We start from the raw sequence: 55,020 nt of genomic DNA on the forward strand, positions 1-55,020 counted from the left end.
CCATGGAGACACTGTCGTCCTTCGACGGGGTCGACTTCGCGGCTTCGGGGGCTGAGCCGGCGTTTTCAGGGGTGCGGTTCGGGGGAGTCCATGAGGCGGCTCTCCCAGGCCCATGCGGCGACCTCGACCCGGTTGCGCATGCCGAGCTTGGTCTGGATGGTCGCCAGATGGCTCTTGACGGTGCTGACCGAGATGAACAACTGCGCCCCGATCTCCTGATTGGTGCGACCGCGTCCGATGGCCCGGACGACCTCCAGCTCCCGCCCGGACAGCGGCTGCGCGGGGTCGGCCGTGGCCGGCGGTTCGGCCGGGGCGAGCCGGCGCAGCAGGCGCAGGGTGATCGACGGGGAGATCAGGGCGTCACCGGAGCTCGCGGCGCGGACGGCCTCGACGAGCAGGGCGGGGCCGGCGTCCTTCAGTACGAAGCCGACCGCCCCGGCGTGCAGGGTGCCGTACACGTACTCGTCCAGGTCGAACGTGGTGACGATGACCACGCGGAGCGTCGCCGCCAACGCGTCGGTGCCGGCCGTCTCGATGCCCTCCAGGGTCTCGTCGAGCTTCTCGGGGTGCTTGCGGCCGATGATGCGGGCGCCCTGGGTCTGCAGCACGATGCCGGTGATGTGATGGGCGACGACATCGTGCAGCTCCCTGGCCAGCGCCAGCCGCTCGTCCTGCCGTGCCGACTCGGTGGCCACCCGGTGCCGGTAGTCGCGCAGGCGCAGCCACGGCCCCACCGCCAGGGCGACGCACCAGCCCTCCGTGCCGCGGCGGAACAGAGTGCTGGAGGCGCCGGAGGCGGCGTCGCACCACACCTCGTTGTACCCGACCTCCCGAGCCATCGGAAGCTCCGACGCTTCGCACGCCGCCTTCGAGGGGTAGGCCTCGGCACCGATGGGGACTCAGCCGACGCCAGGGGCGGCCCGCAGGCCATCGGCTCTGCGTGCGTTGGTCATGAGGTCAGATGCAAACTCTGCGCCGGAAGTTCTGGGTGCAGCGAGACTGTCTGAAAATCGCCCCTCTCCGAGAGCGATTCCATGACGGCTGTGATCGGCCAGAGGACGAAGCCGCAGGAGGCTGCCGCCACTTGTAGCGGCTCCTGCCTTCGAGAGCCATGGCCGGGAGTCACCGGCCGACGTCGGTGACAACGAGCCTTCCTTTGCGACAGTTACGTGCTTCGGCTCGCGGCTCCGCCGACCGCGACAAGAGTCCGCTGTTCGAAGCTGTCCACATGGCCGACGTACTGCGAGGCATCAGAACTCGATACGGGCCCGGGTTTGTACGGACCGCCGCGCGACATCTGGCTCCGTACCCTCCGCTGAGACCGGAACTCCGCACACCTTTTAGGCTGTGCTGAACAAGGTCGGCCTCCCGGCATACCGGAACGGCCCGGGGCAGGTAGGTGGGAGGTCCGCAGACGCCCATGACGCAGCCTCCGACGCCGTACGTCACGTCTCCAGCGGGCCGTCGGCCAACCTCGGCTCCTTACCCCTCACTGCTTGCAGAAGGTCACCTCATGAAGAACGAGCGGGAATTCATTTCACCGGACGCCATGCCGTGGCGCACCGGGCCGCAGCCCGGGACCGCCGAGAGGATTCTGAGCAGGGACGAGGCTGATCCGGAGGTGCTGACCCGGCTGGTGCGCTGGGAGCCAGGCCTCGACACCGCGCTCTCCGGAGTGATCCGGCACGAGTGGGTCGAGGAGGTCTATCTGCTCGAAGGCGAGCTGCACGACCTGACCCTGGACCAGACCTTCCGCGCCGGAGACTTCGCCGCCCGGCCTCCGGGCATGGAACACGGGCCGTACCGGACGACCCGAGGCTGTGTGATGCTGGAGATCCGCTACCGGCCGTAGAGCGTGGCTGTTCCGGGCCTCCGTCGTCGACGACGAGTTCGACGACGGACCGGCGAGCCAGGACCGCACCGATGCGGACAGACCATGGCCCATCTCACCGCCGTGGTCGACGGTATCGCGTCCCGGCTGCGCCGACCCGGAGCTGCTCGTAGCGCTCACGGTTGTCGATCCGGACGCACTCGCCGGGCAGCGTTGTCATGTTCCGGCGGCGTCGTCCTCCGAAAGCAACGCGTTCACACGTCGCAGGACGTCGATATGGGCCTCGTTGTAGAACTCGACCACTGCCTGCACGACAACCGACTGGGTGATCGCCGCTCCCCGGCGGGAGGAGGCTTCCAGATCGTGCAGCAACGGGTGGTCCTTTTGCAGTTTGCGGGCTTCGGGCGCGAGGTGTTCCGCGAGCCGCTGCCGCACGTCCTCGGGCGCGTCCGCTGGCAGGGCGTCGAACTCCGCGCCGACGTCGCTGCGAGGCGTCGCGAGCTGCTCCTGGAACGCGGACATCGCCGTGGGGGTGAGAAAGCTGGAGTACGCCAGCAGGAAAGATCGATCCGCCTCCGACAGGTCGTTGGCGAGTGTCTTGAAGTCCGTCGGCAGGTCGATCGAGGCCCGGTTGTCCAGGATCGCCGCCAGTTCCCGGCGTATCCGTTGCTGGCGTTCGATGCTCGCCGCGAGTTCTGCGTCCAGGGCGCGCAGGATGTGCTCCGCCCCCTCGTCGGCGATTTCGACGGAAGGGATGTCCGACAGCGGCACGCCGAGGTCGACCAGTCTGCGGATGCGCAGCAGGCGGACCAGGTGCTTCGCGCCGTACCGCTTGTAGCCGTTGGCTGTCCGTTCCGGCTCGTCCAGCAAGCCGACCTTGTGATAGTGCCGGACGGCTTTCAGTGTCGTACCGGCGAGTTCGGCCAGTTGACTTGTGCTCCACGCCACCGCGAGGCCCTTTCTGGGGTGCTCCGTTCCCCGTCGCCGCCACCCGTCCTGCCGGTCGGCGGGATCGTCTCCGAGAAGCGGTCCATTCAAGACCATGCCCTTGGGGCATGGTCAACCCTCGGCAGCGCCGCTACCCGCACGCCGGCGAAACGGTGTTGACCATGCCCCAAGGGCACGGACTGAGATGGGCGGCGACCACAACCGTGAGACGGGGATTCGGAGACCGGACATGAAACGACAACGCAGTATCGGCCGGAGCCTGGCCCTCGTGGTCGTCCTCGGCCTCGGCGGCTCGCTGGCCACGGCACCCGCCGGCGCGGACGAGCGACAGGACCCGGAGGTGGAGTGGGGCACCTGCCCCGAAGACGTCGTGACCGAAGCCGCTCCGACCACGCTCCAATGCGCCACCGTGCCCGCGCCGGTGGACTACGCCGACCCCGGGGGCGCCCGGATCGACCTCATGATCTCCCGGCTGGCCAGCACGAACCCGGACAAGCGACGCGGCACACTCATGCTCAACCCGGGCGGCCCCGGCGGGTCCGGACTGGCACTGCCCGCGCTGCTGGTGGCCCAAGGCCTGCCCACCGACGTCTCCGACAGTTACGACCTGATCGGCATGGACACCCGCGGCATCGGGCACTCGGCACCGGTCACCTGCGGATTCACGGACGACAGCCCTTACATCGGCAACATTCCCCGCTACGCGGTCGACGACGCGGCGGTCACCGCACAAGCGAAGATCGCCGAACAGGTGGCCGAGCAGTGCGTGCGCAATGACCGCGACGGAAGGCTGCGCCACCTGACCACGGCGAACACCGCCCGCGACCTGGACCGCATCAGGGCCGCGCTCGGCGAGGAGAAGACCAGCTACCTGGGCTACTCCTACGGCACGGCACTGGGCGCCGCCTACGCGTCGATGTTCCCCGAACGCTCCGACCGCATCGTGCTCGACAGCAACGTCGGCGACACCCACCTCGACCGCGACGGCATGCGCCGCTACGCCCTCGGGATGGAACAGACGTTCCCCGATTTCGCGAAGTGGGCGGCCGCACGGCACGACAGCTACGGCCTGGGCCACACCCCCGCGCAGGTCCGCACGACCTACCTCACCCTTGCCGAGCGACTCGACAAAGCTCCGGTGGCAGGGATTGACGGCAACCTGTTCCGGCTCGGCACTTTCGGCTTGCTGTTCAAAAACACGCAGTACCCCAAGCTGGCTCAGCTCTGGCAGACGCTGATCAACGGCGCCGACACGGCGGCCCGCCGCCTGCTGTCGGAGAACGCCACCGCGGGCAAGGCGCCGTCACCGGTCGACAATTCACTCTCGGTGTTCCTTGCCGTGACCTGCAACGACGTCGAGTGGCCCGAGAACATCGACACCTACCGGCACGGCGTCGCCGAGGACCGCGAGCGCTACCCGCTGTTCGGCGCCGCCACCGCCAACATCACCCCCTGCGCCTTCTGGCCACACGCCCCGGCCGAGCCGCCGGTCGCGGTCGACGACGACGGACCGCGGAACGTGCTGCTCGTACAGAACCTCCGCGACGTGCCGACACCGCACCAGGGCGGAAAGATGCTGCGCCAGAAGTTCGCGGACCGGTCCCGGCTGCTCAGCATCGACGACAGCGGGCACGGCGCCTACGTCCTGGGCGACAACCCCTGCGCGCTGAACACCACCACGCGCTACCTCGTCAAGGGCGAAATGCCCGCGAAGGACACACTCTGCCGCGCAGGCTGATCCCCGGACGGGTCTGATCCTCGCACCGGTCTGATCCCCGGACGGGTCTGATCCTCGCACCGGTCTGATCCCCGCACCGGTCTGATCCCCGCACCGGTCGGCTAAGCGGACGGTCCATGGCTTGCGTCCGGGCATGCGTGGGTGTCGGTTCGCCGGCGTCGTTCGGCCGCGCGTCCTGGATCCGAGCCCGGTCTCTTGAGCGTGCCTGGAGTGGCTCGCCCGGCTCGTCCACGTAGGCCGTCCAAGTTTGGCCGCGCTCCGGGCGGGGAGCAGGCGGTTTCAGAACACCTCAGCAGTACCCTCGGGCGCCTCAGCCGGACCGGAGAAGCCCGAGGCCGAGGCGCCTCAGGCGTACGGAACGGAGCAGAACCGCCGCTGGGCACGCGCGAACCTTGGGCGGCGCGGACACGGTCGCCGCCGCAGCGAAGGCAGTCGATGCCGCTCGGGAGCGCACCGCTCATACCTGCTGACGGTGCGGCCTCGACGGGCCGAACCCCGCGCCGTGGACCGACCGAGCTTGCCGGCGATCCGCTGGACGGTGACCGGGGCGAGGCGTCGATCGCATGACCACCGGGCTGAACGGATTCGGTCTCGCGCGCCAGGCCCCGGTCGCCGCCCGGGAGCGGCGAATTCGGGCTCGCTGTCGGCGATCGGCGTGATGACGACCGAGCGAGGCTTGGTCGCTCCTGCCGCCCCACGGCAGCGCTTCGCTCAGGGGGTGCCAGCCCGAAGTGAAGCGGCTGGGCAACGAACTCCAAGAGGCGCAAGAGCGGCGGGCGGACGCCGAGGCGCGCTGCGATCTGCTGGAGCGTCAACTCGAAGTCGTCGAAAGACCGCTGCCGCTGCCTCTGCCGCAACCGCAGCTCATGCCCAAGGTCCTCGTCGTGGACGACCAGCCCGACAACCTGCTCGCCACAACAGCGGTTCTGGGGACACTGGACCAGGAACTCGTGACCGTCTCCTCCGGTCGGGAGGCTCTCAAGCCGACTGAACCTCCCGCCCGTACCGGCGCGCTATTTGAAGGACGTGGCCGACACTGCTCCGCGAGGAAGGAGTCACCTTTCAACGGGTGACGACCTCGACAGTCGTACGGACCGGCTTCGTCAACCTGCTGGCCACGCAGGACGACATAGCGGTGGTGGCCGAAGCACAGGACGGCGTCCAGGCGGTCCGTGCCGCAGCCGAGCACCGGCCCGATCTGGCGCTGCTCGACATCCGGATGCCCCACAAGAACGGCATCGAAGCGGCCCGCGAGATCCTCGCCGCGTCCGGCGGATCGACGAAGGTGCTGATCCTGACCACCTTCGATCTCGACGAGTACGTGTACGACGCGCTCGCGGCCGGAGCGGGCGGCTTCCTCCTGAAGGACGCGACCTTTCCCGAACTGCTGCACGCCGTAAGGGTCGTGGCCAGGGGCGACGCGCTGCTCGCGCCCGAGGTCACCAAGCGGCTGATCGCGGAGTTCGCGCGACAGCGGGAGTCGGTCCTGCACGTACGCACACTGGACGGGCTGACCGCGCGCGAGGCCGAGGTGCTCGTACTGATCGCGCGTGGTCTGTCCAACGCCGAGATCGCCGACCGGCTCACCATCTCGGACCACACGGTCAAGACGCACATCAACCGGCTCTTCGCGAAGACGCGGCTCAGGGACCGTGCGCAGGCGGTGATCCTGGCGTACGAACTCGGCTTGGTACGGCCGGGCGCGCGGCGCGATGCCCTGTGATACCGCTGACCGCCGAGGACGGGCTGATCACCGGCCGGCGCGTCTGCGACGACAGCCACTACTGCACCCTGTCGGCTGGCCGACGGGAAGGCCGGAGCGGCCGCTCGCCGGAGGAGGAGTGGTCGCTGACACGGCCGCCGGAGCCCGAGCCGGAGCCCGGGGCGGAACTTCATTCCGCGAGGACCTCGGAGATGGCGCGGCGTCCCAGTTCCGCCATGGCGGGGTTGGTGTGGCGGTAGTAGTCGATCCCGCTGACGAAGGTGAGTGCCCAGCCTCGTCCGCGGGCCCAGGCCGCGTCGTCGAACCCTCCTGCCGCGCGGAACGTCTGCCGCGTCTCTGTGGTGAGCAGTGTCCACGCCGCGATGGCATCGCAGGACGGATCGCCCACGCCCGCGGTGCCGAAGTCGATCACTGCGCGGAGTCGACCGGCGTTGACCAGGATGTTGCCGGGGATGAGATCGCCGTGCGTCCACAGGGGTGGCCCGTCCCACTCCGGCTGGTCGAGGGCATGCTCCCAGGCGGCGAGGACAGCGGGCGCGTCGACGACGTCCGCGGCCTTGGCGGTCCACTCCCGTACGGAGGCATCGCGGGTGCACAGAGACACGGCACGGTAGCCCTGCCGCGCCCCGGTGGTGTCGGCCCCGCGCAGCGCTGCGACGAAATCGCCGAGGTCCCTGGCGAACCGGTGGTCATCGCGCCCCTCATCCGTCGGGTGCGAGCCATCGATCCAGCGGCTGATCGCCCAGGGGAAGGGATACCCGTTTCCGGGCCGGCCCACGACCATCGGTTCCGGCACGGCGGCAGGCAGGAAGGGGGCCAGTCGTGGCAGCCAGCCCTGTTCGAATTCCACCTGCTCGACCGCATCCTCGATCCGGGGCAAGCGGACCGCCATCTCGTCCCCAAGCCGATAGATCGCGTTGTCGGTGCCTGCCGAGCGCACCGCCCTGATGGGCATATCCGCCCATCGCGGAAACTGGTGTGTGAGTAGCTGCCGCACCAGCGCGACATCGGTCGCAACTTCGTTCTCATGCATCATCAGCCCGAGACCCTAGCCGGGCGGCTGATAGAGCAACATCAGATTTCTTCCGCTCCCGCTCCCTTCTCACCGCGCCGGGACGGTCTCAGGTGGTGTGGTGCGGGCGGCGTGTGCGTAGCGGGCGGCGAGGTCCCCGAACGCGGTGGCCAGTTGAGGCGGGCCGATGACCTCGATATCGGTGTCGAAGCGGCCGATGGCGGCGGCGAGTCCGGTCCATGACCAGGAGCCGAGGACGAGCCGGCAGCGGTGGGGACCGAGTTCCACGACGATCCCGTCCTCGGCGAAGGGCGCGACATCGGCGGCCGGGAGGTGGAGGATGACTTCGCCTCGGCAGGGCCAGCCGGTGGTGGTGCCGTCGTTGCCGCGGAATCGGCTGGTGACGAAGGTGGAGACGGTGCCGCCGGGAAGGTCGCGCGGGGCGAAGCGGGGGCCGGTGGGTGTGCGGGGCCGGATGCGGTCGACGCGGAAGGTGCGCCAGTCCTCGCGGTGGAGGTCCCAGGCCACCAGGTACCAGCGATGACGCCAGGTGACCAGGTGGTGGGGTTGTACGCGGCGGGCGTCATCGGCCGGGGTGCCTGGACCCGGGGCGTAGTCGAAGCGCAGTTCCTCGCGGGCGTGGATGGCGCGGCTCAGTTCCATCAGGACCTGAGCGTCGACCTGGGAGGTGTCACCGGCCGCCGCGGGCGGTTGGAGCGCGGTGACGCGCAACAGGTCGATGCGGTGGCGCAGGCGGGGCGGCATGACCTGACTGAGGGTGGCCAGCGCGCGAGAAGCGTCTTCGGCGACGGTGGTGCCGGCGGCCGCGGTCTGCAGCGCGACGGCCAGGGCGACGGCCTGCTCGTCGTCGAACAGCATGGGCGGCAGATGAGTGCCGGCCTCCAGGCGGTAGCCGCCGGCCGGTCCTTTGACGGTCGTGATCGGGTAGTCGAGTTCGCGCAGGCGGTCGATGTCACGGCGCACCGTGCGTGAGGTGATGCCGAGACGCTCGGCGAGATCATCGCCGGACCAGGCACGGGGCGTTTGAAGGAGCGAGAGCAGCGAGAGCAGCCGGGCGGACGTTTTCTGCATGCCCTCATACTTCCTGGAGTACCGGACACAACCTGTCCTCTACCTCTGCGAACGTGGCGTACGCGCCGTTCGGGAGGCATCGCTCCTGGTCGCGGCGTATTCACCACACCGAAGCAGGGAGCAGCCCATGTCCGTCACGACCACCACCCACCTGAACTTCCGGGGCGTCGCACGGGAGGCGCTGGACTTCTACCAGTCCGTCTTCGGCGGACGTACCGTCGCCGTCACCTACAAGGACGCGGGCGCCGAGAACGAGAGCGAGGCGGACTGGGTGATGTGGGGCGAGGTGGCCGGCGACAACGGCTTCCACGTCATGGCCTACGACGTGCCCTCGGCGCTGCCCTGGAGCCAGGGCGACAACCCGTTCTTCGTCTCCGTGCGGGGCGACGACGCCGACGAGATCGGCGCCCTGTGGGGCAGGCTCGCCGAGGGATCGACCGTCGTGCGCCCGCTGGAGCCCGCGCAGTGGGCGCCGCTGTACGGCATGCTCACCGACCGCTTCGGCGTCACCTGGGTCCTGGACGTCACCGCTCCCTACAACGGCTGAGCCAACCGACCGACCTGACATGCCTACGCCGTCCGGGCCGCTCGTGCGGCGGCGGCCCGGACGGCGTAGGCACCGAACACGTACGGCAGCGGAAGGAATTGGGGCACCGTGAGGATGCGGAAGCTGTGACGGACCGGCATCGAAGTCAGTGCCTACTGCCTGGGCACCATGGTGTTCGGACAAGATGGGCAATCCGGATCACGGCGACTGCGTGCGCATGATCCACCGGGCGTTGGACGCGGGCATCAATTTCGTCGACACCGCCGACGTCTACGGCTACAGCGAGACCGAGGAGATCGTCGGAAAGGCCCTTGAGGGACGCCGCGACGAGGTCGTGCTGGCGACCAAGTTCAACGGACCGATGGGCGAGGGCCCCAACCGTGGCGGCAGTTCCCGGCACTGGATCGTCCAGGCGGTAGAGGGCTCGCTGAAGCGGCTGCGCACCGACCGCATCGACCTCTACCAGATCCACCACCCCGACCCGCACACGGACATCGAGGAGACCCTCTCCGCGCTCACCGACCTCGTGAGGTCCGGGAAAGTCAGGGCGATCGGCTCCTCCAACCTGCCGGCCTCGGAAATCGTCGAAGCCCAGTGGGTGTCCCAGCAGCGCGGCCTGCACCGGCTGCGCACCGAGCAGCCCACCTACTCCCTCCTCAACCGCGGCATCGAGCGGGAGATCCTGCCCGTCTGCCACCGCTACGGCTTGGGCGTTCTGGTGTGGAGCCCCCTGGCCATGGGCCTGCTCACCGGCCGTTACCGCAAGAACGCGCCGCGGCCCGACAACGCCCGCATGGCCTGGGTCTCCCGGCACCTCACCGACGAACGCAAGCTCGACGCGGTCGAGCAACTGCTCACCCTCGCCGAGGAATCCGGCCACTCCCTCACGCACGTGGCCATGGCCTTCGCCACCGGCCACCCCGACGTCACCTCGGCCATCATCGGCCCGCGCACCATGGACCAGCTCGACGACCTGCTCGCCGGCGCCACCCTCACCCTCGGCGACGACATTCTCGACAAGATCGACGCGATCGTCTCGCCCGGCACCGACATCGGCCCACTCGACGTCTCCTACGTACCTCCGTCCCTCACCCACACGGACCTGCGCCGACGCCCGTCCCACGAGCGAGCCGTCGCGTGAGAACGCCATGACTGTCCTCGACTCCCGTGCCCCCAATCGCGCCACCCTCGCCCGCCGGCACCTGCTCAGTGCGTACGGATGAACGTCCCCAGGTGTCAGATTCCTTCGGTTTCCCCTCGGCGTTCTTGAGGCGGAGTTCTCCGGGGCAGAGCCGCTGCGATGTCCCGGTCCTAAGCATCCGCGGCCGGGGATGGTGTGGGTGGAGGTTCACCGTTTCGGGGCATGGACCATCGCGCAGGTCGCGGTGCGTGTGAGTTCGGGGTGGCTCAGGACGCCGGCGCTGTCGATGAACTGGTCGACGGTGCCGGTCGTCGGAAGCGCGCGGATGGTCGGGTCGGTGATACGGGCAGTCAGCGCCGCGCTGAAGCGTTCGGCATGCAGCACCTGGAATGGGCGGCTGTGGTATTGCCGCGTAGCGGTGTCGAGCGGGTCGGTGAGGGCGAGTTGGTTGTGCGCGGCCGCGACGGCTTCATAGGCGCGGGCCAGGTGGTGCTCGCGGGTGTGCCGGTCGGTGGCGGCGAGGGCCGCGGTGAGGAGCGGTGTGAGGGCGGGCGCCTGGGGAGTACGGGCGAAGGCGCTGCCGAGCCATTTGCTGTAGGGCGGGTACCGGCGGTCCATGAGCAGGCAGAGCCGCATCAGGTCGCGTACCAGCCGGGCGGCGACGACGGCGGAGCCGAGTTCATCGCCTACTTCGCCGCAGCGCCCGACGAAGGCTTCTTCCTGGGAGATGCGCTGCCATTGGCACGCGAGGAGGTAGAGCCAGAGGTCGTGGGGATACCAGTCGAGGGCGGCGCGTGCCGGGGCGAGCCGGCCGAGTCCGTCGTGGAAGACAGCACCGGCGGTGACCTCGGCCAGGAGCTGGGCGGGAGTGGCCAGCCAGTCCGTCAAGGTGACGTCCTCGCACGGGTCGAACCCCAGACGCCCGGTGAACCGGATGCCTGGGGCGGTGACTTCGACCCGGTGGTGAACCGGTCCCTTGGTCGCCCGCATGACCCGGATATCCGCCTCGCCTGTCGCAGCGAAGTGCGTCGGGTAGCCGTGGAACATCTTCGGCAGGCGTTCGGAGAGAACCGCTTTGATGTCTTCGCTGTGACGGGTGGCGTCCTGCGGATGCAGGAAGATCTGGAGACGGGGACCCCACTCGTGGTCGGCGGAGCGGGCGGTGTCGAATCCCAGAACCTCCGAGCCGCTGCCCAGACGGGCCGCGGAGTGTTTGATCGCAGGGGCGGCTTCGTCCAGCAGGGGGCGCACGGCTTCGAGGTAGAAGCGGCGGGAGAGTTCCAGTCCGGGGATGAAGAGGGGAGTGGTCATACACGGGAGCGTGCCGGATCGGCACCAGGCTGATCGAGGGCATTTCCACTTCGGGCAGGGCAGAGCACCCGCCAGTGCTTCAGAAACTGTCCTCGTTCATCCGTACGTAGGCAAGGACGTTCACGCGCACGCCGACATACGGCACCGTCCAGCGGCTCGAAGACCGGATAAAGGCGGCCTGGGCGTAGCGCGATACCCACGACGCCCCCCCACAGGAAGAGCTGAACAGGCCACGGAGCACTGGACCCGGGCGCGCGGCCCTGCGGTCTGTTCATCCGTCCGGCTCGACCGGTTGCTCCGCCAACAGCGGCTGCCGATTGCAGAGTTACTCCTGTGCATGCTGCGGAAGAACAAACGACCCAGGACATGGTCGCTGAGCTTGTCCGGCAGCGCTGGGGAACCGTCCTCAATGAGGAAGGCATTCTGGCGCGGTTCCGAGAGCCGGGGTGGTCATACCGGGAGTAACTTCCGCTCCTGCCCCGCATACGATACGCCGCTGTATTCCTTGCGCCGCCCCTATGAGTCGGCCGGCCGCCAGTGCCGCTACGTCGCCGTGGTCTGCCCAGCCTGCCCCCACGCCTACACGCTCGCCGACCTGGGAGTGAAGACATACGACAAGCTGATCACCCTCCCCAAGCCGTGCCCCGGCACGAGCCCCGCATGAAGGACGCCTGGGGCTACACCGGGGCGATCGACGGGATCGCCGGATCGGGGACCCAGGCCGCGTTCAAGCGGATGGCCAATGCCCCTACTGGCCACTGCTGAGCGCCCCATCTGTATGAGCGCCTAGGGTCTTTCGTTTGGGTCTGGCTGGGTCAGGGAGCGCCCGCCGCGTCAGCGGCTGATGTCACCGCGGGCACGCGAGCCCAGCAAGATCCAAACGAAAGACCCAAGGACGGGTGTGTTGAACCTCGTGCCTCATCAGCGAGCCCGCTCATACACAGGCTCTGCTCCACGTCCGCGGCCCCAACCCGTGAAGGCCGGGTCGCGGACGTGGTGGAGCGATAGAGCCGAGCGCTGCGGGAACTGTCTGTCCCGCCGCGCGTTCCCCGAGCCGGACATCGTGCCGGCCGTGTGTCTGCCCCGATCGAGGCGGCCCACGAGCAGCGCCGCCGCCAGGTCGACGTCACCCACGTCGCGGCCCCGGGCTGGGCCCATGGGGGACACGCGGCGAGGGAAGGCCGAACGGCGACCACGCTCCCCGCAGACGGCGCCGCTGGGGAGGACCGCGTGACGAACCACGCGCCCGGAAGCCCGGCTCAGTTCTCGGGGACATCGCTGTTCGCGCCTCCGTCCAGCGGCGAGGCCGGTGTCGACCTGGCCCAAGTCGCCCTGAGGGCCGCGTTCGAGGCGGTAGGGAAGAACGGCAGCGGTTGTACGGCGAAGTCGAAGCCGCGGCTGTTCCGTACGGTGCGGCGCGACGGCCGTGAGCCGATGAGCCTCGGCGCCGATCGGTGCGCTGGTCACAGAGGGAGTCTGGGAGCTCCCGGCCGCCGACGCGACGCGACGCTACGTGGTCGGTGGGCGGCATTGCCCCTGAGCCGGCCGGGCGCATCGCCGACGTCGGCTACGCCGCGGACTCCGGCCGACTCGTGCTGCGCCCGCAGTCGTCGGCTTGGGCGACGACGACCCGTCTGGAGCAGACCCAGGTCATCGAGGCTGTCAATACCGTGGCGGGCCGGTTTCTCCGGCTGCTCTCCACCGAGGTAGTGGCGCTTGATCATCTGCGGTTGGGGCACGACAACGCCCCTGCCCCAGCCGGACGGCTGGCAGGCTCCCGGGGACTCACGCACGCAGACGGCGACGCCACACGCTCGGTCGGTACGTTTGGTAGGGATTGCAAAATTATGGCAATGTTCTCAGCTCAAGGGGTTGCGAACTGCAGCCCGTACAAGGGGGATTCAATGTTCAGGTCCAACCTCGCCCGCATGGCCAAAGTGGGTGCCGCCACCGCCATGATGCTGGTCGCATCGGCGTATCCGGCCATAGCCGTACAGACGGACGATGTCGGGACCATGGCGAACAAGTCCGTCGCGGTCGACGGAGGGAAGATGACCTTCATCGATGACGGCGACATCTTCGAGATCTGCGACACCCGGGCCAACGGGGAGAGCGTGTACGGCGCGCTCTTCTACAACTCGTACGTCAGCACCGACGGCTGGAAGCGTGTGATGACGACCGAGGACGGCGGCGACGCCGGGTGTGACAGGAAGGGTTACAACATCGGAAACGGTGGCGAATACATCATGGTCATCTGCGGGGGGAAGTATCCGACCGGCATTATTGGGAACGTTTACTGCGACGGCTCTGGATCGTTCAACGAATAGGACCTGGCAAATGCGGTCCGCTCGCCGGAACGCTGGTCACATATTGCCCGTCCGGCAGCACTCTGTACGATCTGCTCGCCCGGTTCTCCTCCTGGCCATGGCTGCCGAGTGCTCGCCGCCGGCCCTGACGGCCCCTGGCTTGACCACAAGGGCGAACTCCCCTCTTTCGAGGGAGCTTTGGCACGCCTGAAGGGTGTCGCGGCCGGGCCTGCGACCAGGCTGACCCAGCCCGGGTAGTAGGCCGCCCCGGGACTACCGTCGCACTCCGTGCCCTGCGGGAAAACACGGGGCACGGAGTGCAGAGAACCGTACAAGTTGGGCGGCAATCCTCATACCGCCGCTGATCTTCGATTTCTACCCTGGTCACTGGATCGCGGCATGGGCCCGCGGCGACCGCCCCGCAGCCTGGAGACTTTCGAATGGACCTCATGCCCCTGGCTCTGCCCCAGGAACCCGCCGGCGGTATCGCGGGGTGGGCAGCCGACCTCGTGGACACCATGGGCGGCCCCGGCGCGGGCCTCGCCATCGCCCTGGAGAATCTCTTCCCGCCGCTGCCCAGCGAGGTGATCCTGCCGCTGACCGGCTTCGCGGCCGGACAAGGCGTCATCAGCCTGTTCTCGGCCCTGTTCTGGACCACGCTCGGCTCGGTGGTCGGCGCCGCCGTCCTCTACTGGATCGGCGTCCTCTTCGGCCGGGAGCGCATGTACGCGATCTGGGCCAGGCTGCCGCTGGTCAAGCCGTCCGACCTGGAACGAACGGAGAAGTGGTTCGCCAAGCACGGCACCAAGGCCGTCTTCTTCGGCCGTATGGTGCCGATCTTCCGCAGCCTCATCTCAGTGCCGGCCGGCCTGGAACGTATGCCCATGCCGATCTTTCTGCTGCTCACCACCCTGGGCAGCTTGATCTGGAACTCCGTGCTCGTACTGTCCGGCTACTGGCTGGGCGACCAGTGGGACCTCGTCGAGACCTACGTCGGAGCCATCAGCAAGGTCGTCCTCGCCCTGGTGGCCGCGGCCCTGGTCCTCTACCTCGTGGTCCGCCTGCGCTCCCGCGGCTCCGCGCAGCAACGCCGTACGCCGTGACCGGCCCGGATCCCGCTCCGGCCGAACGATCTTGCCCCGGCTGCGCCGCCCAACTGGCCTCGATGACCGTGCGGTGGGATTCGGCGGGCATCACCACCCAGCCCCTCCCGGCGGCGACCGAACCCACGCACCCGTCCGTGCAGCGATGCAGACCGGTACCGCAGCGGACTCCCCAGCCGCCGACCCGGTCGTCGCCGCCATCGTCGCCGCCTGGCTGCCCGGCCGTGCGAATTCCGACCCCACCGTCGCCTCGGACGGCACCGAGGCCCGCACACGCCTGCACGAACAACTCGCCGTCGCGGCCGAGCCCGCAGTCGAGAGATTCTGGCAACTGCTGTGCGTCCTCGGTGGCCGCCCCGTACCCGCAGGAATGGCGAAGGAAGGTCGGTGGCTCATCACCGCGCTGCGCACCAACCCCGCGCCCGGCGCGCGCGACGCCCAGCTCAAAGCCCATGACACGGACGACACCGATGCCTGGCACGGCGGTGTCCTGGACGCGTTCACACGTGTCCAGGAAGCCGTGAGCGCACTCGTTCACGCAACAGCACCGGAGCAGTTCGCCCTGCCGACTCCGTGCGAGGACTGGACCGTACGGGATCTGCTCGATCACCTGGTGTGGGAGAACATCATCTGGGGCGGCCTCGCCAACGGCATACCCCCCACCGACGGTCATAACCAGGACCACCTTGGCGACAACCACGCCGCCGCCTTCGAGGCCTCCGCCGCGCAGCCCGGCCATGCTTTCCGGCAGCCAGGCGTGCTGGAGCGCTTCTTCGGCCCTGCCCTCGGCCGTCGTATGGTCGAGCAACTCCTCATCGAATTGCCCGTACACGGCTGGGACATTGCGACGGCGCTCGGCCTTGGCCGCGATCTGGAGCCCGACATCGCCCGCGCCGCCCTGCCCGTCGTCCAACGGATCTACGGCGACCTGCCGCGCACGGCAGGTGGGATCCATCGCCGCCGCTCAACCCGCACCCGAGGGGGCCTCGCCTCTGGACCGGGTAGCCGCATTCCTCGGCCGCCGCATCCCGCGCCAATCGCTGCCCTGCCCGCCACCGGACGGCCCCCACGCGTGCCCTCATCCGCGACAACGTCGCTTTTGCCCCGTGGACGACGGCTCATGTGCCACGTGCGGTGCCCGAGTGGGGGCGGCCTGCTTGACGAGGCGCCATGGAGATCGGCCCGCTCCGGACCGCCCGCTCGCCGGTACCGATCGAGGGCACGCTCGCTGCGCAGGCCCGCACGTTGCGAGTTACCTACCTCGTGGGCCTGTTCAGATACAGATCGGCCTGTTCAGATGCAGATCACGATCTTTCCTCGGGTGCGTCCGCGCTCGGCGTGCGCGTGGGCGTCGGCGATCCGCTCCAGGGGGTAGGTCTGTTCGATACGGGGTGTGTAGCGGCCTTGCCCGCCCAGTTCCGCCGCCGCGGACAGGAGAGTGGAGTCGTTCTCCGCGTTGACCACATGCGTGCCCAGGCGGTGCCCGCCCGCGTGGTCGGCGACCGTCGCGACGCGCTTCGGGTCGCCCGCGATCGCGACGAGGTCGTCCAGGGAGCCGGAGGCCGCGGTGTCGAGCACGATGTCGACGCCGTGCGGAGCGAGGGTGGTGAGGCGCTGTGCGAGGCCGGGGCCGTAGGTGGTGGGAACGGCGCCGAGTGCGGTGAGGAACTCGTGGTTGCGTTCGCCGGCTGTCCCGATCACAGTGGCACCTTGCGCTACCGCGATCTCGACTGCCGCGCTGCCCACGCCTCCGGCGGCGCCCTCGACGAGGAGGGTGCGCCCCGCGAGGGGGCCGAGCGCGTCGAGCCCACGCATCGCGGTCACGGACGCGAGACCGGCGCCCGCGGCCTGCTCGTCGTTCCACGTGGCGGGGGTGTGTGCCCAGGCCGAAAGGATGAGCAGCTCCGCGGTCGCCCCGGTGACACCGCCCAGTCCGAAGACGCGGTCGCCGATGCCCACCCCCTGCACCCCGTCGCCGATCTCGTCGACCACACCGGCGCCGTCGCGCCCGGGAATGGCGGGCAGCTCCAGGGGAAGCAGCTGGTGCAGGGCGCCGGCGCGCAGCTTCCAGTCGATGGGATTGACGCTGGCCGCCGCGACGCGGACACGGATCTCACCGGGTCCGGGGTGGGGGTCGGGGGCCTGCTCGATCACCAGGCTCTCCGCTCCGCCGTATTCGTGGAACCGGGCTGCGCGCATAATGGTCTGCCTTACTTTGACGGGCCGGAATGACATGTTCATCCGACGCTCGCCACTCTAGAACCTGACGTTGACGTGAGGTGCAAGTCGCAACTGCCGCCCGGCCGGAGGAGGGCAGGCGCGGATGGGTGAGGTTGCCGAGCAGGCGGGGGTGAGCGTGGGGGCCTGCGCCACTACGGGGGATCACGCCGCCCGTCACGGCCGACACCCATGTGCCCTCGGGCGGGCGCGGCGATCCCGCCGCGGCGCGAGGGCTGCTGTGCGTACGTGAACCGCGTGAACGCCCTCGGGTCCGCCACCGGTCATGATCAATCTCGGCGCCGGCAACGGTTCGATCGGCCCCCAGGGCTGCCCCCGGAGCCGGTTATTGCTAGCCTGAACTTGACGTCAACGTGAGGTATGGGCGGGAAGGGAGTGACCTGCGTCATGCGCATCGGACAGCTCGCCAGGCGGTCAGGGGTCAGCGTGCGGGCCCTGCGCTACTACGAGGAGCAGCGGCTCCTGGAATCTGCGCGGACGCCCGGTGGCCAGCGTGACTATCCCGACGAAGCCCTGGAACGGGTCCAGCTCATCCAGGACCTCTTCGCGGCCGGCCTCTCCAGCCGTACCGTCGTCGAACTCCTGCCGTGCGTGAGCACCGGCGTCGCGACCCCCGCCATGCTCGACCAGCTCATCGTCGAACGCGACCGCATCGCCGCACGGATCCAGGACCTGACCCGGGCCAAGACCAAACTCGGCCGCGTGATCGAGAATGTGACCGCGGCGAACGTGGCGCAGGACTGATCAACCCGTCGCGAGGGGTGGGGCCCCGACCTGTCCGGCATTCACCGGGCACTGGCCGGCCACGGGAAGCCCCAGGCGTATCCGGAGGCCGTCGAAACAGCGTTCGTCGCTCTCGCTGCCCCGGACACACGCCGGGCAGCGGTGGGCAGGGCAGGCCGCGGCTGACCACGGTGCCGGCACACCGCAGGACCGGTCAGCCGACCGCTCCGCAGCCATCGGATCGCCCCGCCCCATCCCGGGTGCGACGAGGAGACAATCCGACGGTCACATGATCCGCCGGACGCTGCCCTGTCGAGAACGCCGGCCCCGTGCAGTTCCCCGTGTCCCTGACGGAGCGCTGCCCCTTGCCGGCGTTTCCGGCTGTCAGTTGAAGATGTCCAGAAGGTCCGGCCAGGAACCTGCGTCGTCGGCGGGGCGGGGCCGCATCGGGAGCGGATCCGGGTAGGTCTCCGCCGCGGCCCTCGCGCGGACGATGTCGGGCCCGCCGCACGCCGCGACCGCGAAGGCGCCGAAAACCTTGGCGAACGCGGCCGGGTCGCGGAACTCCACGCCGAACGCTCGGCCGTCCAGCAGCGGCACCCACACCACCCGGTCGAACCGTGGCCATTCCAGCACCGGCTGGTCGTCCGCAGTGGAACGCCCCTCCAGCCACAGCCGCGCCACGTGCAACAGGTTCACCTTCTCCATCGACAGCCGCTTTCGCCGTACCCGCAGTTCACGCGCCGTCAGCTCGACGCGCTGGTCCTTCTTCGGGTACCAGACGACGCCGATCCCGAACGGCACCCACAGCAGGATCCCGATCATCGGCCAGACCAGAGCGTCCCCCCACGACCGGAGCAGCCCGCCGTCCATCAGGTACAGGGCCCCGAAGACCAGAACCCACTTCGCCGTCATCCGCCAGAATCCGCTGCCCTGCCGGTACAGGACCCGCCGCTTCCCCGTCATCGCCATGCCTGCACGCTATCCGCCGCACCGCAGCTCACCGTAGGCGCCCTACGCCAGCGCGAGGACGAGTGAGGTCCATCGCTTCTGCCCTGTCTCGTATCGATGGCTACGGCGAAGGGACATCCAGCCCCGCCCAGACGAAGAGGACCACACCCTCTTCGAACGCCACCGACGTGGCCGGCCCGGGGTGGCGTGAGCCGCCCCTACCCCCTCCAGCCCCGCCCGCCGACCAGGCACCATGCCCTCCGCGCTCCGGGCCGCCTTCGATGCCGGGATGCAGCGGCTGGGTGCCGGTCAGGGCGCGGGGAAAGGAAGAGCCGTTCGTGTTGCTTCTGGGGGTGTTCGTTTCCGCGCGCCGTTCCTCTACGCTCAAGGAGGTCATCAACTACCTTATGACATCTGCCCGATGACGGAGTCGGCGTGGGGTGCGCGTCCCTGCTCCATGCCACCACTGGACGGCTTCAGGCGCAGCCACGGGTCGGCACATCCGGACGCCGACGACCCGTGTGGCGCGTCCCGCCGGGCGGCGAAAGGGATGCGTCGTGCCTTCGGCTTCGGCGAACTACCGTACTCTGCTGCGCACTTCGGGTGCTGTGGCCTTCTTCCTTCCCGCCGCTGTCGGGCGTCTGGGCATCGCCATGACGGGGATCGGCATCGTCTGGCTGGTGCACGCACGCACCGGGTCGTATGCCGCCGCGGGTCTCGTCACCGGCGGATTCGCTGTCGCGGACGCCGTCGCCGGGCCCCAGATCGGGCGCCTTGTCGACCGTTTCGGGCAGGCGCGGGTGCTTCCGTGCGCGCTGGGCGCACATTCCGGGGCCGTGGCGCTGCTGTTCGCCGGCGCCGTTCCGGACCTCGTCGCCGGAGTGTTCGTCGGGGCAACGCTGCCCCAGCTCGGTGCCCTGTCCGCCGCTCGCTGGTCCGCCCTGCTGTCCGGTGAACGGGCCGCCGCGCTGCCCACCGCCTTCGCCCTGGAAGCCCTCGCCAACGGCGTGTCCTACATGGCCGGCCCGGCCCTGGTGAGCGTCCTCGGTGCGGCGGGCCACCCAGGCGTCGGGGTGCTGCTCGCCGCCGCGCTCGTCGTCGGCGGCGGGCTCGCCCTCGCCGCCCAGCGCCGCACCATGCCGCCCCTCACCGGCCCCGCCGAACGCCGGCACGCCGCACGCGCCCTGCTCCGCTCCGCATTCCTGCGGCAGGTCGCGCTCGGCCTCACGCTCGGGGTGTTCTTCGGCGCGATGCAGGTATCCGTCGCCGCGTACGCCGTCGAACGCGGCACGCCGGACGCGGCAGCACTGCTCTACCTCGCCTCCAACTGCACCAACCTGGTGGGCGGTTGGGCCTACGGAGTCTGGCGCCACGGCGGCTCCCCCCGACGCCGCCAGGCCGCGGCCGCCGCCTGCCTCACCCTCGCGAGCCTCCCGCTGACCTTCCTCGACGCGCCCCTCGCGGTCGGCGCCACCCTCGCCCTGACCGGACTCGCCGTGCCGGTCCTGCTGATCCTCACCTCCGTGCTCACAGAGTCGTCGGTCCCGCGCGCCGTCCTCACCCAGGCGTTCACCTGGGGCAGCTCCGCAAGCGCGGCAGGATCAGCGGGCGCCGCGGCGGTCGCGGGGCGAGTGGTGGACGCGGGCGGCGCGCACGGCGGTTTCGGTGTGGCGGCGGGGGCCGGAGCGGTGATGACGGTCCTGGCCCTCGGCGGTCTGCGGGGCTCATCACCGGACATGCCGAAGTCGTCCGCGCCCGCAGAAGCCACGGCGCCGAACCTGTCGGCCACACAGCGGGATTGGTCCACGAACCGCAAGACGCTCTGAACTCCACGATCCGCCGCGAACGGCACCTTCATGGCTGTGCCTGTTCCTTCCGGAGTCGTTTGTCGGTGGCTTCGGGAGTCACTCAGGGGAGTGTCGGCTTGATCGACACCAGTGACTCTTGATGTCACTCGGCGGGCTCGCGTGTCGCGATGGGTGGCATGTGGGCGGTTATGCCCTCTCGGGGCGGGTGTGCTGCGTGGACGGGTGTGTGGCATCGCGCTGTTCCCTCGGCAATGCTGCGTAGGGTTGGGATTCCGGTCGGATCATGGGGGGCTTGTGAGTCTGAAGAACGCCTACGTGGAAACCGCCGCACAGGCCGTGGCGTTGCTGGACGCACCGGAAGTGGCGGCCTCGTGGGAGAAGCCCAGTGCGTTGGCGCGGTGGACGGTCGGCGGACTGGCCGGCCACCTCGCGTATCAGGTTTTGAGCGTGGGTCCGGCGTTGGAGGGACCTGGATCTGAGCAGGAACCCATCTCTGTGCGGGAACACTACGCGCGAGCCGTATGGATCGACGCGCCGCTCGACGGCGAGATCAGCTCCGGGATTCGAGCGAACGGTGAAGGCATCTCGTCCGAAGGCGTGCGGCGGCTGGTCGAGCGGGTCCGTGCCGCGCTCGATCAGCAGCGAACCGGCCTTGAGGAGGTGCATGGCGACCGGGTGGTGTTCATGCCGCAGACAGGGTGGGCGCTGAGCCTGGACGATTTCCTCATGACACGGATGGTCGAGCTCGCTGTGCATATGGATGACCTGGCGGTCAGTGTGGGCCTCGGTGCTCCGGAGCTTCCCTGCTCTGCCCTCGATCCCGTGGTTACGCTGTTGACCGGGCTTGCCGTCCGACGTCATGGCCCGGCAGCGGTACTGCGCGCCTTGACTCGCGCGGAGCGGGCACCGGCTGCGATCAACGTGTTCTGAATGTCGCGTCAGCTCGCCCGGCCCGTTCGGCCTGGGCTTTGGTGTGGGCAAGGCGGTAGGACTCCGCGTCCCCGTCGTGCGGGACTTCCTCAAGACCACCCGGTAAACCAGCCACGATGGCGCTGGCCCGCGGCTGTGCCTGGTCGTCGTGCTGCTCCGTGTGGTGGGCGGCGGCGATCGCGGTGTGCTGGGCGAGGACGCGGCGCGGGTTTCTCAGGTCAAGGGTGTTGGTCGCGGCCCAGCCGTGGAGTTCGTCGCGGTCGACCCAGTACACGCAGGGTGGTTCGTCGCCCGCGGGGCCGGCTTGGTCGTAGGCGGTGAAGGCGGCGGCTTCGGCGCGGCGGCCGACTGTTGGTCTCCGGCTTCGGCGTGGGCGCGGGAGGCGCGGGCGTGGAGCATCGTGGTCATCCGGTCGGAGCCGCGTCGGGGATGATCGGCGTATGACGGAGATCGTTCTGATGTCGGATCCGAGGGTTGCCGCTGTACCGGTGGAGGAGTGCGGTGAACGGCTGGTGGACGTCCGGGCCGACGGCACGCTGCTGGTCGACCCGCGCAAAGAGGACGAGGCGGGGACCTTCTGTTTCCTCCGCGAGGGGGTTCTTGACCGGCTCGTCAAGGCGCAGGAGTTGTTGCCGCGGGGGTTGCGGCTGCTCGTGGTCGAGGGATACCGGCTCCCCTCCGTTCAGCAGCGGTACTTCACCGAGTACGCCGCCGAGCTGCGGGCCGCTCACCCGCACTGGTCCGCGGAGCGGATCCGCTCCGCCGCCAGCCGGTACGTGTCCCCGCCGGAGATCGCTCCGCACAGTGCCGGGGCGGCGGTGGATCTGACGCTCGCGGACGCGGACGGCCGGGAGTTGGATCTGGGCACGAGGATGAACGCGAGCCCTGAGGAGAGCGGCGGCGCCTGCTACACGGACGCCGGCAGCATCAGCGGTCAGGCGCGTGTCCATCGCGGGATCCTGGGGGCGGCTCTCACCGGGGTGGACCTGGTGAACTATCCGACGGAGTGGTGGCACTGGTCCTTCCAGGACCGCTACTGGGCCCTGACTACGGGTGCGGCCGCCGCCCGATACGGTCCCCAAGACCTCAGCTGAGCGGGGCGGCGTGTTCGCTGTCGCCGAGGATGATGCCACGGCCGGCGAAGAACCTGTCGAGGCCGGTCCAGGGCACATGCGTGAACTGCTGGGACTGGCCGGGGAGTCCGGACGGGTTGTGCAGTGCGACCCCGGTGGGGCCGGCGCCGACGGCGAGTACCAGGTGTCCGCCGCGCTGCGGCGGTGCGGCCGCCGGTGTCCGGATCGTCCTGTGGACGGACAGCATCACCAGACGGCCGCCGCTGATCTCGTCACGGATCTCGTTGCGCGTCAGGTCGCGGGGACGGACCAGGGCGTACAGGCTCGGCGAAGAGACGTACGGCAGGGACTTGGTGCTGCCCGCCCCGCTCGACGTGCTCCTCGTCCACCTGATCCGCGCCTGTCTCATCGAACGCGCGGAGCTGCAGACCACCGGCTGGTGCGTCGCCCTTGACGACGAGACGATCGCACGATCACTGCGCGCCAGGCGCGAACGCCCCGCCGATCCATGGACCGTGGAGTCATCGGGCGCACCAGGACGGAAGGGCGGGGGAGAGGGACGGCTCAGTCGTCCTGCGGGCGGTCCGCCGTGAAGCGGAGGTCCACGGCGGTCGCGGCGAACGCGAGCGGCCCCGGAAGGAGTGGGACGAGCAGGGGGATCGACCAGGCCAGGAGCACGGCCAGGGGCACGGCGCCGGCGAGGAGGAGCGTGCCGCGCGGGTCGGCGACCGAGCGGACCAGGCCCTCGCGGGCGGACAGGCGGTGAGGGGCGTCCAGCGCCGTGGCGCGCAGTCCCACGATCGTGGCACCCAGGGCCGTGAGGGCCAGCGCGGGCGCCATCGCGGCCGCTCCCGGCAGTGCGCTGCGTACCAGAGCGGCGTCGATCAGCAGGACGAAGACGAGGAGCGGCGGGATCAGGCCGGAGGCCAGGGGCCCCGCCGTGAGGCGCGCCCGCAGATGGCCGATGTACGCACCGACTCCGGCCGGTGCGCCGTTGCCCGCGGTGTCACGCAGGGTCGCGGACGCGGCGGCGAACGCGGCCGGAATCGTGACGACGGGCAGACAGGCGACGCCCGTGAGAAGGCCGACGAGCAGCATGTCGGCGAAGAGGGTGAAGGCGGATCCGAAGATTTCTCCGGGCTCCCGGCGGTCGCTGGGAGGCAAGGGCGGTGCGTGGTCCACGGTGTCTCAGCCCTTCAGCCCGGAGGTGGCCATGCCCTGCACCAGATAGCGCTGGAACACGAAGAAGAACAGGACGATCGGCAGTACGGAGATCACCGACATCGCGAACATGGGCCCGTAGGCGGAGGTGCTGGACTGGTCGACGAAGCTGCGCAGGGCCAGTGTGATGGTGAACTTCTCGGGCGCGAACAGATAGATCATCTGTGTGAAGAAGTCGTTCCACGTCCAGATGAACGTGAAGATGGCCGTGGTGATCAGCGCCGGCCGGCTCATCGGCAGCGTGATGGCCCAGTACGTACGGAACGCGCCGCAGCCGTCGATGCGGGCCGACTCCTCCAGTTCACGTGGTAGTCCGCGCATGAACTGCACGATGAGGAAGACGAAGAACGCCTCGGTGGCAAGGAACTTGGGCAGGATCAGCGGCCAGTACGTGTCCACCAGGCCGAGCTGGTTGAAGATGATGTACTGGGGGATCAGCACGACGTGGTGCGGCAGCATCAGCGTGGCCACCATGAAGGCGAACATCACCTTGCTCATGCGAAAGCGCAGCCGGGCGAACGCGTAGGCGGCCAGGGAACACGACAGGACGTTGCCGATGACGGCGCCACCCGCGATCAGCACGGTGTTCCGGAGCAGCCGGGTCACGGTGACCCCGGACACACCGTCCATGGCAGTCGTGTAGTTCGACCACTCCAGATGGCTGGGCCACAGATCGAGGCTGGTCACCACCTCGTCAGCCGGCTTGAGCGACGTGGCGAGCAGCCAGGCCAGGGGATACAGCAGGACGAGCAGGCCCACGACGGCGATCGTGTGCGGCAGCCATCGCTTGGTGGTGAGGTTCATCGTCCCTCCTCGTCCGCGTAGAAGACCCAGGACCGGGACGTCCTGAACAGGATCAGGGTGATGACGCCGATGGCGATCAGCAGCAGCCAGGCCATGGCCGCCGCGTAGCCCATGTGGGAGGCGGTGAAGCCGCGCTCGTACAGGTACAGCGTGTAGAACAGCGTGGAGTCGGCGGGACCGCCTTCACCGCCACTGACCGCGAAGGCCGGGGTGAACACCTGGAAGGACTGGATCATCTCCAGCACCAGATTGAAGAAGACGACCGGGGACAGCATCGGTACGGTGACGGAGACGAACTGCCGCCAGCGGCCCGCGCCGTCCAGCGCCGCCGCCTCGTAGAGGTCGGGCGAGATCTGCTGGAGCCCCGCAAGGAAGATCACCATCGGGGCACCGAACTGCCACACCGTCAGCAGGACGACGACGTACACCGCCAGATCGGGATTGCCCACCCAGCCGCCGATGTCGATGCCGACGGCACTCAGAGCGTGGGAGACGGAGCCGCCGTCGTTGAACAGCGCGCGCCACACCAGGGCGATCGACATGCTGGCCCCGAGCAGGGAGGGCGCGTAGAAGGCGGAACGGTAGAAGGCGCGGCCACGGCCGAGGCTCTTCAGCAGCATCGCCGCCCCGAGCGCGAGCAACAGCTTGAGCGGTACGGCGACGACGACATACAGCAGAGTGGTACCGACCGACCGCCAGAACCGGGGGTCCTCGGTGAGCATCTCCTGGTAGTTGCGCAGGCCCACCCACCGCGGCGGGTCGAACAGGTTGTAGTCCGTGAACGACAGGTACAGCGACACCGCCATCGGCACCAGGGTGAGCACGGCCGCGCCGATCATCCACGGCGTGAGGAACACGTAGGCGGGCCACTGCTGTTCACGGCGGCGCCGACGCCCGGCCGGCGGCGCCGGTTCCGTCGTGCGGTGGGCGCGCGCGGGCACCGTGGTCGACACCGGGCTCATGACCGCAGCTCCCGGCTCGCCTCGTCGATGAGTTCGCGCGCCGCCTGCCGCGGGGAGGTCAGGTCGTACATGACGCGCTGGTACACGCGTTTGAAGGCGGTCTGGATCGCGACATCGCCCCGTGGTGGTGCGGTCGGCGGGGCGTCCAGGCCGTACTTCTCCATCTTCTGCGCGTACTCGTAGATCTCCCGCTCCGGTCCCTCAAGGGTCTTGGCGACGCGGGCGGCGATCTTGCGGTTGGATGGTGTGGAGCGGGTGAAGCCGAGGACGTCGCCGGCCCGCGGGTCGTTGAGGAGGAAGTCGACCAGCGCGGTCGCTTCCTCGGGGTGCTCGCTGTTCGCCCCGACGCCCAGCAGCATCGAGGGCTTGAAGTACGCGCCCTGGCGTCCGTCGGTCGTGGGGACCGGAGCGAAGTGGATGTCGTCGCCGAGCAGTGCCGTGTACCCGGGGAACGGCGCGTCCCAGGTGAAGTCTGCGGCGGCGAGCCCGCGGCCGATGGGACTGGTTTCGGTGGTGTTGGCCTGCGACGTGTCCTTGGCCTGCGCGACGGCGCCCGCCACGCGCAGCCTGTCGCAGAACGTCCAGAACTCGGTGAGGTCGTCCTCGGTGAAGCCGAGCTCCGTCCGGCTCGCGTAGAGCTGCCCGCCGCGACTGCGCAGCCAGTCCTCGAAGACGTCCTCGTTGGGCCCGCCGTCGTTCGCGCCCGCCACGGTCCGCCCGTCGGGGGACTTCAGGCCCAGGGCGGCGATCTTCCTGTTGGCGTCCGCCCAGTCCTGCCAGGTCCAGTCGGGCCCGGGCGTGCGGATGCCGGCCTTCTTGTGGACAGCGGCGTCGTAGGCGTATCCGGTGATGCCGCGGCCCATCGGCACGGCGTACTGCTCGCCCTCGTAGGTGCCGGTGCGCAGGAACTCCTTGCCCATCTCGGACGTACGGATCGTGCGGTCCTCGACGGCGTCGCCCAGCGGCAGGAGCACGCCGCCTCCCGCGTACTGGGAGATCTGCCGGTAGTCGAGCTGCGCCACGTCGGGTATACCTCCGCCCGCGGCCTGGGTGGCCAGCTTCTGCATGTATGAGCCGAAGTCCGCGTTCGACGTGAGCACGGTGACGCCGGGGTGTTCCTTCTCGAAGAGCCGTACAGCCTCATTGGTGCGCTCGGCGCGGTCGTCGTTGCCCCACCAGGAGAAGGTGAGGGTGATTCCCCCGGATGCTGTGTCGCTCGCGGCGGAACACGCGGAGAGTGATGCCGACAGGGCGGTGCTGAGACCGACGGCGGCTGCGGCCAGGACGGCCCGGCGGCCTGGGAGTCGGCGCCGGCCGCTTCGGGGCTCGGGCATGGGGCCCTCCAGGAAGGAGACGTGGATGGGACGGGGCGGGGGCCCGGGCGGCGTGGGCGGATGCCCCGCCGCACGGATCGCCCGGTCCTGCTGTCAGATACCGGAATGGACGGCCGACCGGCCGCACATGCCGAAACGTCCGCGTGCGGTGGGCCCGGTCGCGGTCACCCGGGCCTCGGCCAGATGCCGTTCGTCCTTGCCGCGCACTGCTGCGAGCTGCGGCCGGGTCGCCTCCGCGGCGGCGTGCGCACCATCACGCCACCGCTGTTCCCGGTTCGCGAGCCGGGGCCGCACCAGCGCGGCGGCGGCTCGCCGGAACGCCGCCAGCGGCTCCGGCCGGCCGTTCTCGGTGCCTTGCGCAGTTCCAGGAAACGCCGGGTCGCGACGGTGGCGACGGCCCCGTCGGCGAAGCGGACCTGCGCGGTGGACACGTCCTCGGTCTCCACGTCGTGCGCGAGCCGGGCCGCCATGCCGCGCACCTCGGCCCGCGGGCCCATCAGATCCAGCAGCAGGTCGGTCTGGTGGATGCCGTGCCCCGTCGCGGGGCCCCCGCCCTCGGTCGCCCAACGACCCCGCCACGGCACGCCGTAGTGGGCGCGGTCCCGGTACCAGGTGGTCTGGCAGTGGGCCACCAGCGGCCGGCCGAACGCGCCGGCCTGGAGCGGACCGTGTATGTGCCGGGCACCGGAACCGAAGCGGTGCTGGAAGACGATGGACACGTACGGGTCCGCGTCGCCCACGACGTCCACCTCACCCTCGGCGGCCGGCGTCTGCGACGCGGGGAGGTGGCTGGACCGCGCGGTACCCTCTGCGCCGGCCCCGGCTGTGCACAGTGGGGTGTGCGAACGGTGCGGAGACATGGGGAGCCTCTCAAGAGACAGACAGGTGGACCACTGCGGGCAGTGCGCATGCGGGGTGGCGCTTTGCGTGCGGGCCCCGGGTACGGCGCCCTTCCATGGGCGCGGACGGCCGCGGCCTGCGGGCATGCGGCGGTCGGCCACCTGTTGTGGCACGACCGATGCTGATCTGTTCCAACGTTGTAACCGCTGCGTATCTCCGAGGTCAACCCTTCGTCGGAGAGGACTTGACGACCGGTCCGGGCGCGACGGGCACGGCAAGACCGTGCATAATCAAAGAAAGCAACGGTTATGGGGGCGCGCCGGTGGCAGCAGTGACACTCAAAAACGTGGCGGAGCGCGCAGGAGTGTCGATCAAGACCGTGTCTAACGTTGTACGTGGCGCCCCACGGGTGTCCGAGAGCACACGGACACGCGTGATGCAGGCCGTGAGCGAACTCGGCTACCGGCCGAACCCGTCGGCACGCCGGCTGCGGACCGGCCGCAGCGGCCTGATCGCCCTTGCCGTCCCGGACCTCGCCACGCCCTACTTCGCCGAACTCGCGCACCACGTGGGGGCGAAGGCCTCGGCCCACGGCCTCACCGTCCTCATCGAGGAGACGCTGGGAGACGCCAAGGAGGAACTGCGCCTGGCGACCGGCGTCGGCGCGTCGCTGCTGGACGGCGTGATTCTCTCGCCCCTGCGCGTGTCGCCCGCCGACCTCGCACCTGTCGCCGACGAGTTCCCGCTGGTCCTGCTCGGCGAGCGCAGCTACGAACACGATCACGTCGTGGCCGACCACGTCCTCATCGACAACGTCGCCGCGGCGCGTGACGTCACCGCGCATCTGGCCGGTCTGGGCCGTACCCGGATCGGCGCCATCGGCGTGGACCAGCCGCAGTCGGCGACCAGCCGCCAACGGCTGGAGGGCTTCCAGCAGGCGCTGCACGAAGCCGGACTGACCTACGACCCGCGCCTCGCGGCACGGATCAAGGAGTTCGACCGCCGCAACGGACTGCTGGCGATGCGCGGTCTTCTCTCCCTGCCGGCGGAGGCACGGCCCGACGCGGTCTTCTGCTTCAGCGACATGCTGGCCGCCGGTGCCCAACGCGCCTTGTACGAAGCGGGCTTGAACGTCCCCGGGGATGTCGCTGTGGCAGGCGTGGACGGATCTGAGGAGTCGCTCTACAGCACGCCCTCCCTCACCTCCGTGGTCCCCGACAAGGCCGCGATCGCATCCCTGGCCGTGAAGTGCCTGGCGGCCCGCATCCGTTCGGAGGAGCGCGTGCCGTTCGAGGTGCACAGGGCTCCGTACTGGCTGGAGGTGCGGGAGTCCACGGACGGAGTGCGACGGCGGCTGTCCCCGTGAGCAGCACGTCCCGCTCCGTGCCGGGGTCGTTCCTCCTGGAGAGCCCGAAGGTCATGAACGCGCGCGGCGGAAGCGGATCGCGGTGCCTCCACCGGCGACGAGTCCCAGCTTCAGTACGGTGGAAGCGCGCACCGTCTCGGTCCGGACATCGATCGGCAGCGGGTTGTCGTGCCAGCCGGTGTCCGCGGCGTCGCTGTAGATCTCGGCTCGGTACCGGCCCCGTCCCAGGAACCGCAGCGGCAGCCTCAGCGTCCGGTCGTGCTCGTCGGTGATGGCGCCGAGATACCAGGTGTGGCCCTTGCGGCGGGCGACCACCGTGTAGTCGCCGATCACGCAGTCCAGGAAGCGGGTCTCGTCCCAGCTGGCGGGCATGCCCTTGAGGTAGGCGAATCCAGGGTGGGAGTGGTAGTTCTCCGGGGTGTCGGCCAGCATCTGCAGTGGGCTGAAGAACACCGAGTACAGCGCGAGCTGTGCGGCCGAGGTCGTCTGTACGCGGGTACCGAGTCCGGCCGGGTCCCAGGTCACGTTGAGCACGCCCGGGGTGTAGTCGGCCGGCCCGCCCATGAACCTGGTGAACGGGAGGATCGTGGCCTGTTCCGGCGGGTTGCCGAGCCGGCCCATGTAGTTGTGCTGCTCCATGCCGGCGACGCCCTCGCCGGTCATCATGTTCGGGTAGGTGCGCGCCAGCCCGGTCGGCTTGATCGCCTCGTGCGCGATGATCATGATCTGGTGGCGGGCCGCCGTCTCGACGACACGCTGGTAGTGACGCACCGCTTCCTGGTCGAAGTGGCTGCGGTTCACCCCGCCCAGCACGAACTTGGTGGCGTAGCCGGTCTTGACCGAGTGGATGCCCAGTTCCGCGTATCGGGCGAAGACCGATTCCAGGTGCTGCTCGTAGTGGTCGACGAAACCGCGGGTCTCGTTGTGCGCGGTGAACCCGACGCCGTTGGCCCGGGCGTAGCGCAGTACCTCGGCCAGGTCGAAGTCGGCCCGCGGCGTGAGGAAGTCCTGGCCGGTCCAGTTGCCGCCTGCGTTGGTGTTCCATCCCTCGGCGAGTACGGAACTCGCGCCCGCCTCCCTGGCGAGGTCGATGTAGCGTTTGACCCGCTCGGTCGTGGCGCCGTGCCGCGGCCCTTCGGTCCAGGTCGTGTGTCGCCGCTGCAGTTCCCACCAGACACCGACGTACGTGCCGGGTGAGATCCACGAGGTGTCCGTGAGCGCGCACGGCTCGTTGAGGTTCTCGATCAGGTGCGATTCGGCGAGATCGCCGGGTCGGCCGCCGATGACCAGCGTGCGCCAGGGGGTGGAGAATTCGCCCCTGAGGTGGGCCTTCGCGCCGTCGGGAAGGCTGATCAGCTCGCTGGTGAAGGTGCCGGGCCGGTTGCCGTCGGCGGCGAGGGTCATGCTCGGGTAGTCGATCAGCGCCGCCTCGTGCACCACGATGTACTCACCACCCCGGGTGGCCAACGACAGCGGGGTCTGGGCGGTTCTTACGTCCGCCAGCCGGGCCTGCCGGTAGTGCCGTTCATCGGCGTTCCAGTCCGTGCCCGCCGCCAGCGACCAACTCGTAGCGGTCGGCGGCAAGGAGAACTCGGTCCTCTCGGCGGTCACGGTGTAGCGGTCGAGCCCGGCTTGGGCCGGCAGACGGTAGCGGAAGCCGACGCCGTCGTCGAAGACCCGGACGATCAGGTCCAGCCGTAGCCCGGTCGCCGGTTGCACGGTCCGCAGTACGCACTCCCGCGCATGGTTGCGGACGAGCGCGTCGGGCCCCCACACCGGCCGCCATCTCTCGTCCACGGTCCTGCGCCGTACCGATTCCAGCACCAGTCCGCCGGTGAGCGAGGGCCGGTCGGCCAGGTCGAGCCCCAGCCCGGAGGAGGGCAGCAGGGTCCTTCCGTGTCGTGCGACCTGATAGCGCAGCCGTCCGTCCGTCACCCGCACGGTCATCCGCAGTCGGCCGTTCGGCGAGGCGATCGTGACGTGGCCGGGCGGTCCGGCGGACTCGGTGGCGGGCGCGGCGGGCGAGGCGGGCGCCCCGGCGAATACCGCGCCGGCGGTGGCGCCGAGGACGGCACGACGGCTGGGGACATGGGCCATGTCACGCTCCATCACGGGTGGTTGGCGGCAGGCAGGGAGGAACCCGACGCGCGATCTGCCGCACCGGCGTGCCGTTGCCACGTTGGTGCAACGATGTAACAAGTGCCTTCTACGGACGTCAACCCTTCGGCGGACAGAAGTGACTCGCAGGGGCGCCGAGGCTCGGCACGGTCGGGGCCTCGCGCACGGCCTCGTCGCGACACGCGCTCCGAGAGTGTGGGGGCGGAGAGTTCGCCATCCGCCCTTCGAGCACCCAACTCACCTTCGAGTGAACAGAACTTCACGGACCGGTCGACGGACCGGTCGACGGTCCGATCGGTGGTGACCACGCCGTTCCGCCTCGCAGTCAGGTGCCGAACAGCGGCCCGGGACGTGGATCCGTGCTTGGGCGACAACACCGACAACGCGGATTGCTGCCAGTGCCGTTGACATGGCGGCGGTACGACGTGAAGGCTGCTGCCGCGGTAAACGTTGTAATGACCGATGGAGGAGGCTCGCTGTGATGGCGCAGTATCAACTCGGACGCAGACGTCTGCTGCAGGCCTCGGTTCTGGCGTTCGCCGCGGCGGCCGCCCCGTGGAGCGCTTCCGCCGCCTCGGCCGCGCGGCTGGTCGACGAAGACGGGTACGAGCTGTGGCTGCGCTACCCGCTCGTAGCCGATCCCGATCGCCTTGCGGAGTACCGGCGGAGCCTGACGAGCATCGCCCGGCACGGTGACGGTCCGGTGCTGGAGAACGCCGAGGCCGAGCTGCGGCGGGCGGTCGAGGGGCTCACCGGCACGTCTCCCGCCGATGTCCGCGCCGCCGAGGCGGCGATCGTCGTCGGCCGTTTGGAGGAGTCGTCGCTGCTGCGCTCCTGCGTGGACGAGGACCGGGACTTCCGCCTCCGCGAGCAGGGGTTCGTGATCAAGTCGGTGAGGGCGCGCAACGGGCGCCGACGGATCTTCATCGTCGGTCGCACCGAACGCGGAGTTCTCAGCGGGGTGTTCCATTTCCTGCGGCTGTTGCAGCTCCGGACACCGCTGGCGAAGGTCTCGACCCGGCAGAACCCGGCCGTCGGGTTACGGATGATGAATCACTGGGACAACCGCGACGGTTCGATCGAGCGCGGCTACGCCGGCACGACGGTCTTCGGCTGGGACGAGCTGCCGGAGATCTCCGACCGGCACGTCGACTACGCGCGGGCGATGGCCTCCATCGGGATCAACGCCTCGGTGATCAACAACGTCAACGCCGATACGGAATTCATCACCGGCGACATGCTGGACAAACTGGCGCCGCTGGCGGCTCTCTTCCGGTCGTGGGGCATTTCCCTGTGGCTCTCGGTCAACTACGCCGGCCCACTCGTGCTGACGGCCGAGGACGAGGATCCGGTCACGACGGCCGACCCCGCTGATCCGCGTGTCCAGCAGTGGTGGAGCGCGAAGGCCGACGAGGTCTTCTCGAAGCTGGACGGGTTCGGTGGGTTCCTGGTCAAGGCGAACTCCGAGGGCCGGCCCGGCCCGCTGGACTACGGCCGTACCCATGCCGAGGGCGCCAACATGCTGGCCAAGGCGGTCCGCCCGTACGACGGCAAAATCATCTGGCGCAGCTTCGTCCATGAGGACTTCAGCGACTGGGCGGAGTACCAGTACCGGACCTTCGCGCCGTTGGACGGTGACTTCGACGACAACGTCGTCCTGCAGACAAAATACGGGCCGATCGACTTCCAGGTCCGCGAGCCGGTGCACCCGCTGTTCGGCCGGATGCGCCGCACCCACCAGATGGTCGAGCTCCAGCTGACCCAGGAGTACACCGGCCACGCGGTGCACACCTGCTACCTGGCGCCGATGTGGCGCGAGGTCCTGAGTTTCCCGACACAGGGACCGGCCAGCGGGCCGACCGTGGCCGAGATCCTCTCGGAGGGTTCGCTGCGGGAACCGCGCACCGGCATCGCCGGCGTCAGTAACTTCGGCGCCGACCAGGACTGGACCGGCTACCAGATGGGGGCGGCCAACACCTACGCCTTCGGACGCATGTGCTGGGACACCGACGCCGACCCCCGGGACCTGGCCGAGGAATGGGTACGAATGACCTTCGGCACCGACCCGAAGGTGACCGGCATCGTCGTCGACATCCTGGCCAGTTCCCGGGAGACGTACGAGGCGTACTCCTCCCCGCTCGGATTGGGGTACTTCACCAACCCCGGCGGCGACCACTTCGAGCCGAACCCGAAGGCGACGCTCTTCCAGTCGCACCACACCACCGCCGAGGGCACCGGCTTCGACCGCACCGCGGCCACCGGCAGCGGCTTCGCCGGGCAGTACCCGAAGGCCTGGCAGGACGTCTACGAATCCCTGGACACCTGCCCGGACGAACTGCTGTTGTTCATGCACAGGGTCCGCTACGACCACCGCCTTCGGTCCGGCTCCACGGTCATTCAGCACATCTATGACACCCACTTCCAGGGCGTCGAGGAGGCCCAGCGGTTCCTCCTCGCCTGGCGCACGCTCGCCGGGCGGGTCGACGCGCACCGCCACGACGACATGGAGGCATCGTTCACGGCACAGGTGGAGCACGCCCGCCTGTGGCGGGACGTCGTCGTCGGCTTCTACTTCGACCACAGCCGGCGCGTCGACGAGCGGCGCACATGGTTCCAGGTCACCCTCGGCGCACAGCGCGTGCTGCTCGGCGGCAGAGCGAACCTGCTGCCGGTCGGGGTCACCAACGCCTCGACGGACACGCGTCAACTGCGTGTGCGGCTGCGCCCGCCGAACGAGCGGTGGACCTCCGCGACCGCCACCGGCGAGGTCGCCGGCGCCGAAACCGTCGAACTCGAACTGTCGGTCGCCCCGCCGCTGGCCGGCACCGTCGCACGGTCGGACTTCGAGGTGTCACCGAAGCTCACCCGCCTGGACGGGGCGATCCCGGACCTGGTGGTCGCCCCGGACGGGGCCCGCTGCCGACTGGCCCTGAACGCCGGACCGGACGGCGGTGCGTCGATGCCCGGTTACACCCCGCTGAGGCCGTCGTCCGCCTGGTCGCCGGAGGCCGGCTTCGGCTGGGTGGGGAACAAACCCACCGGACGTGACCGCGGCGGCGAACCGCTGATCCGCGACATGCTCTACAACGACCGCTCCCGGGTGCTGCGCATCGCCGTACCGGCCGGTCGGCACACCGCGTATGCGCTCGTCGGCGACACCGACGCGAAGGCCTCGCCGACCAGGGTCGCGGTGGACGGCAGGACGGTCGCCACCAGCCCCAGGCAGCCCAGCGGCACTTTCACCTGGCTGGAGCTGCCGCTGGACGGCGGCGCTTCGGGCCGCGCCGTGGACCTGACCTTCACCGGTGAGGGAGGGCCCTGGCGACTGAACGCGCTGGCCCTTCCGGACGAGTCACTGCCGAAGCCGTCCCTGCTGGTGATGAAGGCGACCATGGAACAGGTCTGGTGGACCGGCAGGCCCAACGAGGTCACGCTGCTGGTGCGCAACGCGGGCGACACGGATCGCGAGGTCACCGCCGAACTCGCCACCCCGGACTCCTGGGAGACGACGTCGGACACCGTCACCGTCAAGGCGGGCACGGAGGCGAAGCTGACAGTCACCGCCACCCCGGAGTCGAAGCCGGGCTTCGCCACCGTGGACATCCGCGTCGACAGCGGGAACGAGGAGGTCGAGCGTGGCCGATCGGTGCCGGTGGTGACGGCCCCGCACGCTGACGACGCCGTGCTGGCGCTCGACGCAGGACCGGACGGGAGCACCCTGGTGCCCGGCTGGACCCGGCTCACCCCCGGAGACCGGTACGACGACGAGCGCGGCTTCGGCTGGACCAAGGAACGCCCCGACCCACGCGACCGGGGCACCGGCGACGCCCTGCGGCGCGACTTCGTCACCCAGAAGATCAAGGACTGTGCGATCCGTCTGCGCCTGCCGGGTGGCAAGCACACCGTGTGGGTCCTGACCGGCGACATGGTCGCCGAGTCCGCCATCACCACCATCTCCGAGAACGGCACCGTCCTGGCGAGCTCCGGTGGCGACACCTTGCCGGCACGCACCTTCGTCTGGTTCTCCTTCGAGCTGGACGGCGGGGCATCCGGCCGCACCGCCGAACTGGACATCACAGGGTCGCAGTTGAACGGCCTGTGGCGGATCGGCGCGCTCGTGGTCGTCTGACCGCGACTCGCGACCCGCACCCCAGCGCCGCTCCCACCGCCTCACCGGCTGCCGTGGGCGGCCCGGCCCCGAGAAGGAGATCACGACACATGGCACGATCCAAGACGCTCACGGGGAAGAGGAGACGGCGCGGACGGGCCGTGCGGCTGGTCGCGACGGTCGCGACGGTCGTGGCGACCGGCTTCGGCGCACTGCCGGCCACTGCCGACCCCGGGGACCGCCCCGGAACGTACACGAACCACATCATGGACGACATCGCCGACGCCTACTCCGACCCATCGATCATCCGCGGGAAGGACGGCTACTGGTACGCCTACGCGAGCCAGACGTCCATGACCAGGGAGAACGCCGGCGGACCATGGGAGTCCCAGCGCTTCATGCCGATCACCCGCTCCTCCGACCTGGTCAACTGGACCCACGTCGGTGACGTGTTCGGCCCGGACAACCACCCGCGGTGGCGCGACTTCGAAAGCACCTACTACTGGGCGCCCGACATCCGCTACATCAACGGTAGGTATTACCTGTACTACTCGGTCGCCGGTAACGACGACAACACCATCGCCCTGGCCACCGCCGACCACCCCGCCGGGCCGTGGAAGGACATCGGCCGTCCGGTCCTGCCGTACGGCAAGCAGGTCAACCAGATCGACCCGGCGGTCTTCGTCGACACGGACGGGGAGAAGTACCTCTACTACGGCTCGTTCCGCGACGGCGGCATCCAGGCGGTGCGGCTCAACGCCGAGGGCACGGCGCCGGCCGGCGACCCGGTGCAGGTGGTCGGCGCACGCCGCGGCGAGGCGGCATACGTGACACAGCGCGACGGCTGGTACTACCTCTTCTACTCCGGACTGGGCTGCTGTGCCCGTGACAAGGGCGCGTACCCGGTGTACGTCGGCCGGTCGAAGAGCCCGATGGGACCGTTCGTCGACGCTGAGGGCGTGGGCCTGGCCGACCTGCATCCGGGCGGGACGATCGTCAACTCCCCCAACGGCAACAGGTGGGTGGCCACCGGGCACTCGGCCAACGTGGTGGACAAGTCGGGCCAGGAGTGGATGCTCACCAACGGCTTCGACCGCTTCGAAAAGGATCCGGACTGGGGCGGACGCCCCACGGTCATGGACCGTCTCGACTGGATCAACGGATGGCCGACCGTGCGCGCCGGTGCCTGGACCAGCGAGGGCGCACAGACCGCGCCGGTCGCGCAGTGGGACGTCGGCAGCGACTTCCAGTCCGGACTCGGCGGCTTCCGGACACTGGGAACGGGCGTCTGGACGGAGGGGACCGACTCGGACTCGGGCCGCTACGCGCGAGCCACCGGCGACGGCTCCGCCCCGCAGATGCTGCTCCCGAGCCGCGCCCCGAAGGGGGACGTGCGGCTGGAGACCGATGTGCGGCTGCGTGACGACCGTGGGCGTGCCGGGCTGGTGCTGGCCTCCCAGGGCGCCTCCGACCACCTGATCGCCTGGGTGGGATCCGACAGGGCCCTGACGGTCGAGCTGACCCGGGGCGGCACGGTGCGGAAGACCTGGACGGAGCAACTGCACTCCGCCGTCGATCTGCGGACCTGGCACTCGCTGAACGCCGAGATCCGCGACGGCCGAGCCCGGGTGGAGATCAGCTCGGCGATGCTCGCGATGCCCCTCGCCGAGATCGAGGTGGACGTCCCCGACTCGTGGCACCGGGGCGGCGCGGCGTCCAGCCGCGGCTCGGGCGAGGTCGACAACGTCGGGGTCACCGGGCTCCACACTCCGGTGACGAGGAAGAAGTCCGACCCGAAGGTCGGCAAGGAGCTGACGTCCTACCGTGAGGACTTCGCCGACGACACGCTGGACGGCTGGGGGTGGTTCGGGCCGTCCGACGGAGAGGTGGCCGACGGGAAGTACGTGTGGCCCACGCAGGACGCCGACTTCTCCGGGAAGGGGACGATGGCCTCCGCCCTGCTCCGTGAGGCTCCGAAGGGGACCTACACCGTGGAGGCCGAGCTGGACTTCCCGATCACCGACGCCCCCAACGGCCGGAGCCAGGCCGGGATCATCGCCTTCCGCGGCCCGGAGGAGTCCATCCACCTCGCACCGACCCGCACCGGGCCCACTCGCCAGGTATTCCTGTGGATCGGCCGCGACCGGGACTCGTGGCCGGAGATGCAGCTCGGCCCTTCGGCCGACACCATGTGGCTGCGCATGCGGCACACCGTCAACTCGAAGACCGGCGAGCACATGTACCAGGCCGCGACCAGCCGCGACGGAAAGGAATACATCTGGGGCGGCGTCTGGAGTCTGCCGGCCGGCGACGATCCGCGTATCGGCCTGGTCTCGCTGGCCGGTGAGGGCGTGACTGCCACGTTCGACTACGTCCGCTTTTACCACTGAGCCGCCTCTCGGACACCTCAGGCCCACTTCCTCGTGGCGGGGTTGTGGGTGCTCCTTTTTCGTGCCGCCTTCAACCGCGTTGACGATTCTCAGGTCTGCGGCGGGTGCGGCGTCCTTGAAAGGCGAGCTCTGTGCGTCGCCCCCGCCCGGCGGGCGAAACCGCCCGGACAGGATAGCCGGGCGGGTCCGGAAATAGCTGAAGCCGGACATCGGAAATGCGGTCAAGCGCACCTTCTCGATCTCAACCCGCCGCGGCATTGATGATCACAAGGGAAATTTGGTGACTGGTTCGTATCGCGCTGGAAGAAGGCCGGTGAGCAGAGGACTCGTCGGCCGTCCTCCGGGCTGGGATCGCCGTGTGGAATATGCAGGGAGGGAGTAACGGAATCGGGAATGGGTCACCGGACTCTCGGTGGAGGACCCGTGTCCCACACATGATGAGGGATGTAGATGTGGCGGCGTTGCGGGAGGCGGGTTCCAACCCGCCTCCCGCAACGGTACGAACCGATCGTGTCTTCCCCGAGCCGGGCGTGACCGAACATGTGTATCAAGTGGCCAGTGCCGACGTCGTGAACATCTACTGGGTCGATGTCGGCCAGCAGCGAAACGGTCTGGCGATCGTTACTCGGCAGAGAGTCCGCGATGCGGTCATGATGCTGGTGCACAGCGATCGTGAGTCCCGGCCGATGATGGCTGTGCAGATCGGTGAGGTCTGGTATTTCACCGCTCATGCTCTCTCGGGCGGCGGTGTGGATGCTGAGGCGATCATCGACAGGGCGTACAACTTTGTCCTGCAACGCTCACCGGGCTCCCCATGACAGGTGTTGGGCGACTTCAACCGCAACCGCGGTCGGATGGCCGATCGATTCCAGCGCCATATCGCGCGTCGGGCCAGCCGACCCAATACAGCGGTGGCGAACTCGACTTCGCTTTCATAAGCAACGGAACTGATAATGCGGTCACTGTCGAGCGAAGGGGCAGCGATTCCGATCACTGGTACGTCCGCTTCGCCTTCAACGCCGATTGATGCTCTCTGCGGGCGGCGGCAGTTGCACTCAATGCTTCGAAGTGGCCTAACGAGCTCCGACAATCATCAGAACCACTGAGGACTACCATCCCCATCGCGTCTCAGCGGAACTGGTCAGCCCAGCTCATCACAGTTCGACCGACCGTCGAGCAAGTCAGAACGGGAGCCAGAGACATCCCTGAGGACGGAAAACCACGGCGAAGTGGCCTGATCAGTCTGACGGCTACGAGGCGGGCAGCGATACTCTGCACAATGACATCTTCACCGCAGAGTTGGGCGCGTGCTGAGCGGCTCGATGCCGCCCGGACGGTCGACGCACTTCACGCCCAGACGGGTGTCCGCCTAACTCTGGACGGCCCCTGCCCCGGCGGGCAAATCGGTGCAGCTTATGTGCGCTGGCCCGACGATCACCGCTCCGTCCTCAAGTGGCGACCGCATAGCCAGGCGGCGGACATGGAGGCGGGGCCACTCGCCGTTACCGAAGCGCTGCGGCTGGCAGGCTATCCGGCGCCGGCTACTGAGTTGATCGCCCAGGTCGGCCACGCGGTGGTCCTGGTCCAAGAGCTCCTGCCGGGCACGACGATCGACCACCTCGACCACCGCAGTTTGGGCCAGGCCCTCGAACTCAACCAGTTGCAGGCCGATCGGCTTGCCGACCGCCCCGATATTCCAACGGTGGAGTTCCACTTGAGTGAGGACGGGCCCGGCTACTGTCTGCACGATCCTTTGCGCCGGCACAACCGCCGCAGCGCCGCGCTCGAACACTGGATCACCGCTGTCGGCGCGGACCACCCCGCTCGAATGGTCGGGCACGACGCCGTGCACATGGACTTCCACCCCGGCAACATCCTGGCGAGCGACGGCTCGATCACCGGCGTCATCGACTGGGACGGTGCCGTGCGCGGTGATCGGCGATTCGACTTGGTCACCTTGCGCTTCGGCATCCACGCCAAGGAAGCCGACCCTGGGGTGACACAACATCTCGACGCTGTCCTCGATGGGCTGCCCGAGGACATTCTGCGGCCCGTATGGGCTCACATGAGCCTTCGTATGGTCGACTGGTCCATCAGACACTTCACCCCGGCGGACGTGGAGCACTGGCTGAACCTCGCCGAACAACGCGTCAGCTGACGGCGCCTGAGGAAATGACGTAACCGTGAGATCGGATGTCAGTTCCCGCGTCGGAATCTCACGGCCAGTCGGATGGAAGCCGGATCCGACGTCGAGGTGAGACGCTGCAGCTCAGCGGAGCGAGCCACGATCATCCTGTGGAGACAGCGTTGGCGGACCGGCACGCGGCTGACCCGCGACCGGGTCGCCCAGACTGTCCTCATCGCGGCGGCCGGCACCGTCGACCTCCCTCAACTTCCCAACCGCCGCCAATTACCCTGGGTGCCCACCCTCTCCCACTGGCCCAGGTGCAGCCTCCGGCGCCGACAATCGTCACGGAGGGGGCCCCGCCGCCTCCCTCGAAACCGGACCGCCGAGCTCTGGCCGCGCTGCTGGACCGCGCCCCGGATCGGGTCGGCTTCTGTGCCAAGTGCACAAAACCACTCACAGGTACGGCTACGGAGGGAATCCGTTCTGCCTGAGCTGCCTGAACAGCGCAAGGCTCGCAGGCCCGGCGAGATGTTCTCCTACCGGTGGCGTGAACGTGTCAGAGAACACGTGCGGTGAGTTCACCTCCGGAGGCGGAAGAGTATCCGCTCGCTCCACCCGGCCCCGATGTCGTCGCCGCTCAGTTTCCGCGGGTCGGGACGAGGGCCGACGGCTGGTGGTTCCGGCCAGTCGGCAGGGGTGACGGGGCGCAGTTCGTGGGCAGCCTGCACGGCGGCGATCGCCTGCTCGTAGATGTCCACCTCGGTGTCGATCGTCAGCCGCACGACCCCGCCTTCGTGATCGCTGCCGGCATTCTTCCCCACTGACCGAGAGATCCATGTCGTCAGGGTGGGGAGGGCGCCGTCCGTCCTGCCGCCGGCCCGATCCCTGGCGCCGGGGCATCTGTCGAGCGGTCACCGCTCCCGGGAGCGTCCCTGTTGAGTCTGACGCCGCTGACCAGCACTGACTTGGCCGCCTTCGCCTGAAGGGCGCACGGGACCGACCAGTGTCGTGGCCGCTTCCATGACCCGGCCCGCGGGCCGGGTGTCGCCCAGTTCGATGGCGAGCGCGGCGCGCACGAAGGCGGTGAGCTCGATGCGCCGGTCCATACCGTGAAGGACCGTAGTACCGCCTCCGCGTCAGCGGTGTGATGGCGGCACCCGGGGGACAGGCAGTGCCCCTCGGCGGCGAGGGCGAGCCCCTCGACGGCGGCGTTCTTCTCCTCGGCGAGCTGAGCCGGACAGCTCAGATGGTCCGGCGTGATCCGGAAATGCACTCCGGCCTTCTCGACGGTGATCCGGCCTCCCCTCCCTGGGTGACATAACGACCGGGCTCCACCGCGCCGTACGAGTGCAGCAGCGGCAGGCCGATCCCCGCACATGGCTTCCCTGGGCGTGCTCGAAACGTGCACGCGGTGCTTCAGAGCGGCAGTTTCCCGTCCCGAGGCTACGGTTCCACCCGCGCGACCCCACCCGTTTCAAGGGCCACCCACAGAGCGCCGTCGGGACCCCGGGCGATGCCGTGCGGCTCGGACGACGGCGAAGGCAGGCTGTACTCGGTGATCTCGCCGCTGTCGGTGATGTGGCCGATGCGGTTGGCTCCCCATTCGGTGAACCAGCAGTCCCCGGTGGAGGCCGCGACGATGGCGTGGGGTTTGGCCGTGCGGTCAGGGAGTGGGAACTCCTTGACCGTGCCGTCCACCGAGATTCTGCCGATCTGGCCCGCTGCGATCTCAACGAACCACAAGGCGGCGCCGTCACTGGTGATGCCCACGGGTGCAGCGCTGGGGGTGGGGAGTGGGTGTATGACGATGTCTCCGTGGACAGTGATGCGGCCGATTGCGTTCGCCTGGTTGAGGGTGAACCACAGGGCTCCATCAGGGCCTGCGGTGATTGCCGAGGGATAGGCGCCCGCATGGGGAAGGACGAACTCGGTGATCCCTCCCTCGCTGGTGATGCGGCCGATACGGTCGGTGTTCATCTCCGTGAACCACAACGCATCGTCTGGACCGGCAGTGATACCGAAGGGTCCGCTGTCGGGCGTCGGTACGGGAAAAGACTCCGTGTCACCGTCGACGGTGGCGCGGCCGATCCGGTGATCCTGGGACCGGGTGAACCACAGTGCCCCGTCGGGCCCAGGGGTGATGACCGTAGGGCGACACTCCGACGAGTCCAGGGGGTATTCGTAGAGTTCGCCGTCGAGGGTGAGACGCGCGATGCGACCACTGTGCGCGAAGGTGAGCCACAGTGCACCATCAGGTCCGGCCGCGATGCCATAAGGCCCAGCCCCCTTGTCCGCCACGGAGATCTCCCTGGTGGCCGGGGCATCGGAAGGGTGCACAGCAACTCCTTGCAGGGGTGGGGAGCAATCAAGGTTCCCGAACGAGTGTCGCAGCTCGGTCTCGCACCAGGTCGAGAATGATCGCGGCGAGGTCGGCACGCCGGGTCATGGGAACGTAGTGGATTCGAGCTGATGTCGATCAGCCGGCGGCCAGGGACGGCATCGACAACGGCACGCACCTCGTCGCGCCGCGAGGCGTAAAAACCATCCTCGGCCGGCACGATCGTCGTCGGACAGGTGAGGCGGTCGTACACGTCGACGGCGGGACTACTTCCAGGACAGCGGCCGCCGCGCCGGGACTCTGGAGGAGGTGCTGTTCACCAACGTGGAGCACCTGGAGTTCGACCTGTAGCAGCCCCGCCCCGAACAGCCCCGCGACCCCCGGATGTGACCGAGCGCTTCAGTTGACCGGCCTGAGCGTTTTGGGCAGCGGTCGGGCCGTCACCCTCGCGACGCCGTCCTCCTCCTGGTCGACTGCCCGCAACGGGCATCCGGTGCCGACGCGCTCGGTGAGTTCGGCGCGCAGGGTGGCGAGTTCGGACATGCGTGCGTCGACGAGCCGGATCTTCTCCTCGAACAGGGCGGACAGCGCTTCCGCGGCGTCAGGCGCCGCATACAATTCCTCGCCGGTCCGCGCGATCTCCGCCAGGGAGAATCCGAGTGTCTGTGCGGTGCGGACATAGTGCAGCCAGGCCACTGCCTCGGGCGGGAAGTCGCGATAGCCGTTGGCCAGGCGCCGGCCTGCGAGGAGACCGACCTTCTCGTAGAAGCGAATCGTGTCCCTGGTCGTCCCCGTCTGCGCGGCCAGCTCTCCGATGCGCATCCCCCCAGCGCCCCCTTCGCATGATGAACTTGACCTTGGACCATACTCCACTGTTTAGCGTGAGGCGTCACTGACCCACGACCAGCCGGAGCCCCGACATGATCCGTCTCCATGCCCCCGCACGTCCCGCCTATCTTCGCGTCGTACGCGCGAGTGCCTGGTACGACCTCGTGATGACCGCGGGGTTCGCGACACCGTGGACGTACACGCTGGTGCACGACGCGCTGTCCTCGCTGGGCACCGCACTCGAGTGGGGTGCCCTGCCCGAACGTGATGTGTGGCAGACCCTGTTCGCGAATCTGATGGGTTCGGTGGTGATCGTGTGGGCCGCGTTGCGTATCGTCCGGCCGCTGCCGGCGCACGGACTGTTCGACGGCATCGCGCGCACCCTGTTCTCGGCATGGATGGCGTACGCACTGGCCCATGGTGCCTCGCGCATACTGTGGCTGTTCCTCACCGTCGAGATCGCGTGGGGAATCGCCCAGCTCGTGCCCTGGCTGCGGAACCGGCGTATCACCGCCGGCCTTGAACACCAGTCCGGCCGACCGGAACGCTCAGTGGCCAACTGAAGTGCTCGGTCACACCGGGCGAGGCGCGTCGTCAGGGGCGTACTGGCCGGTGTTGCTGGTCACCTGGGTGAGGAACTGGGCCAGCAGCGCACCGACGCCTTCCTTCGCCGACATCCGCCGCCCGATCGCCTGGTCGGCCCGGCCTCTCTGCAGGGGCAGTTGTGCCTTGGGGAGCTCGACTCCCACGATTCCGGTGCGCTCCCGGCCGGTCCATGTCTCGGACGGCCGCGAGGAGTCGTTCGAATGGAACTCGTACGCGTCGCAGGTCGCTTCCTGCCTGCCCAGGACGAGTCTCCCGCTGCCTTTCAGGACGAGAGTGAGCTGATAGACCTCGGGATCGGACTGCCTGATCAGCTTCGGCGTCCGGCGAAAGACCAGCGGCTGGAACTCCCCCGGCCACACCGACACCGCACCGAGCCCGATCAGACGCTGGTGCGCCCGGAAGTCGTCCGCATGGTCGCTGCGCAGCTCCATCGGGGCGTACGACCGGCTCATCAGCTCCCGCCAGCACTCGAACCGCTCCGCCGCCGGCACGTCCTCACTCCGGAACACCGTTTCGACCAGCACGTCCCCCACCGTCTCTCTCTTCGAGTCCCCGACCGGCTTGCCATCGCTCCTCCACTCTCATCCCGTACAGCGGACGGTTCAACAAGGATTTAATCGGGCGAAACGTGACGGACTCCGGCGCATGTGGTCACTGTCGCCGGACGGTCACTCCAGAGGCGACCGTGCCACTGCCTGCCGCCGCTGCCCGGAGCCCCATCCAGCGCTGCTCTGCATTCCCGTCCACGGACGTTCGGGCCCGCCGGGGGCCGGCCGCGGACCCGGCTCGTGCCGGCGCTGCGCGGCGGGGCACGGACGGGTGCGGCGAGGGCGAGCGGCGCGGGAAACACCGTCCGCCAGGGGCGACTCGGCATCGTGAATCACTGGGGGAGGCGCAATGCTCAAGCGCGCATGCTGCGAGTCGTCGGGGAAGCGTTGAAAAGCGGGGACGGCGCGCTGCGGCTGATCGTCATCTGGGAGCGGCCACCTGCGCCACACTTACCCTCGGTGGTGGTGCCTGGCTCGCGGGCCTGCTGGAGCGGTGCTGAGGCGCGATCCAGATCTTTCGGAGTTCAGCGCTCCGAGGATGTCGAGAACGTGCCACCGGCTCCGTCCCAGGGGCATCAGCGGCCACCACCGGCCGTACGAGGAAGAAGGAGAAACCAGCATGGCGATTCAGCGGATGGACAACGTCGGCATCGTCGTCGAGGACATGGATGCCGCCATCGCGTTCTTCGTGGAACTCGGTATGGAGCTGGAGGGCAGGGCGGAGGTCGAGGGCCTCTTCGCCGACCGGTGCACCGGACTCGACGGCGTCCGCTGTGACATCGCGATGGTCCGGACCCCGGACGGTCACAGCCGGCTCGAGCTGGCGAAGTACCGCAGCCCCGCGGTGATCAGCGACGGGCCGCGCAACCGGCCGCACAACACTCTGGGCACGCACCGCGTCATGTTCGCCGTCGACGACATCGAGGACACCGTTGCCCGCCTGCGGCCTCACGGCGCCGAACTCGTCGGCGAGATCGCCCGGTTCGAGGACAGTTATCTGCTCTGCTACCTCCGCGGCCCGGAGGGCATCATCGTCGGGCTGGCCGAGCAACTGCGCTGAGAAGGAGAATCCGAACCATGCGGCGAACGAGATCACCGAGGTTGTGAACCGCCATCAGCCAGGACCTGCTGGCACCTGACGTGACCCACCTGGCCTACGTCCCCAAGGACGGAACCCCGCGCAAGGTACCGATCGCTTTCACCTGGAACGGGTCGCACATCGGCATGTGTACGGTGAAGAACGCGCCCGGACTCACGTGGCCACCCTCGCGCACAGGCTCCTGAAACGACGGCACCAATAGATGAGACACATCTGAGTGTCTGGAGAACCGTTGTCGACGGACAGCGGGCCGCCCGGGTGAGCCGACATCTTGGTTCCTTGTGCGCGGACAGTTGACCTTCCTGCCCGGTACGACTGTTCGCCCCTCGGATAGGGGATGTGAGCGTTGGGGCCTGTTGCGCCGGCGGTGCGATGGGGGATGTAGCGTCGCGATGATGAGACTGCGGAATGACACCACCACCGACCAGGCACCGGCCGATCCGGCCGCCACCGACGACATGCTGGCCACCCAGCCCATCGGATACTGGAGTGGCCTCGCCCACGCGGCCGTTACCGGGCATCTGCGTGATGCCATGGCCAGGATCGACGTCACGCAGCCGCAGTACTGGGTTCTCAACCGGGTGAACGCCGGGCCTGCGGCGCCGAACCGCGAGGAGGTCGTCATCCAGCTGACGCCCCTCGCGGACGGGCCGCACGAGATCGCTCGTGTCATCGACCAGCTGTTCCACCGCGGCTGGCTCCGGATCGACGCCGGACAGCGCCTGCAGCTCACCGACGCCGGGGAGGCTGCCAGAGTGCGGCTGCGCGAGCTGGTGACCGAGTTGCGCGCCGTGGTCCACGAGGGCATCAGCGACGAAGAGTACGTGGCCACGCTCAAGGTGCTGCGCAGGATGGTCGCCAACGTCGAGGACAACGGGGGCTCCTAGGTTCTGCCTCTTTGGCCCAAGGCCGTGAAGTTATGGGCTGAGGGGTGGTTGCAAGATGTCGATGCTGAGGGTGGCTTTGTAGGTGCGTCGGTCGACTTTGAGGCTCTTGTAGGCGTATCGGGACAGGGGGCGTTTCACTGCTCGGGGGCTGACGCGTAGGTGTCGGGCGGGCATGAGGTGGTCCAGGATGGTCCGGCCGATCGCGCCGACCAGGTTGATCACCGTGTTGGCTATGACGCCTGCGGCCTGGACGAGCTGGTCGCGGGCGGTCTGGAGGGCGATGCTGAAGCTGGCTCGGTCCGGGTCGGTCTCGGTGGCGTCGGTCATGGCGATCCGCAGGAGCTGGTAGGTGCTCAGCAGGGCATAGACCTCCTGGGCGATCCCGGCCCAGGTCTTGGAGCGCAGGACTCGCCGGCTCAGCATCGACTTCTTGATCTCGAAGTATGCGGAATCCACTTCCCAGCGTTCGTGATACAGCCTGACCAGGTCGGACGCCGGGTAGCGGCGGGCGTCCAGGAGGTTGGTGGCCAGACGGTAGAGGCCGGTGTGCTGTCCGGTCGTGGTGGTGATGGTGATCTCGCATCCGATGATGCGGACCTCGATGGCTCCGAAGCGGGAGAGGAAGGAGCCGTCGTCGTACCGGGCGAGTACGGGGGGCTTGCGGATGGCGGACAGGCGGGCCAGGAAGGCGGCGTCAGCTTCGGCGACGGCCATGAGGAAGGTGTTGGTGGCGAAGCCGCGGTCCAGGAGCACGATCATGCCGTGGTGCAGGGACCGGGATCGAGGCCAGCGCGGCGGTGAGCTCGCGCCAGACGGCGAGATAGCCGCATTCCTCGAACAGGGTGGCTGCCAGCAGGAGGTGAACCACCACGCGAGCAGGCAGTTTCCGTAACCGGCGCTGGCCCGCGTTGGTCTCGGCGAGGACGGCATCGACCATCTCGAAGGGAACGATCCGGGTGAGTTCGCCAGGTGTCCAGGAGCGAACAGCCCCTTGGCTACCGTGATTTCGCGCGTGATGACACACTGGTCCGACAGCGGAGCCTCCGGTGCTGTGAACGGCTGTCTTGGTCGACTGCCAGTTCTACCGGGGCTCCGCTTCCTACGTCCGGCACTCAGCCAGATCGACACCCCTTGCCACCAGTCACACCAAAGACCGTTGCAGTACTAGAAGGCTGCTGAAAATCTCGGGTTCTGGCCCCGGCTCGGTGGAGTCGGGGCCAGTCTTGTAGGCATGCAGGGGGAGTGGGCCGGGGAGATGGTCGGGCCGGATGTGTGGGAGACCTGCCGGGAGTTGATCCCGGCAGGCAGTGTGTTCGCGTTCCTGGCCGAACATCGCGAGGTGCTGTTCCCGGCGGGGATGTTCGCGGACATGTATCCGTCGGCGAACGGCCGTCCGAGTCTGCCGCCGCAGGTGCTGGCCGCGACGGTGGTGCTGCAGAGTCTGCACGGGCTGTCGGACTTTGAGGTTGTTCAGGAACTGCGGTGTGACCTGCGGTGGAAGGCCGCTTGCGGGCTCGGGCTGTACGACACGGCGTTCGATCCGTCGCTGCTGACGTATTTCCGGCGTCGGTTGCGTCGTTCGGCCGATCCGATGCGGATCTTCACCAAGGTGAAGGAAGTCGTTGCCGCGACCGGTGTGCTCAAGGGCAGGCAGCGGCGCGCTTTGGACTCCACGGTGCTCGATGACGCGGTGGCCACCCAGGACACCGTCACTCAGATCGTCTCCGCGATCCGCCGGGTGATCCGCGAGGTCCCCGGCGCCCAGGAGGTGGCTGCGGAGCACTGCCGGGCGCACGATTACACCGACCCGGGCAAGCCCAGGATCGCCTGGGACGACGAATCGGCCCGCGCTGCGCTGGTCGACGCGCTGGTCACTGACGCCCCTAAGCTGCTCGGGCACCTGCCCGAGCGGAACCTGGGCGAGGAGGCAGCGAACTCGGTCGGTCTGCTTGCCCTGGTTGCGGGCCAGGACGTGGAACCGGCCGGGGACTCCGACGGGCGCGACGGCCGCTGGCGCATCGCCAAGCGCACGGCGGCGGACCGGACGGTGTCCACCGTCGATCCCGACGCACGGCACATCCACAAGGACCGCACTCGCCACCAGGACGGCTTCAAGGGGCATGCGTCTTTCGAGCCGGAGACCGGCCTGTTCACGGCCGTCGCCCTGACCAGCGGCTACGGTCCAGACAATCACGAGGCCGCCGTCGCCTGCGATCTGCTGGCCGACGAGGACGGCGAGTTGACCGTGCTCGGCGACTCCGCCTACGGCACCGGCGACCTGCGCGCACAATTACAGGCCGACGGCCACACCCTGGTGATCAAGCCGCCACCGCTGCGGCAGGCCGTCCCCGGCGGCTTCACCATCGACGACTTCCACATCGATCCGGTCATCGGCACTGCGGTCTGCCCGGCCGGACAGACCGCCAACCTCGGCCAGATCAAGGCGGACGGCGCCCGCACCGCGCAGTTCAAGAGCCTCTGCACCGGCTGCCTCCTGCGAGAACGCTGCACCACGTCCAGGACCGGACGCACCCTCAACGTTCACCCCCAGTACGAACTGCTGACCGCCGCCCGGTCCCAGGCCGCCACCGACGCCGGCTGGCAGGACGAGTACCGGAGATGGCGGCCACCCGTCGAACGCGCCATCGCCTGGCTCGTCGCCAGGGGCAACCGGCGAGTTCCCTATCGAGGCGTCATCGCCAACAACCTCTGGCTCCACCACCGCGCCGCCGCCCTCAACCTCCGCCGACTGATCACCTTAGGAATCACCCGGAGCAGCAACACCTGGCACCTCACCCCGGCCACCGCATAGCGAAGAGGGCCGCCCGGCCTGCGGCCGGACAGCCCCTCGACAAGATTTTCAGCAGCCTTCTAGTGTCCTGCGCCAGAAATGACGAGGCTAAGTGTGTTTCAGGTTTTGGTGGTCGGCGGGTTGATTTTGGTGAGGTGGTCGGCGAGGGAGTTGAGGATCTCGTCGGCGGTCTTGGTCCAGGTGAAGGGCCTGGGGTTCTCGTTCCAGGTGTCGACCCAGGCCCTGATGTCTTGCTCCAGGGCCTTCACGGAGGTGCGCACCCCGCGGCGGATGAGCTTATCCGTCAGCAGGCCGAACCACCGCTCGACCTGGTTCATCCACGATGAGCCGGTGGGAGTGAAGTGGACGTGGAAGCGCGGGTGCTTTCCGAGCCACGTCTTGATCTCGGCGGTGTTGTGGGTGGCGTAATTGTCACAGACCAGGTGGACGTCGAGGCCGGCGGGCACGGCCTTGTCGATCCGAGTGAGGAACTTCTTGAACTCGATGGCCCGGTGCCGGCGGTGCAGTGCCGAAATGACGGTGCCGTCGGCAATGTTGAAGGCGGCGAACAGGCTGGTGATGCCGTGCCGGTAGTAGTCGTGGGTGCGCCGCTCGGGCATGCCCGGCATCATCGGCAGTACGGGCTGGGACCGGTCCAGCGCCTGGATTTGGCTCTTCTCATCCACGCACAGCACCACCGCTTTCTCGGGCGGGTGGTGGTACAGGCCGACGACATCGACGACCTTCGCGATGAACTGCGGGTCGGTGGAGAGCTTGAAGGCGTCCTGCAGATGGGGCTTGAGGTCGAACTTCTTCCAGATCCGCCCGATGGTGGACTTCGACAGCCCGGAGTGATCCGCCATCGAAGCCCGCGACCAGTGGGTGTCCTTGCCCGGGGTGGACTCCAGCGTCGCCGTGAGCACGTCCTCGACCTGGTCCAGCAGGATCGAGGGCGGCCTGCCGGGACGCGGCTCATCGGTCAGCCCGTCCAGCCGCAACCTGATGAACCTCGACCGCCAGCGGTTCACCGTTCCCTGCGACACACCGAGTTCCGCGGCGATCTCCTTGTTCGTCCCGCCTTCCGCGCACCGCAGCACAATCCTCGCCCGCAGCGCCAGGAACTGCGCGGTCTTCGCCCGCCGTGCCCAGCGCGTCAGCTCCGCATGCTCGGCTTCGGAGAGCACCAGCTCCGGCTTACGCCGGCCCGGCCGCGGCTCGTCCACCAGCCCCGCCATCCGCCGGGCCACGAAACGCGAGCGCCACTTGCGCACCGTCTCCGTGGACACCCCGAAGTCCGCTGCTACACCGGTATTTGACGCTCCCTCCGCACAGGCCAGAATGATCCGGGCCCGCTCCGACATGCGGGCCGACACCGCACCACCCGTCCAATGCACCAGCTCTGCCCGCTCCTCGGCAGACAGCACGACTTCCACAGCACGAGGACCCCGAGACGTCATGAAAACAGCCTACACACTTAGCCTCGTCATTTCTGGCGCAGGACACTAGGCGGCGTTTCTTGGCTGTGGTCGATGCTGTTGAACGGCTCAAATGCCCGTCAGTGCGGAGTGTGAAAGTCTCCAGGCATAACCTACGACCTGGCTGTCTGGGAAGGCGAGCGGCCAACGGATGACAAGACCGCCGGCCAGGTCTTCAGTGACCTGTACGACCGCTATATCGACGGTGAAATGGAGGAGCCTCCGACTGATCGCATTGCGGCCTACGTCGCCGCCCTTCTTGAGCGGTGGTGTGACATGACCGAGGACGACGAGGACGCGTCGCCCTGGTCGACCGGTCAGTTGATCGACGAGGCCAGTGGTCCGCTCATCTACTTTGCGATGCGCTGGAGCATGGCTGAGGAAGCGTCGGCCTACGCGGCAGCCCTGGCGGACTCGATGGGGCTGGTCTGCTTCGACGTGCAACAGGACAGGCTCAGGACCTGATCAGGGCCGCCAGCCGACGGTAGTTAATGAGGGCTGCGGCTATGTCGGCGAAGGCGAGGAAGTGTTCGGCTCTGCGACGCTACTGAACTTGAATGTGTGATGTCGGCTTGATTGTGGTCAGCTGCCCATGGTCAGGCCGGTGCCCATAAGGCAGCCGTCGATGAGGTGTGGTCGGTACTGGATCTTCTTGAGGCTGCGCTTCACGGCGGCGGCGAGCTGGTCGAGGTTCGCGGCGGCGAGGTTACCGATTGTCCGTTTCACCAGGGACCAGATGCCCTCCTGCGGGTTGAGGTCGGGTGCGTAGGACGGGAAGTGGAAAACGGTCAGCCAGTCCTCGTTCGCGGCGATGAAGTCCTTCATCTGCGGCATGAGATGGGTACGCAGGTTGTCCCAGACCAGGACGACGGGGCCGTTGAGCTGGTTGTGCGCCCTCACGAAGAGGTCGCGGTAGGCCTGCCGGGTGAACCCTTTGGGTTCACCCTTGCGGCCACGATGGACGCGGAATCTGTAGATCAGCCTCGGCCGGTCTCCGGAACGAAAGCAGGTCATCCCTGCCATCGAAACCCGCCCCGAGCCGCGGCCCCGGACGCGCACGACCGGAGTCTGGCCGACGCGGCCCCAGGACCTCGCGCGTGGCGGCCTCAGCGACTGGCTGGCCTCGTCCTCGACGACGATCCAGGCTCCGCGGGCCGCCGCTGTGCTTTTACCTGCGGCCACACCTCCTTCTTCCACAACTCCACCGCGCCGTCGTCCCGTTCGATCGCTCTGCGGGCCGGCTGCTGCCAGGACCAGCCATGACGCTTCAGCAGCCGCCATGTCCCCTCCACTGTGTAGCCGACGTGGAACAACCGCCCGATCAACGTCTTCACCCGCGCCAGCGTCCACCGCTGATCCGCCCAGCCATGAGCGAGCGGACCACGCTCCAACTCGCGCTCAAGCTCCGTGATTTGAGCTGCCGAAAGTCTTGGACGGCCTGGCGACCCCTTCGACCGGACACCCTCCTCACCCCGCTCCCGCCACTGACGGCGCCAGCGCTCCACCGACCGCTCACTCACACGCAGCGCGGCCGCGATCTCCCTGTTCTTCGCACCATCCTCGAAGCGGCCGACCGCCTCCAGCCGGATCCGTTCCCCCGCCGCCCTCTTGGCATCGGTCAAACCGCCGCCCTGCGCGTATCTCACACCACACAGCTACCGACCCGACCCAGCCGCTGTCAGGCGAACAACCCGACATCACCCAATCAAGTTCAGTAGCGTCGGTGGGCCAGATCTTGCAGATCCGCTCGCGGGGGCTGTGCGCCCGTCTTCTATTGGGGCCGCCGCATGGTTCAGGTACGCGGGTGGTCTTCCCGAACGGACACTTTCCGTTTCGTGCCGCGTGTCGGGAGTGGCTGCCGGGCGAGCGCGGCGATGAGCCGGCCGGCCCTCGTCGGTGGGTAACGCCGCGGGGCGGGCGCGGCACTCAGGTGTTTGAGGAGACGACGGGGCAGGCTGCTGTCTGTGGACATGTGTCCTCCGGTCAGGCTTGAGGGCGCACCGGCTGGCACGTCCGTGTTCCGCCAGTGGTCAACGGTGATCCGCCTTGTGAGGTGATGGCCCTTTGCGCCGCGTGATCCGTCCGGGGGCCGGAGGAACGAATCTGCTAACGGAGGAGGGGTACGCACAGCGGTGAGGTGGCACGGTCCGTTCATGAAGATGATCAAAATGGTGGTGGCTGCTTCCGCCGGTGCCTGTCTCGTAGCCGCGCCTGCGGGCGAAGCCTCAGCGGCGGCGTACTGGAACAAGGGGGTGAAGTGCGAGCAGACCGACCCTGAGAGGCGGGTGGTCCCCACGCGATACGGCAACGCCGATCTTAGCTGGAACCACTTCTCCGGCAAACACAACATCAAGAAGTGCCGGGTGATCAACGCTGCCCTGGCCGGGAAGGTGGACAAGAAGAACGGAGGGAGGCTCGAGTACTACGGGGTCGCACGCAACCAGACCAAGCTGGTCAACATCGTGGTCATCGTGCAGTACGCCCGCCGCACGGCCGACGGCGAATACGACGCGGGAAAGGGTAAGAAAATCGGCGTCATCACGGCCTACTGCAAAGGCATGAACAAGTGCCCGAACTGGATCAACGAGTGAGCGGCGCAGACGGGGAGACGGTCGAACAGCAGGCCTACATCACGCGCTTCCTCCTCGACTACACCGCAGTGCCCCTGACCGGGACCGTCTTCCTGCGCGGCGTCCTCCCGGCACCGGACGCGGTCCGGATCGTCACCGGAGCCGCCGACGCGGCGGCCGCACGAGAGCTGACTGCCTACGAGATCCCGCTGTCGGACGAGGACGGCGAGCCGGTCACCGCCCCGCTGCTGCTGGGCTGGACACGCACCCTCACCTCCGCCGCTCACCCCCGCACCGACGCGTCCGTGATGGACATACCGCTGATCACGGTGAACACCGCCATCCTCGAACCCGCCGCCCCGACCGACACGGACCGGACACTGCGCGTACTGCGCACGCTGGCCTGGCCGTTCGTCGAGACTCCGCCGGACCCCGCCCTGTGCGGATTCCTCCTCACCGGACGGGACCGCATGCGCCTCTACCTCGCCCCCGAACAGACCGACGGCCTGATCGCGGCCGACGTACAGCTCACCGGCGCGCCGACCGCCCTGCTGGCCGCCCTGCCCTCACTCATCGGCGAGAAGGAACGCTGGGTGGCAGACCCCTTGGACCCCCACTGCGCCCATGTGGTTGACCTGACCAGGTGGTAGCGCTGGCCACGGTGCTCCCGGTGCCGGTGCGAAGGCAGCCTTGGCCGGGTCGCGCCGCGATTTCTACACAGACGAGGAGCGGAGATGGGATGGTGCCTACTCTCAAGAGTAGGTTGACCCTGTCCACCGAACGAAGTCAGACAGTGCGGCTGAAGAGTCGGTCGAGCGCCCTGACGCTCGGGCAGGCTCAGTTCCAGGGCGTATATCACCAGATGCAGGTCGGTGCCGGGCAACAGCACAGGCTGGGCAGAGCTCTCACCGATGATGCCAACCGCCCCGACCAGGCTCGGCTCTTCGACCTCACCACCTGCAGAGAGCCCTCCTCAGCTCCAACGAGCCAGAGGCTTGATCGGTCAAGGATTCGTTCAGTTGACAGGGGCCGGGCACGGGCCCGGCGCGGAGTGCATCGCCCGGCCCGTGGACATCGAGCTCGATACGCCACCACCGGCTCGCCCACCTGCCACACTGAACGCTGGCCCTCCGCTGCACCCCCGTCAGCGGAGGGCCCCGAGTTACCGCACTCCCGGACGCCGGCCTGCCCGCACGCCCGTGCGGGCAGGCCGGAGGCGCTTCAACTGGGCTCGCCGCTCCCGTGTCTCGCGCGAGGGAGCCTGGGACGTCTGGCGGGTTCGGGTTCACCACTTGTCGGCTTCCGCGTGGGCGTCGTAGAGCCCGAAACCGGTGGCCGGGGCGGGGTTGAAGTCGTCGTCGGGCAGTTCGTCGAGGTCGTCGATGCTGTCGTCTTCGTCCTGCTGTTCCGGGCTGCCCATGGATGCTTCGGTCTCGTGGCCCGAACGGCGGGCTGTGGGGAGCGGGGCGTGGGCGGTGCGGGCCAGGAGTGCCTGCTCCGTTTTGGTGGCGTGGCCGCTGTGGACGCGGCGCATGAGCTGGTCGAGGGCGTTGGCGAGGTCGGCTTCGTACTGTTCGGCGTCGCTGTGGTTGCCGTGCAGGGCGAGGGTTCTGATGTGCTGCCAGGTGCCTTCGTCGAAGGGCCGGTGGACGTGGTCGCGGTGGATCCACGGAATCTCGGTGAGTTCGCCGTCGGGCAGCCGGACCCAGATCTGGCGCACATCGTGGGGGTTGTAGTGGATTTCCCATTTCCCGCCGCGTCCGGCGACGGGGGAGGGTCGGCCGCGGTGCGGGGCGAGGAGGTCCGCGTCGTAGGTGCGGTGGTGGATGCGGATGCCGGAGGCGGTGATCGTTTGCCAGCGCACGGGCAGCAGTTCGAGGTAGTCGCGGCCGGTCAACGGGACGGGCACGTATCCGGCGACGGCGACGAGGACGGCCCACATCTGGTTGGGGGTGAGGGCCTTTCTGGGCATCATCGGGTGGCGCAGGCCTTCGTGGGGCCGGTGGTGGTAGTGCACCAGCCACTCGTCGAGGAGGTCCTGGTGTGACGGAGCGGTGATCTTCAGAGGGCTGGGCTGCTTTGGTCTGGTGTTTCGTTTTTGGGGATGGGATTCGGGACGGCTGGAGCGGTTG

General features: G+C 68.7%; 47 protein-coding genes and 6 pseudogenes (1 of these 53 cut by a window edge). 27 read left to right on the forward strand and 26 right to left on the reverse strand.

Annotation, left to right across the window (positions count from 1 at the left end; genetic code table 11):
* Nucleotides 1-38 (forward strand): annotated as a pseudogene (locus ACIBJC_RS08840) (acetylxylan esterase); its annotated part reaches 160 nt to the left of the window's first position; the annotation flags it as partial.
* Nucleotides 39-65: 27 nt separating this feature from the next.
* On the opposite strand, the gene ACIBJC_RS08845 reads toward ACIBJC_RS08840, so the two are convergent.
* Nucleotides 66-839, reverse strand: a complete 774-nt coding sequence (locus ACIBJC_RS08845) for a LuxR C-terminal-related transcriptional regulator (protein WP_399289678.1) — start codon at nucleotides 837-839, stop codon at nucleotides 66-68.
* Nucleotides 840-1,513: 674 nt separating this feature from the next.
* On the opposite strand from ACIBJC_RS08845, the gene ACIBJC_RS08850 reads away from it, so the two are divergent.
* A complete protein-coding gene (locus tag ACIBJC_RS08850) occupies nucleotides 1,514-1,852 on the forward strand; it encodes a cupin domain-containing protein (RefSeq protein WP_399289680.1) in 339 nt (112 codons plus the stop codon).
* Nucleotides 1,853-2,047: 195 nt separating this feature from the next.
* On the opposite strand, the gene ACIBJC_RS08855 is transcribed toward ACIBJC_RS08850, so the two are convergent.
* Nucleotides 2,048-2,779 (reverse strand): MerR family transcriptional regulator, encoded by a 732-nt coding sequence (locus ACIBJC_RS08855; protein WP_399289682.1) that lies wholly within the window; start codon nucleotides 2,777-2,779, stop codon nucleotides 2,048-2,050.
* A 229-nt stretch (nucleotides 2,780-3,008) separates the two neighbouring features.
* Between ACIBJC_RS08855 and ACIBJC_RS08860 the strand changes: the two genes are divergently transcribed.
* The 3 genes and pseudogenes from ACIBJC_RS08860 to ACIBJC_RS08870 all read left to right on the forward strand — a co-directional run bounded on the left by ACIBJC_RS08860 (nucleotide 3,009) and on the right by ACIBJC_RS08870 (nucleotide 6,240).
* Entirely contained in the window at nucleotides 3,009-4,517 is a 1,509-nt protein-coding gene (locus tag ACIBJC_RS08860; RefSeq protein ID WP_399289684.1) for an alpha/beta hydrolase, read from the forward strand.
* A 722-nt stretch (nucleotides 4,518-5,239) separates the two neighbouring features.
* Nucleotides 5,240-5,500 (forward strand): annotated as a pseudogene (locus ACIBJC_RS08865) (response regulator); the annotation flags it as partial.
* 86 nt (nucleotides 5,501-5,586) lie between these two features.
* Complete coding sequence (locus ACIBJC_RS08870; protein ID WP_399289686.1) at nucleotides 5,587-6,240, forward strand: response regulator; 654 nt, start codon at nucleotides 5,587-5,589, stop codon at nucleotides 6,238-6,240.
* A 169-nt stretch (nucleotides 6,241-6,409) separates the two neighbouring features.
* On the opposite strand, the gene ACIBJC_RS08875 is transcribed toward ACIBJC_RS08870, so the two are convergent.
* Both ACIBJC_RS08875 and ACIBJC_RS08880 read right to left on the reverse strand, forming a co-directional pair.
* Complete coding sequence (locus ACIBJC_RS08875) at nucleotides 6,410-7,276, reverse strand: aminoglycoside phosphotransferase family protein (RefSeq protein WP_399289688.1); 867 nt, start codon at nucleotides 7,274-7,276, stop codon at nucleotides 6,410-6,412.
* A gap of 66 nt (nucleotides 7,277-7,342) precedes the next feature.
* Nucleotides 7,343-8,344 carry a helix-turn-helix transcriptional regulator gene (locus ACIBJC_RS08880; protein ID WP_399289690.1) on the reverse strand — a complete coding sequence of 334 codons (1,002 nt, stop codon included), beginning with the start codon at nucleotides 8,342-8,344 and terminating at the stop codon, nucleotides 7,343-7,345.
* Nucleotides 8,345-8,471: 127 nt separating this feature from the next.
* Between ACIBJC_RS08880 and ACIBJC_RS08885 the strand changes: the two genes are divergently transcribed.
* Both ACIBJC_RS08885 and ACIBJC_RS08890 read left to right on the forward strand, forming a co-directional pair.
* Nucleotides 8,472-8,891 (forward strand): VOC family protein, encoded by a 420-nt coding sequence (locus tag ACIBJC_RS08885; protein WP_399289692.1) that lies wholly within the window; start codon nucleotides 8,472-8,474, stop codon nucleotides 8,889-8,891.
* 168 nt (nucleotides 8,892-9,059) lie between these two features.
* Nucleotides 9,060-10,032, forward strand: a pseudogene (locus tag ACIBJC_RS08890) (aldo/keto reductase).
* Nucleotides 10,033-10,239: 207 nt separating this feature from the next.
* On the opposite strand, the gene ACIBJC_RS08895 reads toward ACIBJC_RS08890, so the two are convergent.
* On the reverse strand, nucleotides 10,240-11,343 hold the full coding sequence (locus tag ACIBJC_RS08895) for a DUF4037 domain-containing protein (RefSeq protein ID WP_399289694.1): 1,104 nt from the start codon (nucleotides 11,341-11,343) through the stop codon (nucleotides 10,240-10,242).
* Nucleotides 11,344-12,863: 1,520 nt separating this feature from the next.
* Between ACIBJC_RS08895 and ACIBJC_RS08900 the strand changes: the two genes are divergently transcribed.
* The 3 genes from ACIBJC_RS08900 to ACIBJC_RS08910 all read left to right on the forward strand — a co-directional run bounded on the left by ACIBJC_RS08900 (nucleotide 12,864) and on the right by ACIBJC_RS08910 (nucleotide 16,127).
* Entirely contained in the window at nucleotides 12,864-13,670 is an 807-nt protein-coding gene (locus ACIBJC_RS08900; protein WP_399289696.1) for a hypothetical protein, read from the forward strand.
* A 419-nt stretch (nucleotides 13,671-14,089) separates the two neighbouring features.
* On the forward strand, nucleotides 14,090-14,752 hold the full coding sequence (locus ACIBJC_RS08905) for a DedA family protein (protein ID WP_399289698.1): 663 nt from the start codon (nucleotides 14,090-14,092) through the stop codon (nucleotides 14,750-14,752).
* Between the two features lie 145 nt (nucleotides 14,753-14,897).
* Entirely contained in the window at nucleotides 14,898-16,127 is a 1,230-nt protein-coding gene (locus ACIBJC_RS08910) for a TIGR03086 family metal-binding protein (protein ID WP_399289700.1), read from the forward strand.
* Here the strand turns inward: ACIBJC_RS08910 and ACIBJC_RS08915 are convergent.
* Nucleotides 16,046-16,951: an NADP-dependent oxidoreductase gene (locus ACIBJC_RS08915; RefSeq protein ID WP_399289702.1), complete on the reverse strand. Its 906-nt coding sequence runs from the start codon at nucleotides 16,949-16,951 to the stop codon at nucleotides 16,046-16,048. The two genes, ACIBJC_RS08910 and ACIBJC_RS08915, sit on opposite strands and share 82 nt — an antisense overlap.
* Nucleotides 16,952-17,377: 426 nt before the next feature.
* Here ACIBJC_RS08915 and ACIBJC_RS08920 point away from each other — a divergent pair, with 426 nt between their 5' ends.
* Nucleotides 17,378-17,734, forward strand: a complete 357-nt coding sequence (locus tag ACIBJC_RS08920; protein WP_399289704.1) for a MerR family transcriptional regulator — start codon at nucleotides 17,378-17,380, stop codon at nucleotides 17,732-17,734.
* Nucleotides 17,735-18,097: 363 nt separating this feature from the next.
* On the opposite strand, the gene ACIBJC_RS08925 is transcribed toward ACIBJC_RS08920, so the two are convergent.
* Complete coding sequence (locus ACIBJC_RS08925; protein ID WP_399289706.1) at nucleotides 18,098-18,685, reverse strand: hypothetical protein; 588 nt, start codon at nucleotides 18,683-18,685, stop codon at nucleotides 18,098-18,100.
* Between the two features lie 536 nt (nucleotides 18,686-19,221).
* Between ACIBJC_RS08925 and ACIBJC_RS08930 the strand changes: the two genes are divergently transcribed.
* Both ACIBJC_RS08930 and ACIBJC_RS08935 read left to right on the forward strand, forming a co-directional pair.
* Nucleotides 19,222-20,490 carry an MFS transporter gene (locus tag ACIBJC_RS08930; protein ID WP_399289708.1) on the forward strand — a complete coding sequence of 423 codons (1,269 nt, stop codon included), beginning with the start codon at nucleotides 19,222-19,224 and terminating at the stop codon, nucleotides 20,488-20,490.
* Between the two features lie 276 nt (nucleotides 20,491-20,766).
* Nucleotides 20,767-21,402 carry a maleylpyruvate isomerase N-terminal domain-containing protein gene (locus tag ACIBJC_RS08935; protein ID WP_399289710.1) on the forward strand — a complete coding sequence of 212 codons (636 nt, stop codon included), beginning with the start codon at nucleotides 20,767-20,769 and terminating at the stop codon, nucleotides 21,400-21,402.
* Here ACIBJC_RS08935 and ACIBJC_RS08940 read toward each other — a convergent pair.
* On the reverse strand, nucleotides 21,389-21,676 hold the full coding sequence (locus tag ACIBJC_RS08940) for a hypothetical protein (protein WP_399289712.1): 288 nt from the start codon (nucleotides 21,674-21,676) through the stop codon (nucleotides 21,389-21,391). The genes ACIBJC_RS08935 and ACIBJC_RS08940 overlap by 14 nt on opposite strands.
* 166 nt (nucleotides 21,677-21,842) lie before the next feature.
* Between ACIBJC_RS08940 and ACIBJC_RS08945 the strand changes: the two genes are divergently transcribed.
* Nucleotides 21,843-22,496: a M15 family metallopeptidase gene (locus ACIBJC_RS08945; protein WP_399289714.1), complete on the forward strand. Its 654-nt coding sequence runs from the start codon at nucleotides 21,843-21,845 to the stop codon at nucleotides 22,494-22,496.
* Here ACIBJC_RS08945 and ACIBJC_RS08950 read toward each other — a convergent pair.
* The 6 genes and pseudogenes from ACIBJC_RS08950 to ACIBJC_RS08975 form a co-directional block, all read right to left on the reverse strand.
* Complete coding sequence (locus ACIBJC_RS08950) at nucleotides 22,489-22,884, reverse strand: hypothetical protein (protein ID WP_399289716.1); 396 nt, start codon at nucleotides 22,882-22,884, stop codon at nucleotides 22,489-22,491. The two genes, ACIBJC_RS08945 and ACIBJC_RS08950, sit on opposite strands and share 8 nt — an antisense overlap.
* Before the next feature lie 155 nt (nucleotides 22,885-23,039).
* The gene (locus ACIBJC_RS08955; RefSeq protein WP_399289718.1) at nucleotides 23,040-23,639 is read right to left on the reverse strand and encodes a hypothetical protein; all 600 of its coding nucleotides are present in this window, start codon (nucleotides 23,637-23,639) and stop codon (nucleotides 23,040-23,042) included.
* Between the two features lie 24 nt (nucleotides 23,640-23,663).
* On the reverse strand, nucleotides 23,664-24,500 hold the full coding sequence (locus ACIBJC_RS08960; RefSeq protein ID WP_399289720.1) for a carbohydrate ABC transporter permease: 837 nt from the start codon (nucleotides 24,498-24,500) through the stop codon (nucleotides 23,664-23,666).
* Entirely contained in the window at nucleotides 24,497-25,462 is a 966-nt protein-coding gene (locus tag ACIBJC_RS08965) for a carbohydrate ABC transporter permease (RefSeq protein WP_399289722.1), read from the reverse strand. The genes ACIBJC_RS08960 and ACIBJC_RS08965 overlap by 4 nt, the downstream gene beginning before the upstream one ends.
* Nucleotides 25,459-26,796 carry an ABC transporter substrate-binding protein gene (locus tag ACIBJC_RS08970; RefSeq protein WP_399289724.1) on the reverse strand — a complete coding sequence of 446 codons (1,338 nt, stop codon included), beginning with the start codon at nucleotides 26,794-26,796 and terminating at the stop codon, nucleotides 25,459-25,461. The genes ACIBJC_RS08965 and ACIBJC_RS08970 overlap by 4 nt, the downstream gene beginning before the upstream one ends.
* Before the next feature lie 383 nt (nucleotides 26,797-27,179).
* Nucleotides 27,180-27,533 (reverse strand): annotated as a pseudogene (locus ACIBJC_RS08975) (Gfo/Idh/MocA family protein); the annotation flags it as partial.
* A 425-nt stretch (nucleotides 27,534-27,958) separates the two neighbouring features.
* Here ACIBJC_RS08975 and ACIBJC_RS08980 point away from each other — a divergent pair.
* Nucleotides 27,959-29,002 (forward strand): LacI family DNA-binding transcriptional regulator, encoded by a 1,044-nt coding sequence (locus ACIBJC_RS08980; RefSeq protein WP_399289726.1) that lies wholly within the window; start codon nucleotides 27,959-27,961, stop codon nucleotides 29,000-29,002.
* Between the two features lie 51 nt (nucleotides 29,003-29,053).
* Here the strand turns inward: ACIBJC_RS08980 and ACIBJC_RS08985 are convergent, their stop codons facing one another.
* Nucleotides 29,054-31,099, reverse strand: coding sequence for a glycoside hydrolase family 97 protein (locus ACIBJC_RS08985; RefSeq protein ID WP_399289728.1), 2,046 nt, complete (start codon nucleotides 31,097-31,099; stop codon nucleotides 29,054-29,056).
* A gap of 502 nt (nucleotides 31,100-31,601) precedes the next feature.
* Between ACIBJC_RS08985 and ACIBJC_RS08990 the strand changes: the two genes are divergently transcribed.
* The 4 genes from ACIBJC_RS08990 (at nucleotide 31,602) to ACIBJC_RS09005 (ending at nucleotide 39,776) form a co-directional block, all read left to right on the forward strand.
* On the forward strand, nucleotides 31,602-35,249 hold the full coding sequence (locus ACIBJC_RS08990; RefSeq protein ID WP_399289730.1) for an alpha-glucuronidase family glycosyl hydrolase: 3,648 nt from the start codon (nucleotides 31,602-31,604) through the stop codon (nucleotides 35,247-35,249).
* A gap of 89 nt (nucleotides 35,250-35,338) precedes the next feature.
* A complete protein-coding gene (locus tag ACIBJC_RS08995; protein ID WP_399289732.1) occupies nucleotides 35,339-37,618 on the forward strand; it encodes a family 43 glycosylhydrolase in 2,280 nt (759 codons plus the stop codon).
* Nucleotides 37,619-38,070: 452 nt separating this feature from the next.
* A complete protein-coding gene (locus tag ACIBJC_RS09000; RefSeq protein ID WP_399289734.1) occupies nucleotides 38,071-38,436 on the forward strand; it encodes a hypothetical protein in 366 nt (121 codons plus the stop codon).
* 461 nt (nucleotides 38,437-38,897) lie between these two features.
* Nucleotides 38,898-39,776 (forward strand): phosphotransferase, encoded by an 879-nt coding sequence (locus tag ACIBJC_RS09005; protein WP_399289736.1) that lies wholly within the window; start codon nucleotides 38,898-38,900, stop codon nucleotides 39,774-39,776.
* Between the two features lie 548 nt (nucleotides 39,777-40,324).
* Here ACIBJC_RS09005 and ACIBJC_RS09010 read toward each other — a convergent pair.
* The 3 genes and pseudogenes from ACIBJC_RS09010 to ACIBJC_RS09020 form a co-directional block, all read right to left on the reverse strand.
* Nucleotides 40,325-40,567, reverse strand: coding sequence for a hypothetical protein (locus ACIBJC_RS09010; protein ID WP_399289738.1), 243 nt, complete (start codon nucleotides 40,565-40,567; stop codon nucleotides 40,325-40,327).
* Between the two features lie 90 nt (nucleotides 40,568-40,657).
* Nucleotides 40,658-41,081, reverse strand: a pseudogene (locus ACIBJC_RS09015) (DUF6420 family protein).
* A gap of 108 nt (nucleotides 41,082-41,189) precedes the next feature.
* Nucleotides 41,190-42,083 carry a virginiamycin B lyase gene (locus ACIBJC_RS09020; RefSeq protein ID WP_399289740.1) on the reverse strand — a complete coding sequence of 298 codons (894 nt, stop codon included), beginning with the start codon at nucleotides 42,081-42,083 and terminating at the stop codon, nucleotides 41,190-41,192.
* A gap of 259 nt (nucleotides 42,084-42,342) precedes the next feature.
* Between ACIBJC_RS09020 and ACIBJC_RS09025 the strand changes: the two are divergent.
* A pseudogene (locus ACIBJC_RS09025) lies at nucleotides 42,343-42,435 on the forward strand (XRE family transcriptional regulator); the annotation flags it as partial.
* Nucleotides 42,436-42,483: 48 nt separating this feature from the next.
* Here ACIBJC_RS09025 and ACIBJC_RS09030 read toward each other — a convergent pair.
* Nucleotides 42,484-42,906: a MerR family transcriptional regulator gene (locus ACIBJC_RS09030; RefSeq protein WP_399289742.1), complete on the reverse strand. Its 423-nt coding sequence runs from the start codon at nucleotides 42,904-42,906 to the stop codon at nucleotides 42,484-42,486.
* Between the two features lie 98 nt (nucleotides 42,907-43,004).
* Here ACIBJC_RS09030 and ACIBJC_RS09035 point away from each other — a divergent pair, with 98 nt between their 5' ends.
* Nucleotides 43,005-43,475, forward strand: a complete 471-nt coding sequence (locus ACIBJC_RS09035; RefSeq protein WP_399289744.1) for a hypothetical protein — start codon at nucleotides 43,005-43,007, stop codon at nucleotides 43,473-43,475.
* 9 nt (nucleotides 43,476-43,484) lie between these two features.
* Here ACIBJC_RS09035 and ACIBJC_RS09040 read toward each other — a convergent pair whose 3' ends face one another.
* Nucleotides 43,485-44,042 carry a hypothetical protein gene (locus tag ACIBJC_RS09040; RefSeq protein WP_399289746.1) on the reverse strand — a complete coding sequence of 186 codons (558 nt, stop codon included), beginning with the start codon at nucleotides 44,040-44,042 and terminating at the stop codon, nucleotides 43,485-43,487.
* Between the two features lie 643 nt (nucleotides 44,043-44,685).
* Here ACIBJC_RS09040 and ACIBJC_RS09045 point away from each other — a divergent pair.
* Nucleotides 44,686-45,126 (forward strand): VOC family protein, encoded by a 441-nt coding sequence (locus ACIBJC_RS09045; protein ID WP_399289748.1) that lies wholly within the window; start codon nucleotides 44,686-44,688, stop codon nucleotides 45,124-45,126.
* A 434-nt stretch (nucleotides 45,127-45,560) separates the two neighbouring features.
* Nucleotides 45,561-46,052, forward strand: a complete 492-nt coding sequence (locus ACIBJC_RS09050; protein ID WP_399289750.1) for a MarR family winged helix-turn-helix transcriptional regulator — start codon at nucleotides 45,561-45,563, stop codon at nucleotides 46,050-46,052.
* Between the two features lie 30 nt (nucleotides 46,053-46,082).
* Here ACIBJC_RS09050 and ACIBJC_RS09055 read toward each other — a convergent pair whose 3' ends face one another.
* Together ACIBJC_RS09055 and ACIBJC_RS09060 are read right to left on the reverse strand one after the other, a co-directional pair.
* Nucleotides 46,083-46,811 (reverse strand): transposase, encoded by a 729-nt coding sequence (locus ACIBJC_RS09055; protein ID WP_399289752.1) that lies wholly within the window; start codon nucleotides 46,809-46,811, stop codon nucleotides 46,083-46,085.
* Nucleotides 46,747-46,989: a transposase domain-containing protein gene (locus tag ACIBJC_RS09060; RefSeq protein WP_399289754.1), complete on the reverse strand. Its 243-nt coding sequence runs from the start codon at nucleotides 46,987-46,989 to the stop codon at nucleotides 46,747-46,749. Before ACIBJC_RS09060 ends, ACIBJC_RS09055 begins: the two co-directional genes overlap by 65 nt.
* 294 nt (nucleotides 46,990-47,283) lie before the next feature.
* Between ACIBJC_RS09060 and ACIBJC_RS09065 the strand changes: the two genes are divergently transcribed.
* Entirely contained in the window at nucleotides 47,284-48,864 is a 1,581-nt protein-coding gene (locus ACIBJC_RS09065; RefSeq protein WP_399289756.1) for an IS1182 family transposase, read from the forward strand.
* Between the two features lie 98 nt (nucleotides 48,865-48,962).
* Here the strand turns inward: ACIBJC_RS09065 and ACIBJC_RS09070 are convergent, their stop codons facing one another.
* Nucleotides 48,963-50,300 carry an IS630 family transposase gene (locus tag ACIBJC_RS09070; RefSeq protein ID WP_399289758.1) on the reverse strand — a complete coding sequence of 446 codons (1,338 nt, stop codon included), beginning with the start codon at nucleotides 50,298-50,300 and terminating at the stop codon, nucleotides 48,963-48,965.
* 126 nt (nucleotides 50,301-50,426) lie between these two features.
* On the opposite strand from ACIBJC_RS09070, the gene ACIBJC_RS09075 reads away from it, so the two are divergent.
* The gene (locus ACIBJC_RS09075; protein ID WP_399289851.1) at nucleotides 50,427-50,783 is read left to right on the forward strand and encodes a hypothetical protein; all 357 of its coding nucleotides are present in this window, start codon (nucleotides 50,427-50,429) and stop codon (nucleotides 50,781-50,783) included.
* Nucleotides 50,784-50,900: 117 nt separating this feature from the next.
* Here ACIBJC_RS09075 and ACIBJC_RS09080 read toward each other — a convergent pair whose 3' ends face one another.
* Both ACIBJC_RS09080 and ACIBJC_RS09085 read right to left on the reverse strand, forming a co-directional pair.
* Nucleotides 50,901-51,458: a transposase gene (locus ACIBJC_RS09080; RefSeq protein ID WP_399289853.1), complete on the reverse strand. Its 558-nt coding sequence runs from the start codon at nucleotides 51,456-51,458 to the stop codon at nucleotides 50,901-50,903.
* Complete coding sequence (locus tag ACIBJC_RS09085) at nucleotides 51,425-51,964, reverse strand: winged helix-turn-helix domain-containing protein (RefSeq protein ID WP_399289760.1); 540 nt, start codon at nucleotides 51,962-51,964, stop codon at nucleotides 51,425-51,427. The genes ACIBJC_RS09080 and ACIBJC_RS09085 overlap by 34 nt, the downstream gene beginning before the upstream one ends.
* Before the next feature lie 507 nt (nucleotides 51,965-52,471).
* On the opposite strand from ACIBJC_RS09085, the gene ACIBJC_RS09090 reads away from it, so the two are divergent.
* Together ACIBJC_RS09090 and ACIBJC_RS09095 are read left to right on the forward strand one after the other, a co-directional pair.
* Nucleotides 52,472-52,909: a hypothetical protein gene (locus ACIBJC_RS09090; RefSeq protein WP_399289762.1), complete on the forward strand. Its 438-nt coding sequence runs from the start codon at nucleotides 52,472-52,474 to the stop codon at nucleotides 52,907-52,909.
* On the forward strand, nucleotides 52,906-53,538 hold the full coding sequence (locus ACIBJC_RS09095; RefSeq protein ID WP_399289764.1) for a hypothetical protein: 633 nt from the start codon (nucleotides 52,906-52,908) through the stop codon (nucleotides 53,536-53,538). Before ACIBJC_RS09090 ends, ACIBJC_RS09095 begins: the two co-directional genes overlap by 4 nt.
* Nucleotides 53,539-54,173: 635 nt before the next feature.
* Here ACIBJC_RS09095 and ACIBJC_RS09100 read toward each other — a convergent pair.
* Nucleotides 54,174-55,020 (reverse strand): Mu transposase C-terminal domain-containing protein (locus ACIBJC_RS09100; RefSeq protein ID WP_399289766.1); only part of this gene is annotated, 847 nt, incomplete at its 5' end.

Source organism: Streptomyces sp. NPDC050509, from assembly GCF_044457965.1.
GTDB lineage: Bacteria > Actinomycetota > Actinomycetes > Streptomycetales > Streptomycetaceae > Streptomyces.

What these genes read in the sequence shown, in the direction of transcription:
- ACIBJC_RS08845 (WP_399289678.1), bottom strand. Translation starts at nt 839, where the DNA reads ATGGCTCGGGAGGTCGGGTACAACGAGGTGTGGTGCGACGCCGCCTCC.
- ACIBJC_RS08850 (WP_399289680.1), top strand. Translation starts at nt 1,514, where the DNA reads ATGAAGAACGAGCGGGAATTCATTTCACCGGACGCCATGCCGTGGCGC.
- ACIBJC_RS08860 (WP_399289684.1), top strand. Translation starts at nt 3,009, where the DNA reads ATGAAACGACAACGCAGTATCGGCCGGAGCCTGGCCCTCGTGGTCGTC.
- ACIBJC_RS08875 (WP_399289688.1), bottom strand. Translation starts at nt 7,276, where the DNA reads ATGATGCATGAGAACGAAGTTGCGACCGATGTCGCGCTGGTGCGGCAG.
- ACIBJC_RS08880 (WP_399289690.1), bottom strand. Translation starts at nt 8,344, where the DNA reads ATGCAGAAAACGTCCGCCCGGCTGCTCTCGCTGCTCTCGCTCCTTCAA.
- ACIBJC_RS08885 (WP_399289692.1), top strand. Translation starts at nt 8,472, where the DNA reads ATGTCCGTCACGACCACCACCCACCTGAACTTCCGGGGCGTCGCACGG.
- ACIBJC_RS08895 (WP_399289694.1), bottom strand. Translation starts at nt 11,343, where the DNA reads ATGACCACTCCCCTCTTCATCCCCGGACTGGAACTCTCCCGCCGCTTC.
- ACIBJC_RS08905 (WP_399289698.1), top strand. Translation starts at nt 14,090, where the DNA reads ATGGACCTCATGCCCCTGGCTCTGCCCCAGGAACCCGCCGGCGGTATC.
- ACIBJC_RS08910 (WP_399289700.1), top strand. Translation starts at nt 14,898, where the DNA reads ATGCAGACCGGTACCGCAGCGGACTCCCCAGCCGCCGACCCGGTCGTC.
- ACIBJC_RS08915 (WP_399289702.1), bottom strand. Translation starts at nt 16,951, where the DNA reads ATGCGCGCAGCCCGGTTCCACGAATACGGCGGAGCGGAGAGCCTGGTG.
- ACIBJC_RS08920 (WP_399289704.1), top strand. Translation starts at nt 17,378, where the DNA reads ATGCGCATCGGACAGCTCGCCAGGCGGTCAGGGGTCAGCGTGCGGGCC.
- ACIBJC_RS08925 (WP_399289706.1), bottom strand. Translation starts at nt 18,685, where the DNA reads ATGGCGATGACGGGGAAGCGGCGGGTCCTGTACCGGCAGGGCAGCGGA.
- ACIBJC_RS08945 (WP_399289714.1), top strand. Translation starts at nt 21,843, where the DNA reads ATGACGGAGATCGTTCTGATGTCGGATCCGAGGGTTGCCGCTGTACCG.
- ACIBJC_RS08950 (WP_399289716.1), bottom strand. Translation starts at nt 22,884, where the DNA reads ATGAGACAGGCGCGGATCAGGTGGACGAGGAGCACGTCGAGCGGGGCG.
- ACIBJC_RS08960 (WP_399289720.1), bottom strand. Translation starts at nt 24,500, where the DNA reads ATGAACCTCACCACCAAGCGATGGCTGCCGCACACGATCGCCGTCGTG.
- ACIBJC_RS08965 (WP_399289722.1), bottom strand. Translation starts at nt 25,462, where the DNA reads ATGAGCCCGGTGTCGACCACGGTGCCCGCGCGCGCCCACCGCACGACG.
- ACIBJC_RS08970 (WP_399289724.1), bottom strand. Translation starts at nt 26,796, where the DNA reads ATGCCCGAGCCCCGAAGCGGCCGGCGCCGACTCCCAGGCCGCCGGGCC.
- ACIBJC_RS08985 (WP_399289728.1), bottom strand. Translation starts at nt 31,099, where the DNA reads ATGGCCCATGTCCCCAGCCGTCGTGCCGTCCTCGGCGCCACCGCCGGC.
- ACIBJC_RS08990 (WP_399289730.1), top strand. Translation starts at nt 31,602, where the DNA reads ATGGCGCAGTATCAACTCGGACGCAGACGTCTGCTGCAGGCCTCGGTT.
- ACIBJC_RS08995 (WP_399289732.1), top strand. Translation starts at nt 35,339, where the DNA reads ATGGCACGATCCAAGACGCTCACGGGGAAGAGGAGACGGCGCGGACGG.
- ACIBJC_RS09005 (WP_399289736.1), top strand. Translation starts at nt 38,898, where the DNA reads ATGACATCTTCACCGCAGAGTTGGGCGCGTGCTGAGCGGCTCGATGCC.
- ACIBJC_RS09030 (WP_399289742.1), bottom strand. Translation starts at nt 42,906, where the DNA reads ATGCGCATCGGAGAGCTGGCCGCGCAGACGGGGACGACCAGGGACACG.
- ACIBJC_RS09035 (WP_399289744.1), top strand. Translation starts at nt 43,005, where the DNA reads ATGATCCGTCTCCATGCCCCCGCACGTCCCGCCTATCTTCGCGTCGTA.
- ACIBJC_RS09045 (WP_399289748.1), top strand. Translation starts at nt 44,686, where the DNA reads ATGGCGATTCAGCGGATGGACAACGTCGGCATCGTCGTCGAGGACATG.
- ACIBJC_RS09050 (WP_399289750.1), top strand. Translation starts at nt 45,561, where the DNA reads ATGAGACTGCGGAATGACACCACCACCGACCAGGCACCGGCCGATCCG.
- ACIBJC_RS09055 (WP_399289752.1), bottom strand. Translation starts at nt 46,811, where the DNA reads ATGATCGTGCTCCTGGACCGCGGCTTCGCCACCAACACCTTCCTCATG.
- ACIBJC_RS09060 (WP_399289754.1), bottom strand. Translation starts at nt 46,989, where the DNA reads ATGGTCGATGCCGTCCTCGCCGAGACCAACGCGGGCCAGCGCCGGTTA.
- ACIBJC_RS09065 (WP_399289756.1), top strand. Translation starts at nt 47,284, where the DNA reads ATGCAGGGGGAGTGGGCCGGGGAGATGGTCGGGCCGGATGTGTGGGAG.
- ACIBJC_RS09070 (WP_399289758.1), bottom strand. Translation starts at nt 50,300, where the DNA reads ATGACGTCTCGGGGTCCTCGTGCTGTGGAAGTCGTGCTGTCTGCCGAG.
- ACIBJC_RS09090 (WP_399289762.1), top strand. Translation starts at nt 52,472, where the DNA reads ATGAAGATGATCAAAATGGTGGTGGCTGCTTCCGCCGGTGCCTGTCTC.